The organism is Bacteroidales bacterium (assembly GCA_035353855.1).
In the GTDB taxonomy this organism is placed as follows: Bacteria; Bacteroidota; Bacteroidia; order Bacteroidales; family CG2-30-32-10; genus DAOQAK01.
On the sequence record DAOQAK010000034.1, the window covers coordinates 1 to 45,370 of the forward strand.

The 45,370-nt window shown below is 34.1% G+C and carries 33 protein-coding genes; 13 read left to right on the plus strand and 20 right to left on the minus strand.

The genetic code is table 11. The features are described 5' to 3' along the window. Positions 1-230: 230 nt before the first annotated feature. Entirely contained in the window at positions 231-1,154 is a 924-nt protein-coding gene (locus tag PKK00_09675) for a hypothetical protein (GenBank protein ID HNW98662.1), read from the plus strand. Here PKK00_09675 and PKK00_09680 read toward each other — a convergent pair. The 6 genes from PKK00_09680 to PKK00_09705 form a co-directional block, all read right to left on the minus strand. Then, the gene (locus PKK00_09680; GenBank protein HNW98663.1) at positions 1,151-2,311 is read right to left on the minus strand and encodes a glycosyltransferase; all 1,161 of its coding nucleotides are present in this window, start codon (positions 2,309-2,311) and stop codon (positions 1,151-1,153) included. The genes PKK00_09675 and PKK00_09680 overlap by 4 nt on opposite strands. Positions 2,312-2,342: 31 nt before the next feature. Then, positions 2,343-3,551, minus strand: a complete 1,209-nt coding sequence (locus PKK00_09685; GenBank protein HNW98664.1) for a glycosyltransferase family 4 protein — start codon at positions 3,549-3,551, stop codon at positions 2,343-2,345. Then, positions 3,552-4,979: an LptF/LptG family permease gene (locus PKK00_09690; protein ID HNW98665.1), complete on the minus strand. Its 1,428-nt coding sequence runs from the start codon at positions 4,977-4,979 to the stop codon at positions 3,552-3,554. Between the two features lie 76 nt (positions 4,980-5,055). Continuing rightward, positions 5,056-5,709 carry an ABC transporter ATP-binding protein gene (locus PKK00_09695; GenBank protein HNW98666.1) on the minus strand — a complete coding sequence of 218 codons (654 nt, stop codon included), beginning with the start codon at positions 5,707-5,709 and terminating at the stop codon, positions 5,056-5,058. A 123-nt stretch (positions 5,710-5,832) separates the two neighbouring features. Continuing rightward, positions 5,833-6,357: an endonuclease gene (locus PKK00_09700; protein HNW98667.1), complete on the minus strand. Its 525-nt coding sequence runs from the start codon at positions 6,355-6,357 to the stop codon at positions 5,833-5,835. 72 nt (positions 6,358-6,429) lie between these two features. After that, complete coding sequence (locus tag PKK00_09705; protein ID HNW98668.1) at positions 6,430-8,880, minus strand: DUF5916 domain-containing protein; 2,451 nt, start codon at positions 8,878-8,880, stop codon at positions 6,430-6,432. Positions 8,881-8,980: 100 nt separating this feature from the next. On the opposite strand from PKK00_09705, the gene sucC reads away from it, so the two are divergent. Beyond that, positions 8,981-10,177 carry an ADP-forming succinate--CoA ligase subunit beta gene (gene sucC / locus PKK00_09710; protein ID HNW98669.1) on the plus strand — a complete coding sequence of 399 codons (1,197 nt, stop codon included), beginning with the start codon at positions 8,981-8,983 and terminating at the stop codon, positions 10,175-10,177. A gap of 6 nt (positions 10,178-10,183) precedes the next feature. Here the strand turns inward: sucC and PKK00_09715 are convergent, their stop codons facing one another. Further along, the gene (locus tag PKK00_09715; GenBank protein ID HNW98670.1) at positions 10,184-12,055 is read right to left on the minus strand and encodes a nucleoside-diphosphate sugar epimerase/dehydratase; all 1,872 of its coding nucleotides are present in this window, start codon (positions 12,053-12,055) and stop codon (positions 10,184-10,186) included. 157 nt (positions 12,056-12,212) lie between these two features. Here PKK00_09715 and gcvT point away from each other — a divergent pair, with 157 nt between their 5' ends. From gcvT to PKK00_09745, 6 genes are all read left to right on the plus strand, one after another. Beyond that, entirely contained in the window at positions 12,213-13,301 is a 1,089-nt protein-coding gene (gene gcvT, locus PKK00_09720; GenBank protein HNW98671.1) for a glycine cleavage system aminomethyltransferase GcvT, read from the plus strand. A gap of 166 nt (positions 13,302-13,467) precedes the next feature. Next, positions 13,468-14,211: a hypothetical protein gene (locus PKK00_09725; protein ID HNW98672.1), complete on the plus strand. Its 744-nt coding sequence runs from the start codon at positions 13,468-13,470 to the stop codon at positions 14,209-14,211. Positions 14,212-14,432: 221 nt separating this feature from the next. Continuing rightward, on the plus strand, positions 14,433-15,167 hold the full coding sequence (locus PKK00_09730) for a 2-phosphosulfolactate phosphatase (protein ID HNW98673.1): 735 nt from the start codon (positions 14,433-14,435) through the stop codon (positions 15,165-15,167). 29 nt (positions 15,168-15,196) lie between these two features. Further along, positions 15,197-16,195, plus strand: coding sequence for a zinc dependent phospholipase C family protein (locus PKK00_09735; GenBank protein HNW98674.1), 999 nt, complete (start codon positions 15,197-15,199; stop codon positions 16,193-16,195). Between the two features lie 51 nt (positions 16,196-16,246). Further along, positions 16,247-16,735 carry an HAD family hydrolase gene (locus PKK00_09740; GenBank protein ID HNW98675.1) on the plus strand — a complete coding sequence of 163 codons (489 nt, stop codon included), beginning with the start codon at positions 16,247-16,249 and terminating at the stop codon, positions 16,733-16,735. A gap of 48 nt (positions 16,736-16,783) precedes the next feature. After that, positions 16,784-17,968: an MFS transporter gene (locus tag PKK00_09745; protein ID HNW98676.1), complete on the plus strand. Its 1,185-nt coding sequence runs from the start codon at positions 16,784-16,786 to the stop codon at positions 17,966-17,968. Between the two features lie 26 nt (positions 17,969-17,994). On the opposite strand, the gene PKK00_09750 is transcribed toward PKK00_09745, so the two are convergent. From PKK00_09750 to PKK00_09770, 5 genes are all read right to left on the minus strand, one after another. Continuing rightward, on the minus strand, positions 17,995-20,634 hold the full coding sequence (locus PKK00_09750) for an AAA family ATPase (GenBank protein HNW98677.1): 2,640 nt from the start codon (positions 20,632-20,634) through the stop codon (positions 17,995-17,997). 56 nt (positions 20,635-20,690) lie between these two features. Further along, complete coding sequence (locus tag PKK00_09755; protein ID HNW98678.1) at positions 20,691-21,164, minus strand: nucleoside deaminase; 474 nt, start codon at positions 21,162-21,164, stop codon at positions 20,691-20,693. A 22-nt stretch (positions 21,165-21,186) separates the two neighbouring features. Beyond that, positions 21,187-22,089, minus strand: a complete 903-nt coding sequence (locus PKK00_09760) for a toll/interleukin-1 receptor domain-containing protein (protein ID HNW98679.1) — start codon at positions 22,087-22,089, stop codon at positions 21,187-21,189. Positions 22,090-22,252: 163 nt separating this feature from the next. Continuing rightward, a complete protein-coding gene (locus PKK00_09765) occupies positions 22,253-25,234 on the minus strand; it encodes a TaqI-like C-terminal specificity domain-containing protein (GenBank protein HNW98680.1) in 2,982 nt (993 codons plus the stop codon). A 49-nt stretch (positions 25,235-25,283) separates the two neighbouring features. Beyond that, complete coding sequence (locus PKK00_09770; GenBank protein ID HNW98681.1) at positions 25,284-26,459, minus strand: aspartate aminotransferase family protein; 1,176 nt, start codon at positions 26,457-26,459, stop codon at positions 25,284-25,286. A 139-nt stretch (positions 26,460-26,598) separates the two neighbouring features. Here PKK00_09770 and PKK00_09775 point away from each other — a divergent pair, with 139 nt between their 5' ends. Beyond that, on the plus strand, positions 26,599-29,349 hold the full coding sequence (locus PKK00_09775) for an SPOR domain-containing protein (protein ID HNW98682.1): 2,751 nt from the start codon (positions 26,599-26,601) through the stop codon (positions 29,347-29,349). A gap of 38 nt (positions 29,350-29,387) precedes the next feature. On the opposite strand, the gene recR is transcribed toward PKK00_09775, so the two are convergent. Further along, positions 29,388-30,008: a recombination mediator RecR gene (gene recR, locus PKK00_09780; protein HNW98683.1), complete on the minus strand. Its 621-nt coding sequence runs from the start codon at positions 30,006-30,008 to the stop codon at positions 29,388-29,390. Positions 30,009-30,101: 93 nt separating this feature from the next. On the opposite strand from recR, the gene PKK00_09785 reads away from it, so the two are divergent. Next, positions 30,102-31,553: a sodium:solute symporter gene (locus PKK00_09785; GenBank protein HNW98684.1), complete on the plus strand. Its 1,452-nt coding sequence runs from the start codon at positions 30,102-30,104 to the stop codon at positions 31,551-31,553. 68 nt (positions 31,554-31,621) lie between these two features. Here the strand turns inward: PKK00_09785 and PKK00_09790 are convergent, their stop codons facing one another. From PKK00_09790 to PKK00_09805, 4 genes are all read right to left on the minus strand, one after another. After that, positions 31,622-32,869 carry an ammonium transporter gene (locus tag PKK00_09790; protein HNW98685.1) on the minus strand — a complete coding sequence of 416 codons (1,248 nt, stop codon included), beginning with the start codon at positions 32,867-32,869 and terminating at the stop codon, positions 31,622-31,624. 35 nt (positions 32,870-32,904) lie between these two features. Next, positions 32,905-33,642 carry a hypothetical protein gene (locus PKK00_09795; protein HNW98686.1) on the minus strand — a complete coding sequence of 246 codons (738 nt, stop codon included), beginning with the start codon at positions 33,640-33,642 and terminating at the stop codon, positions 32,905-32,907. A 119-nt stretch (positions 33,643-33,761) separates the two neighbouring features. Beyond that, positions 33,762-34,430, minus strand: coding sequence for a response regulator transcription factor (locus PKK00_09800; protein ID HNW98687.1), 669 nt, complete (start codon positions 34,428-34,430; stop codon positions 33,762-33,764). Then, entirely contained in the window at positions 34,411-36,594 is a 2,184-nt protein-coding gene (locus tag PKK00_09805; GenBank protein HNW98688.1) for a HAMP domain-containing protein, read from the minus strand. The genes PKK00_09800 and PKK00_09805 overlap by 20 nt, the downstream gene beginning before the upstream one ends. A 154-nt stretch (positions 36,595-36,748) precedes the next feature. Between PKK00_09805 and PKK00_09810 the strand changes: the two genes are divergently transcribed. The 3 genes from PKK00_09810 to PKK00_09820 all read left to right on the plus strand — a co-directional run bounded on the left by PKK00_09810 (position 36,749) and on the right by PKK00_09820 (position 40,671). Continuing rightward, positions 36,749-37,921: a hypothetical protein gene (locus tag PKK00_09810; GenBank protein ID HNW98689.1), complete on the plus strand. Its 1,173-nt coding sequence runs from the start codon at positions 36,749-36,751 to the stop codon at positions 37,919-37,921. An 83-nt stretch (positions 37,922-38,004) separates the two neighbouring features. Next, positions 38,005-39,213 carry a DUF4831 family protein gene (locus PKK00_09815; GenBank protein HNW98690.1) on the plus strand — a complete coding sequence of 403 codons (1,209 nt, stop codon included), beginning with the start codon at positions 38,005-38,007 and terminating at the stop codon, positions 39,211-39,213. 36 nt (positions 39,214-39,249) lie between these two features. Further along, positions 39,250-40,671 carry a phospholipid carrier-dependent glycosyltransferase gene (locus PKK00_09820; GenBank protein HNW98691.1) on the plus strand — a complete coding sequence of 474 codons (1,422 nt, stop codon included), beginning with the start codon at positions 39,250-39,252 and terminating at the stop codon, positions 40,669-40,671. A 4-nt stretch (positions 40,672-40,675) separates the two neighbouring features. Here PKK00_09820 and PKK00_09825 read toward each other — a convergent pair whose 3' ends face one another. The 3 genes from PKK00_09825 to PKK00_09835 all read right to left on the minus strand — a co-directional run bounded on the left by PKK00_09825 (position 40,676) and on the right by PKK00_09835 (position 44,817). Continuing rightward, positions 40,676-41,830: a metallophosphoesterase gene (locus PKK00_09825; GenBank protein ID HNW98692.1), complete on the minus strand. Its 1,155-nt coding sequence runs from the start codon at positions 41,828-41,830 to the stop codon at positions 40,676-40,678. Between the two features lie 3 nt (positions 41,831-41,833). Then, the gene (locus PKK00_09830) at positions 41,834-42,673 is read right to left on the minus strand and encodes an SDR family oxidoreductase (protein HNW98693.1); all 840 of its coding nucleotides are present in this window, start codon (positions 42,671-42,673) and stop codon (positions 41,834-41,836) included. Positions 42,674-42,756: 83 nt separating this feature from the next. Next, positions 42,757-44,817 (minus strand): hypothetical protein, encoded by a 2,061-nt coding sequence (locus tag PKK00_09835; GenBank protein ID HNW98694.1) that lies wholly within the window; start codon positions 44,815-44,817, stop codon positions 42,757-42,759. Between the last annotated feature and the right edge of the window lie 553 nt (positions 44,818-45,370).

Genomic DNA, 45,370 nt, shown 5'->3' on the forward strand with positions numbered 1-45,370 from the left:
CAGAATATTTTGGCTGCTTTCAAAACTATTGCTAATTTGCAACCTGAATAGTTACCCAGTAAAAAATCGAGAAGTTTATGCGTATATATAATCTAAATTAAAATTCAACTAAAACGATATAGCTCGAAGTAATGTATAAAACATAAAAAATGTGTCAGAAAAAAAACTTGACAAAAATGGAGCGATATCGTAAATTTGACTTCCTATCAATCAAAATATATTATAGATATATGAAACTCCAAAAAATATTAGTTCTTGCTTTTGTAATATTATTATTTGTGCAAAAGACCAATTATGCAGTAACCCCATTAAAGCAACCGATGCCTGAATTTAATAAGCTCGGTATGGCTATTTCTTTAATGAATATAACTTCTGTAGAAGTAAATAAACTAAGTTCTGAGATCAATTCAATGTCTCAGGAATTTCCTATCTATGTTTCTGAGATAAATTCGGGAATTATTTATTTTATTGATTATACAACTAATGGAATGGCAACATCCAGGGAGTTTTATTTTTCTGCATTCGATAGTACTACACATGCATGGTCAAAACCTATTAATCTTCAAAAGGATTATGCGTCATTCAGTGAATATAATAAGAATATGAATTATAATGAAATTTATATTTCTATTGAGAATGACTTGTATGTTGTGGACTTAAAAGGTGAAAATTTTAAACCTCAAAAGTTAAATATCAATACGAATAGCATTGAATCAAGCCCAAGCATTAGCCCTGACGGAAATACATTATATTTTGTAAGTGACAGAAAAGGTAGTATTGGAGGTAAAGATATATGGGCTTCCGAAAAATTAGAAAACGGGAAATGGAGCATGCCTTATAATCTTGGAGAAGGTGTAAATACAAAAGAAGATGAAGAGTCGCCTTTCATGATGATTGATGGGGCCACTTTATATTTTAGCTCAAAGGGTCATTATAGTTATGGCGGATATGATATTTTTACAGTAACCATGAACGAAGAGGGAGGATGGGGAAATCTTGAACAGTTGGGTGTTCTTATAAATTCAGCATCGGATGATACTTTTTATATTTCAGATGCATATGGTGAAAATGCATTTTATTCTTCCGATAAGATGGAAAAAGGGAATAAGGATATTTTTTATATTAATTATGAAGAACCCTTAATAAAATACTAACTGCAGATAATCTGGTTCAGTTTATAATTTACATTTTCCCAGTTAAAATTATTTATAACGAAATTATAACCCTGTTCAGCAAGCAGGGTTGTTTTTTTTATGTCGGAATGTAAATTTAAAATATGTTGTGCATATTCTTCCGGTGAATTACCTATAAGGATTTCTTTGTTTTCAGTAGCTTGAAGTGCATTGTTTGCCAGAGGGGAAGTAATACACGGCAGTTTCATGGCCATAGCTTCCAGTAATTTGTTTTGTAATCCAGTCCCGATTTGCATAGGAGCGATAAATATTTTTGCCCGGGCATAGCAATCACGCATATCGTTAACCCATCCGCTTACGATTACTTTATCAGATGCCATCGACAATACTTCTGATGAAGGATTTGCACCTGCCAGTAATAGTTTGACATCTGGTATTTTTTCCCAAACCAGGGGCATAATTTTTTTTACAAGGAATTGTGCGCTGTTTATATTAGGCGGATATCCCATATTCCCGGTGAATAGCAGTTCATAATCCTTATTCTGAGAAATAGGTTTAAAAAATTCACTGTCGACACCATTAGGAATTACATGTATCTTATTTCTTTCAGGGTGGGGAATAAGTTCACGGTCGGGAAAGGATATAATTATTTTTTCATCAAACCAGTCGAAAACTTTATTCTCGTAACGAAGTAATCGTTTGTATTCACTTTTAAAAAAAGGCTTGAAATAAAATGGAGTTGTATTTATTCTTCGTTCAACACCTTTTGAAAAAACATCCTGGTAGTCGAAAATTTTTTTTATGTTTTGATTTTTTACGTATTCAGCAACACGCAGAAGCTGGCAATAAATTCTATCAGGTTGGATCTCTTTAATGATATGATTTATTATTTTTAAATTTTCTTTATTAAAGAAATATCCTACCTGGAATGGTTTACCGTTAAAAAAACAGAAAAAAATATTTGATATCCTTTTGTAAAAAGGCAAAGGCAGAATATGAATAGACTTGCAAAATTGTTGTAAAGTTTTTATTGCATCGGGGTTAATGTGTGTATCGTTTAAAGCACAGAGATGAATTTCATTGGTTTTGGAAAGCGAACGAAGTTGATTGAAAGCGCGAAGTTTGTCGCCCTTTTCAAGCGGATAAGGAATTCGTGGAAGAAGAATAAAAATTTTCATTGGGGTGAAATACAAAACAAAAATATGAAATCTATCTTAATGATAGAATTATTCTGTTATAAAAAAGAATAAGTTTTTCAGTAATAGTATCGTTATCATATTCTTTTTTTACCAGTTCAATTGCATTTTCGCATATTTTATCTGTCAGAATGCGGCTTTCGGAAAGTTTTGTCATGCAGGTTATCCATTCTTCAGGAGAATCAGCGATCAGTATATTTTCTCCATTAGAGCAGTTTATTCCTTCTGCTCCTATACTGCTTGTAATTATTGCATTTCCACATGCCATACCTTCTATTATTTTTACTCTCATCCCACTTCCTGACAACAGAGGTACAATCATTACTGTTCTTGATTGCATGAATTCTTTTGCATTTTCAATTTCCCCTTCAACGCGAATGCCTTGATATGCCTGTTCATTCAACCATACAGGCATGTTTCTTCCTGCAAGATAAAATTTATATTGAGGGAAATTTTTATGAAAGGTTTTCCAAATATTTTCAAGAAACCATTTTATGCCTTCCTGGTTTGGTAACCAGTCCATAGAGCCAAGATGAAAAAAACCGGGGAATTCTCTTTTTGTATTATTTGCAGAAATTTTATTACTGTCGATACCAATGGGAATTGATATCACAGGGACTTTACAACCTGCCTTTAGAAATGAATTGGTATCAACAGGTGTGATTGCAGCAATAGCATCAACCTTATTCATTGTGTCTAACTCATAGTTCCTGAGTTTTTTTGCAAGAATGCCAAGGTAAATTCGTTTAACAGGGTTTTTACAACTCTCAGCTAATCGTTGCCAGATAAGGTGTTCGATGTTATGTGCACGTATAATTATTTTAGCATTGGAGTATTTGCGAATGGTATTGATATATGGAGTAACAAATAATCCTTCAAGTTGAATAATGTCGAAAGTATTTTTAGAAAGAATTTCGCTGATTTTATTTTCTGTATTTTTCGAGATAAAACGTTCTATGTTGTATGATTTTTTTGAAAATAAATTCAGGAATGCCTTAAGTACATTAATGTTTGTATTAATATATGTGAAATCAAAATTTGTTAGCTTCTTATATTCATCAGGTATATTATGACTTTGGACTTTATACTTTGGAGTGCTTATAGCAAATACAGTTACTTTATGTCCTGCTTTTATTAAACCCTGTGTAATATTATTCATAGCAATAGGTCCGCCTTCTTTAGGCGGCCAAGGGGATTTACTGCATATCTGAAAAATATTCATTTATGTTGTAGGGTTGCTATTATGTATACTTTTTTTATTAAAGAATTTTTTAAATATGCTGAGGTATGCGTCAACATCAAATAAAGAAGAGTCGCGTGTTGCTTTAATAGTAAGGAAAATTCCTAAAGGAAGAAAAATAATAGCAGGAAGCCACATACCAATATATGAAGGTAATACGCTTTCGCGGACCATTTTCTCAAATGTAAATGAAACCACATGATAAATCACAAAGAAAATAACCGATACCACAACAGGAAGCCCAAGCCCGCCTTTTCTTATAATAGCTCCAAGTGGTGCACCGATAAAGAAAAGTACAAGACATGCAAATGAAAGTGTGAATTTACGATGCCATTCAATATCATGCCGGTTGATGAATTTCTGTCTTCCCTGGAAATCTTCATTATTATAAAATACATGGTCTTTGATATTTTGGGCTTGATTCAATGCATATTTAATGATTTCAATTTGTTCTGATTTGGGAAAATTGGAAATGAAATCGCCACTCATACTTTTTAAAGTATCTTTTACTGTAGAATCTTTATTATAAAATTTTTTGTAATATTTCAGATTCGTAACCATGCTGGTAATATAATTTTTCTTTAAGGTATCTAATCGCTGTGATAGGGAATCATGAGTTACTGCAAGCTGAGAAATATTCATCATCTGGTAATTGTCCTTAAAAAATTCCTCGTTGGTACGGGTTAAGGAAAAAGCAGAAAGGTCAAACCGGCGGACTTCCTCTTTAAATAAGGTTCTTTGCAGTGGGTGATTTTTACGTGAACGGACATTGTCAGAGCGTTCATAATAATTGATACCATTCGTTAAACTAAAAATCAGGTAACGTTTATCGACTGTCATTTCCATTCTCCCTTTTTCGGCAACTGTAAGATTAGCATTTCCCAGATGTGATGTATGGTCGTATATCATGATATTATAAACAGTAACTCCATCAGGATCTTTCTTTCCAACTTTTATTACATAGTTATCAATACCATTATAAAAAATTCCTTCTTTGATATTTAATGCAGGCTTCTGTTCTCGTACATCATAAAGTAAAGAGCCCATTTTTAGATTTGCATAGGGTAGTAAATTATTAGAAAAATAAAAAGCCGAAATACTTATTATTATTGCAGTAACAATTAATGGAGACATAATTTTCTGAAGTGAAATCCCTGATGATTTTAAAGCTACCAGTTCATAATTTTCGCCCAGGTTACCAAATGTCATAATTGATGAAAGCAATATTGCCAGTGGTAATGCAAGAGGTATCATTGTTGTTGATGCCCAGAAAAGCAGTTGTGCGATGAGTGTCCATTCAAGCCCTTTTCCTACAAGGTCATCAATATATTTCCATAACCATTGCATCAGCAGAACAAAGATGGCTATAAATAAAGTGATGAAGAAAGGTCCAAGAAAAGACCTAAACATAAACCCATATAATTTCTTTCCCGGCATTATTGTTTTTTATGTTGCGAATATAATTATTTGTGATGTAATAATTTTTTTATTTCAAAATCAGGCCATCTTTCATTGTAAGTTTTTTATCGGCCATATTAGCAAGCTCTTCATTATGTGTAACGATAATGAATGTCTGCTGAAACTCATCGCGAAGCGAGAAGAAAAGATTATGTAGTTCTTTTGCCGACGATGAGTCAAGGTTACCTGATGGTTCATCGGCAAGAATTACTGCCGGATTATTTATCAATGCGCGTGCAACAGCAACACGTTGTTGTTCGCCACCTGATAACTGTGATGGTTTGTGATGGCTGCGTTCGGAAATATTTAAAAATTCCAGGAGTTTCTGTGCCTTTATTTCAGCAGCTTTTTTCTTTTCACCGGAAATAAATAATGGAATGCATATATTCTCAATAGCAGTGAATTCGGGTAAAAGGTGATGGAATTGAAAAACAAATCCAATATTTTTATTTCTGAATTCTGAAAGTTTTTTATCAGAAAGACTGTTAACGTCGATATCATTTATGAAAACATTTCCTGCATCAGCTTTGTCGAGTGTTCCAATTATTTGCAGTAATGTTGTTTTTCCTGCACCTGATGCGCCAACTATAGAAATGATTTCTCCTTTATTAATTTCAAGGTCGATACCTTTTAATACATTAAGGTCTCCATATGATTTTTTTATATTCTGAACTTTAATCATCTTTTAAAAAGAAAGAAAATATTTAATAAATTTTTATCTGTACAAATATACAGATAAAGCTAATTCATTTTAATTAATGAATACAGCTTTTGTAATAGTTGTGAAAAAAAAGATTTAAGCGCTTTATAAGGGTTGAATTACCAAGGGTTTTGAACCTTCAATTTCATTATTTTTATTTCGTAAAATAAGATAATAAATTCCTTGCTGATACATAGAGATATCAAAATTAAATTTATTTTCCCCGTTTTGAAGTTCTATATTTTGTGTAAAAATATTTTGACCGAGATAATTTATAATTTCAATGGTCGATTCAGTATTTTCTTCAGAATATACAGAGCAGGAAACATTGTCAATAGCTGGATTCGGATATATAATTATTTGTTTGGTTTGCGTGTTAACCATGTCAGGTGTTGATGTAGTTGAACAATATGATGAAGTCCAAATCATACAAATATATTCAGGATGATCAATAAAAGGATTCCTGTTGCCCTGGGGGGTATTGTAATAAATGTTATTATTCCTGTCAATTTCTTTCTGGCTTACCGGATCATTATTACTCCATGAAACCAGCATATCAATAAACCATTGCAATAATAACCAGTTGATTTTTCCGGTATTATTAAAGGCAAAGGAATTTATTCTTATCACATGTATAATAAAAACGAATTGAAAAAAATCAGATAAGTTAATTGTTTTGTAAGAAATACTTTTAAAAAAAAATTATTTCTTTTTCTGAAGATACATATAATCCAGGTAATACAGGAGTTTTATTGAAAAACTGTTCAGCTGGTCAGATGTAATAGTATTTGAAAAATTGTCAATGAAATTTATTTTAGTTTCGTCATCGCTGTTGATTATTGCATTTTTCCATACCATGCTAAGGCTGCTGCCGGGAGCGAACTGCCAGTTGAATACCATATCAACATTAAATGCATTAAAATTTTCATTATATTTTTCGTAATCATTAGTCGTAAGCACCTTTTCGGGAAGTATGCTACCATCGTCCTGTAAAGCAAATAATTGGTTGTATTTTACAGTTATCCAGTAGTGCCTTATTTTAAGAGAAAGAAGAATGTCTTTTGAGAAAGAATAATTTAAATTAAGTGTATTCTCAATTCTGCGATTATCGCGTTGTCCCATGTGAATAATGCTGTCTGCTTCTACAAAACCTATATCATGCCATTCGTTATCATGTGTGAATTCATGAATTATCAGGAAACGGTCGCTAACACGGAAACGTGGTGATAGCATCCACCAGAATGAATCTTTGAAACCACCTTTGGCATTCAGGTATCCAACTTGTCCGTCGCATGCCAGACGTTTACGGTAATCTGTAGAAAACATGGGGGCAATATACCAGTTTGAGGTTCGTTTAAGGTAACGTCCTTCAGCGCGTGGTTCATAATAATCGTACATTTCAAAAGGCTGATAATACGCGTTACACATTACAGTTGTATGATCTTTGAATGTTCCGACCATATCATAGTTTATGCTGAAATCAGTTTGAGTTCTCGGAGCATAACGATATTTCTGTATAATGGTAAGCATGTTGTGAATATTCAAAAGCTTCCAGAAAGGATTATAAATATGATAAGAAATATCAACATCATTAATCATATCATTGTTGTATTCAATATAACCAAGGTCGTTAGGATCATAGGTATCGCTAAGTTGTGAATTGGAAATACCAAATTTAAAATTACCACTAATTTTACCAAAGCCTATAGCATACTTATGACCCGGTTCAGCAGTGGTATTTGAACTATCGAATTTCATTGAGACAGCACCAAGCCCCATGAAAGCCCAACGATTTCTTTTGTCGGCAAGTTTAAATTCGGTTCCGCTTACGTTAGCCATATTGCCATAGCTGTCGTAGTATACATTGGTATTGATAAAGCTTGCATAAGAATTTTTCAGGAATGGTTTATCATATACCACGATATTGTAATTGGTCAATGGCTGTGTAAGGATTTTATTTTCGCTGTTATCGGCATTTGAAATCTTAGCATAGGTATTTGAAGTGATAGCATTGAAAAATCCAAGCCCGGTGCCGTTTTTCGTGCGTCCCGAAATTTTTGTTGCATTGATCATTTGCGTGGAATTGGGATTTTCAATTATCTTTTGTGTGCTGTCAAGATTGTTGAAAATGTTGTAATAATTAATTGGAGTGCTTCCAATTCGCCGGCTGTAAAATAGGTCGGCACGGGTAAAAAGCTCAGTGCCTTCATTAAAGAACTGGCGGTTTTCATCGTATTTTATTTCAAAAGGAGTAAGGTTAAGAACAACTTCGTCCGATTGAACCTGTCCGAAATCGGGAATTAGCGTCATGTCGAGAGTGAAGCTTTCGTTAAGTCCATATTTTAGATCCATGCCGGCATTGTAAGATGTTGTGGTATTCTTTACACCGGGAGTGTTGTGCGGAAAATTATTCAGGTAGAAAGAAACATACGGCATAAACGAAAGCCTGATGGGGACATCAATATTTTTTATCCCGGAAAGTTTTCCCATCTGGTTTGCCATTTCTTCATTGGAGTTATCCACAGGATTCCATGATGAGGTTTCGCGTGTGCTGCGTTGAGTGCGCCAGAAATTTATATCCCAGTCTTTATCGCTGTTGGCAGGAAAACGTAAAGCCGACCAGGGTATTTTAAATTCAACCGACCATCCGTTTTTATTAATGTTAACACCACTTTGCCATACGGCATCCCATTGCTCATTACTTACATCTGCTGTAACGCGAGCATCAACCTGGATTCCTGAAGCAGAAACAGCAAAGATCAAAGCATTTTGCCCGTCACAAAAAGGATTGATATTAAATGAAAAATAATCGGCATTAAGGTTGCCATCATCGCGTTCACCAAATTGAGCAAATATTCCTGCAGGCAATGTATCGTACAAGTATGCTCCTATATAAAGTGCATTATCATCATAGGTAACATGAACTTCTGTTTTGAAATTGGAAGGTTGTCCGTTTATCGGATCATATTGAATAAAATTACTTGCAACGGGTACATCTTTCCATATTACTTCATCAAGTATACCATTTATTTTTGGAGGAGTAGTGATCCTTATTGCTTTTAATTGTCTTGGCTGTGTTTGAGAGAAACAAAAAACATTAAAAAAAATGAATGCAATTATTGAGAAGATGTATTTTATATTTATCCTAATCATATGTTGCGAAAATAAAAAAAATATGTTTAATAAAAAGTTGGTATACTAAAAAATCTATTATTTTTGTTTTTATAACAAATAACCTGTAAAATATTTTATTATGAATTTACATGAATACCAGGGCAAATCGCTTCTTAAAAAATATGGTGTTGCTATTCCCGATGGAATAGTTGCCGATTCTCCTGATGCAGCTGTTGATGCAGCACAGATGGTGCAAAGTAAAACAGGTACAGAAGTATGGGCGGTAAAAGCCCAGATTCATGCAGGTGGCCGTGGAAAAGGCGGTGGTGTGAAAATTGCAAAAACGCTGAACGAAGTAAAATCTCATGCTTCCAATATTTTGGGAATGCTGCTGGTTACGCCACAGACAGGACCGCAGGGGAAAAAAGTTTATCGCGTATTGGTTGAACAGAATATATACTATAAAGGAGAAACCGAACCCCGTGAATTTTATATCGGAATATTGCTGAACAGGAAAATAGGAAGGAATATGATCGTGTATTCTCCGCAGGGAGGTATGAGCATTGAAGAGGTAGCTGAAAAAACTCCTGAACTTATTTTCCGTGAAGAAATCGATCCTCAATTAGGTCTTGCTCCATTCCAGTGCAGAAAGATAGCTTTTAATCTCGGATTGAAAGACCAGGCATATAAAGAGATGACCGCTTTTGTTGATTCTTTATATAAAGCATACATGGGTATCGATGCGTCATTGCTTGAGATCAATCCTGTTATTAAAACCAGCGATAATAAAATTTTTGCAGCCGATGCAAAAGTTGTTATTGATAATAATGCATTATTCCGTCATCCGGAAATTTCTGCCATGCGTGATTTTAATGAAGAAGACCCTATGGAAGTGGAAGCCGGTGGTTATGGACTGAATTATGTAAAACTTGATGGTAATGTAGGTTGTATGGTGAATGGCGCCGGACTTGCTATGGCTACCATGGATATAATAAAATTGTCAGGTGGTGAACCAGCCAATTTCCTTGATGTTGGTGGTTCTGCAAATGCAAAAAGAGTAGAAGAAGCTTTCCGCATTATTTTGAAAGACCCGAATGTTAAAGCAATTCTTGTAAATATATTTGGCGGAATCGTGCGCTGCGACCGCGTTGCTAATGGCGTAGTTGATGCATATAAAAATATTGGTGAGATAAAAGTGCCGATAATAGTGCGTTTGCAGGGAACCAATGCCGAAGAAGCTAAAAAAATTATTGATGCTTCGGGATTAAAAGTATTTTCTGCAATTCAGTTGCAGGATGCCGCTGAGCTTGTTACTAAAGCTTTACACAAAAATTAAAATTTTTTAATTATCCAATTCACTAAAAACAGAATTGTTGCTGATAAATTCAGGAACAATCTGTTTCATTTTTCTGACAATATCAATATTATTTTGTGTATTAAAAAGAAGAGAAAGCTCATCTATATTTTTTTTAATGTTTTCGATATTTGTTTCCTGAACTTTTGCAATCATTATTTGCGGGTGATGCGTGGGTAGTGTATTTTCTTTGTCGTTTAATAATTCTTCATAAAGTTTTTCGCCGGGTCGAAGTCCGGTGTATGTTATCTGAATATCTTTTCCAAGAGTTAATCCTGACAGTTGAATCATTTTTTTTGCAAGGTCAACAATCCTTACGGATTTTCCCATATCGAAAATAAATATTTCGCCGCCTTTTCCTAAAGCGCCTGCTTCCAGTACCAGTCGGCAGGCTTCAGGGATGGTCATAAAGTAACGGGTGATGTTTTCATCGGTAATGGTAACAGGTCCGCCTTTTTCAATTTGTTCTTTGAATAAAGGAATTACCGAACCGCTCGAACCCAGAACGTTTCCAAAGCGTGTAGTAATGAATTTGGTTTTGTTCAGCTTGTTCAGCGATTGTGTATAAATCTCGGCAATACGTTTCGATGCACCCATAACACTTGTTGGGCGTACAGCTTTATCGGTAGAAATCATCACAAACTTTTCAACCTGATATTCTAAAGAAAGATCAGCAATGATACGTGTGCCTTCAACATTAGTAAATACAGCTTCTGATGGATTGTTTTCCATCATAGGCACATGTTTGTATGCAGCGGCATGATACACATGTTGCGGACGAAAATATTCGAACAGGCGTTTCATCCTTTCTTTATTGCATATATCACCCATCACTATTTCAAAAGGAGCATTCCTGAATTTTTCCAGAAGCTCGAGTTCCAAATGAAATAAGGGTGTTTCGGCTTGGTCGAGCAGGATGATTTTTTTTGGTGAAAATTGCAGTATCTGTCTTACCATTTCGCTTCCAATTGAGCCTGCAGCGCCTGTAACAAGAATGACCTTTTCATGCAGTTGTTTTGAAATTTCCTTTTCATCCAGTTGAATAACTTCTCGTCCCAGCAAATCCTCTATGTTTATTTTTTTTATTTGCTTAAAGCTAAGTTCGCCGTTAATCCAGCGTTCAACAGGAGGAACTACCAGGACTTTTGTGCCATGCTGAAGGCAAAGTTCACTGATCTCTTTTTTTCGTGAAGAGTTAATATGCTGAATAGAAATAATGACCTGGGCAATAGTTTTTGATTCAAGTAACGATTCCAATTTGTCGAAACTATATATTGGCGAGCCTTCCAGCGTTTTTCCTGTTTTATTTATATCATCATCAATAAAGGCAGTAACTTTATATTTAGTTCCGGCATCCCTGTCGAGTGTACGTTTTGTAATAACTCCCGATTCACCGGCGCCGAAAATGATCACGTTGGTTTTTGCTTTCGTAGGATTTTGTAATTCCATGTAAGCGATTTTTGTAAGTATACGGAAGGCGATCATCATAAACATGGTGAACATGTATTCAATAATAATAACTGAAGAAGGAAGTATAAATGTTCCGGTTATAAAAAAAAGTGTGGTTAAGTTGATAAGCATAAAAATTGTACTGCCGGCACTTAATACAAGGAAAATCCTTACAGAATCGCGTGTGTTGGTATACCTGATAATGCCGGCATAAGTTCTGGAAATAAGAAAACTGACAAATCGTATGGACACCATTATAGCGAATACCTTAGGAATTTCGCCTGCTTCACGGGCAAGCATTTTAAAATTAAAACGTACCAGGTATGCTATGATTACTGCAAGAGCGCAGATTATCGTATCAATAAGCAGTATGAGCCAACGCGGTGTATTGTTTCTTAAAAAGAAGTTCATTATAAATTTTTAACCTTCAAAGATAAAGTGTTTTTTGGAAACGTAAAACCGAATTTATAAATGGTTGTAAAAAATATTTAAACTTAATCGATGGTTTTTGTTTATAATTTTTAATTTTGTTTCATCGCATTGAATAAATCAAATAAACTTTAAAATAATGAAAAATACAGCTTTTTTAAAAATGCATGAATCGATGGGGGCAAAGATAGTTCCCTTTGCAGGCTTCAATATGCCTGTTCAGTACGAAGGTGTAATAGCAGAACACGAAACCGTTCGCAAGAAACTGGGTGTTTTTGATGTTTCGCATATGGGCGAGTTTTGGGTAAAAGGTCCGAAAGCATTGGATTTTGTTCAGTGGGTTACATCGAATGATGCATCGAAGCTGTATGACGGAAAAGTTCAGTATTCATGTTTTCCTAACGGAAAAGGCGGAATTGTTGACGATCTGCTGGTTTACCAGTTTGGCAAAGAAAATTATTTGCTCGTGGTAAATGCTGCAAACATTGATAAAGACTGGGCTTGGGTTAATAGCCAGAATAAGTTTGGTGTTGAGTTAACCAATGCTTCTGATGAAACATCACAGCTTGCCATACAAGGACCGCTCGCATTAAAAGCCATGCAGAAACTTACAAAGACCACCGTTACCGACATGGAATACTATACATTTAAAGTGCTTGAATTTGCTGGTGTTCCCGATGTTCTTTTCTCAACAACAGGATATACCGGTTCGGGTGGTTGTGAAGTTTATTTTCCGAATAAATATGCCGATAAAATATGGAATGCTGTTTTTGAAGCAGGAAAAGAATTTGGAATAAAACCTATAGGCCTTGCTGCACGCGACACATTACGTCTTGAAATGGGATTCTGCTTGTATGGAAATGATATTGACGATACCACTTCACCAATTGAAGCAGGATTAGGATGGATAACAAAATTCACCGACCAGAAAAATTTTATTGATAAAGATGTTCTTCTGAAACAAAAGAAAGAAGGCGTATCCAGAAAACTGATAGGCTTTGAATTAATTGATAAAGGTATTGCCCGCCACGACTACGAAATAGTTGATAAAGACGGAAACAAAATAGGAAAAGTAACTTCAGGTTCAATGGCACCTTCGTTGCAAATAGCAATAGGCATGGGTTATGTAACCACTCAGTTTGCTGCTGAAGGAACTGAGATTTTTGTAAAAGTGCGCGATAAAGCATTAAAAGCAAAAGTGGTGAAGTTCCCTTTTTATAAAGGATAGTTTACGATTTAGAGTTTTTAGTTTAGAGTTTCCAGTTTCCGGTTATTGGAATAATTTATTTGATCCTTTGATGTAACGCATAAAAGTTCTTGCGCGTTTACAGACGCGTAAGATGAAGCACTATTAATAAATTTAATGTTAATTAAAAATTAACGATACCTGAAAAATGAAACATAAACAACTTATCGTATCGTTAGTATTAGCGTGCTTTTTATCATCATGTGTCGTTTATGTATTGCGTTCGCATAAACCAAAATACATTACTAAAAAAATCAAATTAAATAATAAAAACCAGGATGATTATTTTGTTACATACGAAAACAGAAGTGCAATAATATATTTATACAAACATGATGTTGTAAAATTACTGGAGCATAAATTAAAAAATAAAAAGCTTTGTGAGCAGCGCCAATTAAAGTATAATGAACTTCTGAAAAAAATTATAGCGCTTGATAAAAATGCTTTCGTGATAATTCCTTCCGATAAGCTTCCCGAGATGCATGATTTTAAAATAAAATTCGATACCACTAAAACAGCTTATGCCCCGCTTGATTATTATGCTAAAAGCATAGCTGCCGATATTAATTATAACTGGATTGCTCCTTATGGATACGTACCTCAATATACCGATACACTTAATGCGGTGAAGTTTGGCGACTTTTATTATTGGATAGCTGCACAATTAATCCTTGATGGGAAAGCAAAAGTTTTTAGAAAAGAAAAAAAAGAATTCCAGGATTATGTGCTGTTTGAAACTGTTGACTTCCGCGATGGGCATGGCGGAAAGAGTTTGCTGTATGACGATAAAAATATTTTCTTAAATGTGGCGGTATTCACTGATATGAGGGGACCTGATTTTGAATGCATGGATTCTACTCAAATAAAAAAATATTGGGGAACGTGGAAATAATTTCATTGAAATATATTTAAATAATTGTTCAATAATCGTTCAGTGATTTTAGGCTAAAACTCAAATTTATTGAGTTTTATTAGCCCCGACCTTTAGGTCGGGGCTTATTATAATCCGTATTTTCGGGCTTTACCCAAATGAATATTGATGAGAATAAATTTAAATTCTGATATTGAAACTATTTATTTAAATTTGAACTTTTAACTTTGAACATAATAAACATGTCTGAAAATAAGAATTGCAGAACAATCGAAACCTGTTTCACACCGGTTCTATTTCCACATATTTTAACAAAAGAAAATTTTATTGTTATAATTGTAGATATTCTGCGTGCTACAACGGCCATCTGTACTGCCTTTGGTAATGGTGCTGTTGAAGTGATTCCTGTTGCAAAAATTGAAGAAACAAAAAAATATCGTGGCTTGGGTTATAAGGTTGCCGGCGAACGTGACGGGATTGTGATTAATGGTGCCGATTTCGGAAATTCCCCATTTAACTTTACAAAAGAAAATGTGAATGGCGAAAAGATTGTAATCACAACAACCAATGGAACTCAAACAATAGAAATTGCTAAACATTGCGATGCTGTTGTACTTGGTGCATTTTCAAATATTAATGTACTTGCAAGATGGTTAAGCGAAAAGAATAAAAATATTGTAATTCTTTGTTCCGGTTGGAAAAATAAATTCAATATTGAAGATACAATATTTGCAGGAGCTTTGATTGAACGTTTGCAGTTGCTCTCGGAATATAATGTAAATTGTGATTCATCTATCGCTGCATTAGATTTATGGTTACTTGCAAAAAATCATGTTCTGCAATATGTGGAAAAAGCTTCGCACCGCCACCGCCTTAAAAAATTAGGACTGGATGATGTTCTTGAATATTGTTTCACTGAAGATACAACATCCGTGATTCCGATACTTGAAAATGGGAAACTTGTAAATGCCCTGTAGCGCAGCAATTATAGGTTAAATATGTGATTATGTACCGGCGATTTATTTTTAAAAAAATTATTCCTGCTTTTATAGTTTTTATAATTGTTACAATTATTTTTTCACCTTCATCATTAACATGGGGGTTTTATAGTCATCGTTTGATAAACAAAATGGCTGTATATCCTTTGCCTTCTGAAATGATAGGCTTTTACAAAACTCATATTGAATATATTTCCGAACATGCAGTCGACCCCGATAAGCGAACTTTTGCTGATGAGAATGAAGGAGTGAAACATTATATTGATATGGAGCATTATGGCGAAAATCCTGTTGATTCATTGCCTCATAAATGGAAAGATGCAGTTAAGAAATATTCTGAAGATACTTTGAATAAGTATGGGATTAATCCATGGTGGATAGAAAAAATGTACTATAAGCTGGTTGAAGCTTATAAAGAAAAAAATGCAGATGAAATTTTATGGACCTCCGCCAATCTTGGCCATTATATAGCCGATGGCTGTGTCCCTTTACATCATTCCGGTTATTACGACGGGAAATATTCATATCAGAAAGGAGTTCATGCATTATGGGAATCCCGTATTCCTGAACTGTTTGCTGATGATTATAATTTTTTTGTTGGGAAAGCGGAGTACATTGAAAATATTAATGATAAAATATGGGAGTTCACCAAAGCAAGCTATGGCGAAGTGGATACGGTATTTTCTGTAATTAAAAAATTAGATAAAGAATTTCCCGGTGATAAAAAATATTCTTATGAAAACAGGGGAGGCGCTACAGTTAAAGTTGTTTCAAAAGAATATTCAAAACAATTTAGTGATCTGATGAATAACATGGTTGAGCGAAGAATACGTACTTCGGTAATGCTGGTATGCAGCTTCTGGTACACGGCATGGGTAAATGCCGGTCAGCCCGACCTTAGCGTTATTGAAAATAAGGAGGTTTCCGATTCATTAAAAACTTTGAATAAAGAAATCGATAAAATGTGGAAAACAGGAAAGGTAAAAGGACGTGCGAACCCTGAGTAAACAGGATGCGGATGACACTGATTTTACAGATATACATAGATTTAAAATAATATGATAAAAGCAATTATTTTTGATTGGGGAAATACGGTAATGCGTGACTTTCCTGAAAAATCTGGACCAATGGCGTATTGGGATCATGTGGAATATATTCCTGATGTTGAAGCGTGCCTGAAAACATTATCGGAAAAATATGTCATGTGCATTGCATCGAATGCCGGATTCTCTGATGCAAAACTGATGACAGAGGCTTTGAAAAGAGTAGGAGCTGAAAAATATTTTCATCATTTTTTTACATCAAAAGACCTGGGTGCTGAAAAACCAGATAAACGTTTCTTCGATTCGATTACAAAAAAAATAAATATTTCTTCCGAACATTGCATAATGATTGGCGACAGCTATCAGAAAGATATTTGCGGAGCAAAGGCTGTTGGAATGAAAACAATTTTATTTAATGAAAAAAATATCAATGCCGATTTTCCTGATGCTGATAAAGTGATAGTGTCAATGAGAGAGTTGATAAATGCTATAGAAGGAATATAATAGTTTATATCTAATCGTAAATCATAAATCGTAATTCGTAAATCAAAAATGTCTTCCCGCATCATAACACGTATTGTTCTTTTGGTTTCGCTTGTAAGTTTATTCACTGATATTGCAAGTGAGATGCTTTACCCGATAATGCCGGTATACCTTAGTTCTATTGGGTTCTCTGCATTGCTGATCGGTATACTTGAAGGCATTGCTGAAGCAACAGCAGGCATAAGCAAAGGATATTTTGGAAACTTATCAGATAGTAAAGGTTTGCGAATGCCCTTTGTTCGCTGGGGATATTCGCTGAGTGCAATCTCAAAACCATTACTTGCAATATTTTCTTTTCCTATTTGGGTTTTCTTTGCACGCACGCTCGACAGGCTGGGCAAGGGAATACGCACAAGTGCACGCGATGCTTTATTGAGTGATGAAGCCACTAAAGAAACGAAGGGAAAAGTTTTTGGATTTCACAGAACACTTGATACTGTTGGTGCAGCCATTGGTCCAGTTGTGGCGTTGGTGTTTCTCTATTTTTATCCCGAACAATATAAATGGCTTTTTATATTTGCATTTTTGCCGGGATTACTTGCAATACTTATAACATTTTTAGTAAAAGAAAAAAGAAAAAATGATGTTGAAAAGAAAAATAATGTTGGATTTTTAACGTATCTGAAATACTGGAATCATTCGTCGTTATTGTATAAAAAGCTTGTCGCAGGATTATTGCTTTTTACATTTTTCAACAGTTCCGATGCATTTCTGTTATTGAATCTAAAAAGAAATGGAATGAGCGATTCGTTAATGATAGGCTTTTATATTTTCTACAACTTTTTGTATGCTTTGTTTTCCTATCCCTTGGGAACATTGGCTGATAAGATAGGTATGAAAAAAGTAATTGTTATAGGATTGACAGTTTTTGCAATCGTATATTTCTTTATGGCTTTTGCAGATACGTTTTTAGTCTTTGGAATTTTATTTTTATTGTATGCTGTATATGCTGCATCAACCGAAAGCATTGCCAAAGCATGGATTAGTAATATTTCAGATAAAAGTAAAACGGCTACTGCCATTGGTTTTTATAATAGCTTCTCGAGCATCTTCACTTTATTGGCAAGCAGCTTTGCCGGATTTATATGGATAAAATTCGGAGCAGCTACATCATTCATGATTTCAGGAATTGGCGTAGCTTTGGTAGTGATCTACTTTTTGATTTTTGTAAAAGAAAAATCAAACAAATTCTGAATTCAGAACTCAGAATTCTGAATTTATCAGCTATTTCCAATTTTAAAACCCATCGAAGTTTTTTCCTGTTTTTGTGCTACGATTTCATATTCTTTTACATCATCAATTATAATGGCGGAAATCATTTCAGGTGTTCTTTGTTCTGAGGGCATTGCAGCCATACGAAGGTTCTGGTGTTTTATCACTTCACCTGAAATATTTCTTATCGTTCGTGCATTTCCGAAATATTTATCTTTCGAGTCGTAAAGAATAGTGAAATATTTTCTCAGGTGTTCTTCAGCTTCTGTATTTAGTTTCAGATTTTCTTTTACAATCAAAGTTTTAAAAATATCAAGAAGTTCTTCTGGTGAATAATCATTAAACTGAAAAGTCCTGTCAAACCTTGATTTCAGCCCGGGATTCGATTCAAGGAATTTTTTCATATTGTCAGGATAGCCTGCAACAATAATAGCAAGTTGTCCGCGCAGGTCTTCCATATTTTTTAAGATCACTTCGATAGCTTCCTTCCCGAAATCGTTATCTGAGCCGTCTGATAAGGCATATGCTTCATCAATAAACAGAACGCCATCTTTTGCCTCATCAATCTTTGCTTTGGTTTTTAAAGCAGTCTGTCCGATATAACCTGCAACAAGCCCGTCGCGTCCACATTCCACAACGTGTCCACGTTCAAGTAAGCCAAGAGCCTTATATATTTTACCAATGATACGGGCCATAGTTGTTTTGCCGGTGCCCGGATTACCTGTAAATACAGTATGCAGCGAGAATTTGTTCAGAACATCTTTGCCTATTTCATGATAATAGAGAACAAGTTTTATCAACTCATAAATCTCTTCTTTTATATTCTTTATGCCTACAAGCTCATTCAATTCAAGAAGCGATTCCTTCAGCAGATTCTCATTTACCTTAAGTTTTACTTTTGCTTTTTGTTTGGCAAGGAATATTTTTTCAACATCCGTTTTTTCTATCGTGGAAAGAGTTTCGTTTGGAAGTTCCTTGATATTCGGGTGATTCATCAAACGCAAGCCTAAATTCATTTTTGCTTCATCAATAATAGAATAGGAGTAGCGGGCATTTCCAAAAGTCTTATCACGATTGCGATACGCCTCAATGAGCATTTCATTAATATAATTTCGCGCATCATCGGTGAGTGTTGTATTGCGCTTCTTGCAGGCAAAATCGGCAATCTGCAAAAGTTCTTCCGGTAAATAATCTTCAAAATGAAAATAGTAACTGAAGCGAGAATGAAGCCCGGGATTTGATTCAAGGAATTTTTCCATTTCTTCAGGATAGCCTGCAACCATTATTGCTATATCACCCGGCCCATCCGACATTTCTTTAATGAGAACTTCAATGACTTCTTTTCCGTAATCTTTGGAATCATTATCGGAACGGTATAACATGTATGCTTCGTCAATAAAAAGAATTCCACCACGAGCTTCATTAATTTTTGCTTTTACTTTTGGCGCTGTTTGTCCGATGAATTCTCCAACAAGGTCGGCACGGTCAACTTCAAGAACATGACCTTTTGAAAGCAAGCCCATTTTGCAATAAATCTTTCCGAGAAGGTTTACAACCGTTGTTTTTCCTGTTCCCGGATTGCCGGTAAATACGCTATGCAGCGATATTTTTTCATTGTCGGATAAACCTTTCTCTTTGCGAAGCTTAATAAAATCAAGGTATTTGACGTGGTCGTGAATTTTATTTTTTATTTCAGATAGCCCGATAAGTTCATCAAGTTGCTTCATTACAGCTTCGAGTGTAAGCTCATCCTGAACAGGTTTATTAACTTGTTGCCTTGAAGTTGAAGATGCTGTATTGTCACTTGTTGTGTTAACATCTTTGATTCCTTCAACCTCTTCATCGCCCACTTCAAAAGTGATTGAAGCTACAAGTGTATCCATGAAAACGATTTCAAGGCGGTAAGCATTATCTTTCCATGAGCCTGCTTTGTCGCTTCCCCAACCTACGGTAGTTGTAAACACATTGCCCTGGTTGTTTTTTTCAAAATATTTAAGTGAATCACACCTGCCTTTTAGCTGGCCTGCATCATCAAGAAAGTTAAAGAAAAATTCACAAAACCAATCCTTGCTGGTTTTTATCTTGTATGACATTTCGAGCCATACATAAGGCGTTTCGCTTCTTTTGAATTTAGTGAGGTATTTACGTTTACCCTGATCGATGTTATCACTGTAAGCAGGATATAACTTTAATGATTCAATTGTGAAATACGGATTATTTTCTGATGTTACCAAACCTACATCTTCAACATAGAATTTTTGAGTACCTACAGGTTCATCGTCAATATATGCTTCCCATTCGTAATTGCCTTTTCCCCAGTATGCGCCTATGCTTTCCATTCCCCAGCCCTGACGGTAATATACAATGTTATCTTCGGGTTTTATGGTGCGAACTTCTTCAAGTTTACATAATTCATTTCTTTCTTTTCCATTTAATGAGAAAGCTTTTAAACAAAGTTTGGCTTCCCATGATTCTTCATCAAAAAATTTATTGTAAAAAGAAAGTTCAGCGCTTATGTATGTAGCTTCCTGTTTGTCGTACACACGACGATATTTCTTAGTGCTATCGATCATCCATTCATCAGCGCCATATATTTTTATTTCTTTGAATTTAAATTTTTGGTTGCTGGTTGGTTTTTTGTCTGCCATAAATTCTTTTTTGTGAAGAATTGATATGAAAGTGAAAATTACGAAAATCTTTTAACTTAATATTTGATTTTATCTACTTTATTTTTCCATTCAATAAACGGTGCAAGCGTTTCAGGATGCTCAATGTGTTCTGTGATGATTTTTCTTTTTTGATATGGAATATTTATTTCTTCATAAATAAATGAATCGTCAAAACCAATATTGGCGGCATCTTTCTTTGTTCCTGCAAAATATAGTGTTACCGGACGTGCCCAGTAAATTGCGCCAAGGCACATGGGGCAAGGCTCGCAGCTTGCATAAATTTCGCAATCATCAAGCTGGAATGAATTTAATTTTTTACAGGCTTCGCGAATGGCAATTACTTCAGCATGAGCCGTAGGGTCGTTTGATGACGTAACACTGTTGACTCCTGTACTGATAACTTCTCCGTTTTTCACGACCACTGCACCGAAAGGTCCGCCATTACCTGATTTCACGTTATCGACTGCAAGACGGATGGCCTGTGCCATGAATTTTGATTCGTATGACATATTAATTTTTTATAGAACGATTTTAAATTTTATCACTCCGTATTATTTTTATTAGTTTTGATATTTGAAGTCTTTTTCTTGCATCATAATCAAAGTAATCTCCCATAAACTTTGGAATACTTTCTTCTCTTTCACCTAACCTAAGAATTGGTATATACTTATCATTTGAAACTCTTTTAAATAAATCCTCTTTCAAAACAGAAAATTCATACCCAACACCACCTTTATTATTTTCGGCTTTTTGTTTGTATGTAGATGTAAAAACAACTAATACTTTATCTGCTTTTATAATAGAGCTTTTCATAGTTTCAAACATAGGCATACCAGCATGAAAATCATTTTGGTCTAAAATTACTTTGAATTTACCTTTTTGAACAAGTTTGTCAGCAATAGATTTTACCCACCTTTTATGTTGTTTATTATCATCATCCCAAGAATAAGAAATAAAAACAGTAAGCGGTTCATCTTTTATTTGCTTTCCTGTTAAAATATAATAAACTAATTTTGTATCTCTCGTTAATTTGCCAGCCAATTGTTTTTTTAATTCTTCAAAACTTAAACTTTGAAAAAAGGGAATATTAAGGCTTGTTTTATCAATTTGAATATTATCTAACAACTTACTCTCAAAACCAAAACCACTGTTGCCAATTTTTTTAAGTTCTCTTTTAATACACTCCTTTCCTTTTTCTGTCAAAAATATTTTTAGATTGACTAAACTTAACGGAAGCAAATACCCGCTTTGTTCACCTGGTGTAAGATAAAAATTATCACACTTAATGATTCCCTTTTGCTCCAAATCTTTTATAACTATTATAAATATTTGAATAGAGCGATTTATCCGGTCTAAAATTATTTCAATATCCTCTTTATTCTTTATGTCTCCATACTTATCTAAGTAATTTAATATTTCATCTCTTGGTATCATTTCCCCTCCACAATTTTAATTAACTATAGTCCCGTTAGGGACTTAATATTTATAAAAAACCTACAACACACTATTACAAGTCCCGTAGGGACGGTATATTATTTATTTTCTACAATTTTTATTTATTCACAAATTATATTTTATTAAGGTGTTCATGAATCGCTTATTTTTTATTTTCAATAATGGCAATTTCATCCTCTGTTAAATCATAAAGTTCATAAACCAGATTATCAATTTGCGTATCGAGCGATTTACATTTTTGTTCGTAAAAGTTTTTGTCTTTATCGGTTTTTGCTTCTGCAAATTTTTTCTTGCTTTCAAGCATTTGTTCAACTAAAGTAACGGTATGGTCGTGTCTTTCTTTTTCGGATTTTATAGAGAAATCAATAGTTTTTATTGGAATAGAATGTAATTCATATAATCCAATTGTAGGCATCTTATACTTATTGCAATACCAATAGTTTAATAATTTTGAATTTAAAAGCCCGCAAATATATTTTAAAGAATGTTTTTTATCCCAAGTTTCATATCTTGTAACATTTGTTGTGTCGAGAAAATAATTTTTTTCATTATCATAAGCAACTAGAAGTTGCATTGAACTATTAACTCTTTGTGTTATTAATTTTTCAGGTACTTCAAAAAATGTTTTTGAATGAGGAAGACAGCCAACTTTTTCTTTCATTAAATCTGGTCGGTACCAAATATATTCATTATCCCAATTCAATTGGTATGATTTAATATTCCTGCCTCTGAATATTTTATAACAATCATTGTTTTGCTTTTCTTTTAAAATAAATTTTTTATCATCACTGGTTTTTATTCCTCTTGAAAATTGTATTATCTTATCTAATGATTCTGTATTATATTTTAATCTTTCATAGATGCCGCTCTTTTCATTATTCCATTCTAAGTCAATTTGAAAATTATCATTAATCCATTCATCGGATTTTATCTCAAATCTTTTAGAAAAATCCTTATTTAATACTTTGATGGTTTTATTATTTTTTGAGCAAATCAATATGATTGTGCTTACAATAACTTTTTCAAAAACTTTAAATCCCATTTCTGCAATTTGTTCAATCGCTTTTTCATTTAGTAATTTTTGACGAAGCAATGAAAAACTTTCGGTAGCAAGCCATGTATGAGGTACTATGAAACCAAATTTATAAGAATTATCATTTACAATATTTAAAGCTTTCTCAATAAAAAATGAATATAAATCACTTTTATTTTTACATGTCCTAAAATTCTTTTGAAAATAATTTCTTTGTATTTCAGGAATAGATACTAAATTAACGTATGGTGGATTTCCGATAATCGCATCAAAACCACCTTTAATTTTTCTTTTAAACGGAATCATTGGGTCGTTCACCTCGTTTGTATCATTATCCCGTTCTTCATCAATGCCAACATCAGGGATGAAGATATATCCTTTCTCCGTTTTATTTTTAAATACTTCGGGAAAAGCGGTTTCATAATCCATAGGATTAATTTTTCGTTCTTCATCGGTTGTAATAGAAGGGTTTTGTTTTAAAATATCCCTGCCAATTAATGAGTTTCCGCAAATAATATTTTTTGAAAGGTCTGGCAGTACTTTACTAAACATAACATCCTGCCTGTTTTGCGTACTACCTATGGTTTCGTCTTCGAGTAATTTTAAAAACAAACTTAACTGAGTAACTTCTACGGCTTGGTAGTCTATATCTACGCCGTAAATGTTGCTTAGTAATATATTTTGTTTTTTCTTTAGTGTTAAATTCCATTGACCATCGCGGTATTCGCACAAGCCATAGCCTTCGCTTCTGCCATCAATTGCTGTTTTGCCTTTTAGTTTTTCATTATAAAACTTAGTATGATATTGTAATAAACATTCGTAAGCGCCAATTAAAAAACTTCCACTACCACAGGCAATATCAGCGAATCGCATTTCCGAAATTTGCTCGGGAGTTTTTCCTTCAATTAATTTACCAATGGTATTATTTATAATATAGTCGACAATATATTTTGGTGTGTAATAAACTCCACCCGCTTTGCGTACTTCAGGCTTTTCTTCAATCTGTACTCTTTTATCGGTTGCATGAACTTCTTTTCCTAAAAACCTTTCATAAATTGAACCTATAATATGTATAGGAATTTCATTAAAAAGAAAGCGGGAATTCAAATGACTTATTCCTTTGCATATTTTTAAAAACTCGTTTTCTTCAGCACCGATAAATTTTTGTTCATCAATAAAATGTTTTTTAAACACAACGCCATTATATTTAGCATCAAGCCTGCGACAAAGCTTAATAAAATCTTCCCATGTGTTTCCTTTGTCGCCAAGGTAGCTGATGTAATGTGTCGGCTCAATTAATTTGTCTTCAAGAAAACGGATAAATACAAGTCGGTCGATGGTTTTTTGTGTTGCTTCGGTAAGTTCTTCGCTGGTTAATCCATCATCATTTTTTTTAAAGGCTTTTGCCAGCTTTTCACGTATAATATCAATTTCAAGTAAAAATGCATCATCAATAGTTTGACTTGTTTCGTATGAAAGCATTGTTTTTCCTGCTGCTTTGCCTTTATGTTTAGGCAAGATCTCTGCAATTTTTTCTATGGAATTATTTGCAACAGCTTCGCGCGAAAACAACCAGTATATTTCTGCAAACTTTTCTTCGTTGATATAATCGCTGTAATGATATTCTTTATAGCATTTCTTTAATGCGTTATTAATATCAGCGCCATATCGGCAATCAAGAATATGAAATTCTTCGAAGTCGGTTAATATTCCAAGTGGAGTTTGTTTGTGCCAGCCATAACGTATGGTTTGGAAATAATCATCAGCGTTTTTCAAATCTCTCGCTGGTTTCTTTGCTTCAACAAGAAATTTGGGCTCTCTGTAGTTTGGTGCAAGCGAAAACGAATAATCTGCACGCTTTTGCGCTCCTTTTACTAAAACTCCTTTTTCAACTTTTACTTCCTGTTCATAAGGATTCTTTTGTGTGTCATGTTGCACATCCCATCCTAGTGCAATAAAAAATTTATCAATATAATCCTTGCGAACTTCTGCTTCCTGGTAATCCTTCGACAAATAATATTTCTCGTTTGCCTTGAAATCTTCAACAAGTTTCTTTATTTGTTCAAAAGCAGTTTCAAATGTTTGTTTCATTATTTAATTGACTTTTTACTAATTTTCAAATGTAAATCTTTTTGGTTTTTTATATCAACGTTTTCAAAATTATTTCACAAGCAAATTTAATTTCTTCATCAGAAATAATAAGTGGTGGCGCAATGCGCATGCAGTGCGGAGCAAAAAGGAACCAGTCGGCGATCACTCCGTTTTTGATACATTTTGAAATGGCTTTTTGATTGGTTTTTGCATCAGCAAGTTCAACAGCAATTAATAATCCTTTTGCCCGGACTTCCTTTATTTTTGGATGTTTCAATAGCTTTAAAAATAATTCACTTTTTTGTTTTGCTTTTATATAAAGCTTTTCATCAAGTATTAAATTCAGGTTAGCTAATGCAGCAGCACAACTTACAGGATGTCCGCCAAATGTGGTGATATGCCCGAGTATGGGATTGTTCGTTAAACTTTTCATTATTTCCTGCGAAGAAATAAATGCACCCAGGGGCATTCCTCCACCCAGGCTTTTGGCAAGTGTAAGTATGTCGGGAATTATTCCATAGTGTTCAAATGCAAACATTTTTCCTGTGCGACCCATTCCTGCCTGTACTTCATCGAGTATAAGCAGCGTGCCGGTTTCGGTGCACTTCCGGCGAAGTTCTTTCATGAATTTGTTATCGGGGATAATTACTCCAGCTTCGCCTTGTATCGTTTCGGCAAGTACACAAGCGGTTTTTTGAGAGATACATTCCAAATCTTTGATATTATTGAATTCGATAAAACGAACATCGGGAAGCAACGGACGATACGCTTGTTTAAAATCTTCACAACCCATCACACTCAGCGAGCCGTGCGAACTTCCATGATAAGCATTTTTGAAAGCAATGATTTCACCTTTTCCGGTAAAGCGTTTTGCGAGTTTCAGGGCACCTTCAATAGCCTCGCTTCCTGAATTAACAAAATAAACGGATGATAAAGATTCGGGTAAAATTTCACTTAGTTTTTTCGCAAGTTGCACTTGAGGCGCTTGAATGTATTCTCCATAAACCATAAGGTGTAAATATTTTTCAAGTTGCTCGTTTATGGCTTTAATGACTGCCGGATGCCTGTGCCCTGTGCCGCTTACAGAAATCCCGGAAATCAGGTCGATATATTTTTTGCCATCTTTATCATATAAATAAATTCCTTCGGCTTTTTCTATTTCAATAGCAAGTGGACTTTCGCTGGTTTGTGCAAGATGACGAAAGAATAATTCGCGTTGTGTCATGTTTTTCTTTTTTATCAAGCAATAAAAATATGAATTATATAATTATAATGACAGTGAATTCGTTGAAATATTATTTGTGGGTTTCATGGTATAACTTTTTTAGTTTATATTTGTATATTTGTATCTAATCTTAAGAAGGATGAAAAAGTTTTTCTTAATCATATTTATCCCGTTTATTTTTGGAATAAATCTTTCAAAATTAAGCGCTCAGAAAATTGGTCCATCCGATTATAATACCATTTCTGCCGGTATTAAATTCGGATTCATTCCGTTCTATGGCGATGTAAGGCAGTTAAAATATTCTACCGATAATCAATACAAAAAAGCAAATTCAGGTTTTGCATTTGAAGTATCAAAAAATTTTAATCATATTATTGGTGTAAGAGGGAATGTTCTTTTAGGAGGTTTATCGGGTTCCACGCCTAATTTGAATCTTCACTTTAACTCAAAATTCAGTGAATATTCTGTTTCTGCTTTAGTGAATATAAATAATCTTATTTCACTTTATCCTAAAAAAGAAAAACTGATCAACACATATTTATTCCTGGGTACAGGATGGGTTAGATACAGGTCAAGAGTGTATTCTTTCGATGAAGATAATTATGTAATAGGATACGGATGGGATTCGCTTGGAACAACTAAAGAAAAGAAAATGACCAATATGGTTTTTCCTGTTGGTGTTGGAGTAAAATTTAAAGCCGATCCTAAAATTGATATCGGTATGGAATTCACACTTCATTTGACAACAACCGATAAGCTGGATGCATGGAAAGTTGAGGATTCCTATAACGACAGGTATAGTTATATAGCAATAAGTTTTTTATATAAAATTGGTGAAAAGAAAGAATATGTAGATTGGGTAAATCCTGTAATGGATACCACTGCTTTAATTGCTGAAAAATCAAATAAAGAAAAGGGAAAAATTAAAGTAACTGAAGAAAAGAAAAATATTGCAGAAAACAAAAAAGAAAATGTTATTGAAAGTAAAGAAATAAAAGTTGTTGAAGAAAAGAAAATAGAAAAGAAAAATATTGAAAATGAAAAAGTAATTGCAGAAAAAAAACAGAAAAAAGAAGCTGAAAAGAAAAATGAAAATGTGCAGGATGAAAAAACCCCGGAAATTAAAACTTCTGAAAAGCCTGTAACTGCTAATGTTGATACAATTAAAAAAGAAGAACTCAAAAAAGAAAAAAATAAAGTTGCTGATATAAAGAAACAGGAAAATGTCGTAGCTGAAAAATCCAAGGAAGAAATTAAAAATGAAAATATAAAGACTGAGCCTGAAAAAAAGAATGAAAATAAAACAGGAGTTAAAACTCAAGAAAATCCCAAGAAAGAAAAAGTTGCAGAAAATAAAAAGGTTGAAACAACTGTTTTAAAAGAAACAAAGGCTAAAGAAAATAAGAAGTCAAAAACCAATGTTGTTGAAGAGAAGGATTATTACATTGTTGTAAGTTCACATAAAACAAAGAAACTGGCTCAGGAAACAATAGATAAACTTGTTGAAAAAGGATATACTGATGCGCAGATCCTGGGAAAGAACAGTTCAGGAATGTGGCGCGTGAGCATAAAAGGATATGATGATTTTGAAAGTGCTGTAGCTGATTACAAGATAATTAAAAAATCGTATACATCTTCAAAATTATTACAAAAGAAAGGTGATTTTTTTACTGATTTTACAAGTAAAGCTAAAGCTAAAACTCAACCTTCACAGCCTAAAACAACTGATACTACGAGAACAAAACCTGTTGCGGAAACTACAAAACCAACAACTGTTATTCAACCCAAAACAGAACAACCAAAAGTAAATAACGAAAAGCCTGTAACGAATGTTGTTAAAACAGACACTGTAACAAAACAAGCAGCAGCTGCAAAACCAGTAAACACAACTCAGCCCACAACTGTTCCGCCGAAAACGGTTCAACCCATTACTAAACCTGTAACGAATGTTGTTAAAACTGATACCGTAGCAAAACAAGCAGCAACTGCAAAACCTGTAACTACAACTCAGCCCACAACCGTTCCGCCTAAAACGGTTCAACCCATTACTAAACCTGTAACGAATGTTGTTAAAACAGACACTGTAACAAAACAAGCAGCAGCTGCAAAACCAGTAAACACAACTCAGCCCACAACTGTTCCGCCGAAAACGGTTCAACCCATTACTAAACCTGTAACGAATGTTGTTAAAACAGACACTGTAACAAAACAAGCAGCAGCTGCAAAACCAGTAAACACAACTCAGCCCACAACTGTTCCGCCGAAAACGGTTCAACCCATTACTAAACCTGTAACGAATGTTGTTAAAACAGACACTGTAACAAAACAAGCAGCAGCTGCAAAACCAGTAAACACAACTCAGCCCACAACTGTTCCGCCGAAAACGGTTCAACCCATTACTAAACCTGTAACGAATGTTGTTAAGACCGATACCGTAGCAAAACAAGCGGCAACTGCAAAGCCAGTAACTACAACTCAGCCTACAACTGTTCCGCCTAAAATAGAACAACCCAAAATTGAACAGCCTAAAGTAAGTACCGAAAAACCTGTTGTATCAGAACAACCTAAAGTTGAACAACTACAAACCGAGCAACCAGCAACTGCTGTTATAAAGAAAGATACAGCTGTTATGCAAAAGGATACTGTAAAAATAATTGAAAAAAATATTTTTGTAATTGCTGCTTCATATCCAACAGAGCAGGAAGCGAAAGATGCAGCAATAGCTTTAACTCAAAAAGGATTTAAAGATGCAGGTGTTGCAGGTAAAAATGAAAAAGGTGAATTTTTAGTTTACTATAAAGTTTTCGATTCTATGGATGCTGCTTTAACCCAGCTTAAAGTTATTCAACGTATGCTTAATCCTTCTGCCTGGATTTATGAAAAAAAATGATTAGCATAAAATTCTCCATTCATTAAACATTTAAAATGTTACCTAACCAGCGAATTTTCGTAAGGAGTTCTGTTAATCAGCGAGCGACCTAAAGTAACTTCATCGGTATATTCCAGGTCATCGCCAATAGCAATGCCTCGGGCAATGGTAGTAATGGTGATGTTGAATTCTTTTAGCTTTTTATAAATATAGAAATTGGTGGTGTCGCCTTCCATTGTAGCGCTAAGCGCCATGATTACTTCCTTCACTTCTCCTTTTGAAACTTTATCAATCAGCGATTGAATAGTAAGATCGCCGGGACCGATGCCGTCCATAGGCGAGATGATGCCGCCAAGAATATGATATATGCCCCGGTATTGATTTGTGTTTTCAATAGCCATTACATCGCGAACATCTTCTACCACGCAAATGACTCCATGATCGCGCTGCGGATTACCACAAATTAAACAAGTTTCAGAGTCGGAAATATTATGACATGATGTACAATAAGTAATTTCTTTTCGCAACCGAATCAGAGATTCACCTATAGCAGTGCTGTAATTATTTTCTTCCTTGAGCATGTGCAACACCAGTCGTAACGCTGTTTTCTTGCCTATGCCGGGAAGTTTCGACAGCTCGTTTACCGCATTCTCAACTAATTTTGAAGGGAAATTGTACACGTTAAATTTATTTACAATGCAAAGTTAATATGTTTTTTGTTTGCACTGACAAAGCCTGAAAAGAATAATTATTTTTGCTTCACATTCACAACTATGAAACCTGTTTATATTTTACTTTGTTTTATAGCGTATACCATTTTACTTTTTTTTGTAACATGGCTCACGTCGCGCAAAGCGAACAACGATTCGTATTATGTTGGAAATAAATCTTCGCCATGGTATGTTGTTGCATACGGAATGATTGGCGCTTCGCTGAGTGGCGTTACATTTATGTCGGTGCCCGGATTGGTAGGCTCACAACAATTTACATACCTGGGTCTGGTGTTTGGTTTTCTGATTGGATATACTGTAATTGCAACCATTCTTTTGCCTCTTTATTATAAATTAAACCTTACATCTATTTATGCATACTTGAATAAGCGTTTTGGTTTCTGGTCGTATAAAACTGGAGCATTTTATTTTCTTTTATCAAGAGTTGTTGGCGCATCGTTCCGGATGTTTTTAGTGGTAAATGTTTTACAGGTTTTTGTTTTCGACCACTGGGGAGTTCCATTTGGTTTAGTGGTGGCGATATTTATAGCATTGATAATTTTATACACTTTTGAAGGTGGCGTAAAAACGATTATCTGGACAGATACATTGCAAACGACATTCATGTTGCTTGGTGTATTCATGTCGATTTATTTTATTTCAAATGAACTGGGATTAGGTTTGGGTGATATTTTTTCTAAGATTAGTGATGCAGGCTACACAAGGATTGCAGAAACCGACTGGCACAGTAAAAACTTTTTTCTGAAACAATTTTTAAGCGGAGCGTTCATTGCTATTGTTATGACAGGACTTGACCAGGAGATGATGCAGAAGAATATCAGTTGTAAGAATTTACGCGAAGCACAAAAAAATATGTTCACTTTCAGCGGGATTTTAGTTTTTGTGAACCTGATGTTCCTTACACTTGGCGCAGTGCTATACATGTATGCTAATTCCAAAGGCATTGCTATTCCGAAGAAAACTGATGACCTGTTTCCTGTTATTGCTTTTAATTATTTAAGCCCTTTGGCAGGATTGATTTTTATGGTTGGATTAGTATCAGCAGCGTATCCCAGCGCTGACGGGGCTTTAACAGCACTCACTACTTCTTTTTGTATCGATTTTCTTGGATTCAAAGACAAAAGCAAATTAGATGAGAAACAGAAAAAGAAAGTTCGCTATATGGTTCATATGAGTTTTGCCACAATATTATTGATTGTTATTTTAATATTCAGGGCGCTGAATAATGAAGCTGTTGTTAATGCCATTTATACTGCTGCCGGATATACTTATGGACCGTTGCTTGGGTTGTTCTCGTTTGGACTATTCACGAAATTTTCAGTGAAAGACAAGTATGTTTGGATTGTTGCAATCCTGTCGCCATTATTATGTTATTTTCTAAGTCTTTATTCCGAAGTTCTTTTTAGTGGTTATAAAATGGGATTTGAATTATTGATTATAAATGGAGCGCTAACATTCTTTGGATTACTTATACTAGTGAAGAAAAATAAGTAAATGAATAAAAAGCAAGCGCGCCGGGTTCCCCGGCGCGCTTAATGACCAAAACTAAAACTGTTTATTTTTTATAATGCTCCTTCATCATAAGCTTTTTCCCCATGTAGTGCAATATCCAAACCTATCTTTTCTGTTTCTTCAGAAATTTTTACAGGAGTAATTGCATTTATAATAATTAACATAAGATAGGTAAAAATAAAAGCATATATTGAAGCTCCAACTACTGCAATAATTTGTTTCCAGAAAAACGAAATATTGCCAAACCATAAACCATCGGTACCTGATGCATTTACAGTTTGTGATGCAAATACTCCAAGAAGAATTGTTCCTAATACTCCACCAATACCATGTACACCCCATACATCAAGAGCATCATCCCATTTCATTTTATTTTTAAATTGTACAGCAAGATAGCATGTGGCGCCTGCAACAATCCCGATAATGGGCGAAGACCACAAAGGAACAAACCCTGCACAGGGTGTAATCGTAGCAAGCCCGGCAATTGAACCGGTAAGTAATCCTATGAATTTTGGTTTTTTTTCACGCGACCATTCAATGAATAACCATGACATGGTTGCAAAGGATGCTGCTATATCGGTATTAAGAAATGCTAATGATGTAACTGTATCAACGGCAACTTCACTACCTGCATTGAAACCGTACCATCCGAACCATAAAAGTCCACTGCCAATAGCAACAAGAGGAATGCTGTTAGGTGTGGAATTTTTATCAACGCGGGCTCCTACATAAAATACAGCTGCAAGTGCTGCAAACCCTGCTGTAGCATGAACTACGATACCGCCTGCAAAATCAAGAACACCCCATTCTGCTAATAAACCACCACCCCATATCATGTGAACAAAAGGGTAATAAACAAGAACCTGCCATACTGTTAAAAATAAAAAGTATGCTTTAAAATTTACACGATTTACAAATGCCCCGGTAATAAGAGCAGGAGTGATGATTGCAAACATCATCTGGTATGCGATAAAAACAAATTCGGGAATTTTCCCATTTGTATACATCGAACTTGGAGTAACACCGTTTAAAAAAGCTTTATCAAAATTGCCAATAATTCCGCCTTGTCCGCCACTGAAACAAAGAGAATATCCAAAAATTACCCACAATACGGTTGTCCATCCCAATGATGTAAAACTTTGTATCATGATACCAAGAATATTTCTTTTGGTAGCTAAACCACCATAAAAAAAAGCAAGCCCTGGAGTCATAAGCATTACAAGGCTTGTGGCCAAAAGCATAAACCCGGTTGAACCCGGTTCGAGGATGCTTGCATCTAATAAAATATTTGCTAACATAAGTTTAAATTTAAATTGTTACTGATTTTATTTTTTTATAAAGTGAATCCAATTACAAAATATAAATTGCTTGCCTGTGGGTTGGCAATTACAGAAGCTTTTACGGGCAATGTGAATTTATCTGTAAATTCAATGGTTCTGTATCCTGTTACACCAAGATTCACTACACCGAATGTGTTGCCATATGCTCCGGCTGCCGGTGTCATGCCCATAAACAAATCAAAAGTATTTTCTTTACATTTTAATGTATAACCTAATTCAAAATAGGATGAATAATAATTTTCAAGTGTAGAATCTTTTTCTGCATCATATCCCCATGCTCTGTCGTTGCCGTAAACATAGGCAGCTGCTAATACCGATATCGGAAATTTTTCAGTGCCTTTATATTGTAATGAACCTTCTATTGCATGGTTAGTGGTTTTTGAATCATATTTAAAATAATGTGTATTGTTCGGGAAAGTTTCATTGTGAATAAAATAATCCGTACATGCAATGGTGAAATTTTTTAAGGTATATTTTGCGTATAAATCTGCTTCATGGTATGTGCCTTTAGTATTGAATGCTCCCCATATTCCCAATTCAAAACCACTTTTTAAATATGCAAATGTTGGTTGTATACTTGGAGCTGTTCCATAATCAAGCCCACGCCAAATATAACGACTGACAATATCTGTAGAAATATTGATTTTCGATTTTGCCTTTTCGTTTTCCTGTGCATTTAAATAAAAATTCGCTATAGTTAAGTAAAAAAATAATAGAATAAATTTTTTCATATTATGGAATAATTTTGACTACGAAATTATTAAGCAGTAATTATTCCTGCAATCGAGCGGATACTGAAAATAAATAAGAGAAATTCGGAAAGGATAATCAGTATTATACTGATAGTAGCTTATGCTTCGGCAATATTATTCCTGATAGCATATTTTACAAGTTCAACTGTGCTTTTTACGCCAAGCTTCTGCATCATATGATTTTTATGCGATTCAACAGTGCGTATGCTGATAAATAATTTGTCGGCAATTTCCTGGTTGCTTAATCCTTCAACATAAAGTTTTAAGATTTGTTTCTCTCTTCCCGATAAATTTTCTTTTTCATCTTCGGCATTTGTTTCATTAGATTTTCTTACTGTGGAAATATAATTTTCAAGAATTATTTTTGACACCGATTCATTGTAATATTCTTTCCCGGCGTGAACTGCCATAATTGCATTAAAAAGTTCCTGTTGTGTGGTATTTTTAGGAAGGTAACCTTTGGCACCTGCCGCTATAGCATTTGTGATAAATTCTTCCTGTGTGTACATTGAAAGAATAACAATCTTAATTTCGGGGTATTGCTTTGTGATTTGTCGGGTAAGTTCAATTCCTGAAATATCGGGAAGAGAAATATCCATAAGAATTACATCAGGTTTTATGAGTTCGATTTTTTCCATGAGTTCTTTGCCATAACTGGCTTCGCCTGTGATTTCAATTTCTGTAGAATCGAGCAACAGCGATTTTATTCCGTCCCTGACGATTTGATGATCGTCGACAAGGAAAATATTAATTTTCTTTTTGTTCATATAAAGGAATTTTAATATCTATTATGGTGCCTTCTCCTTTTTTACTTTTCATTTCAATAGTTCCGCCAATAACATTAACGCGTTCGTGTATGTTGTAAATTCCGTTTCCCTGACTTTTGTAATGTGAATTGTAATTAAAACCTTTGCCATTGTCTTTAATAATAAGCTGAATATAATTTCCAAGTTCGAACAGTTCAATACTCGCATCGGTTGCCTGGGAATGTTTTACAATATTATTCAACGCTTCCTGCGAAATCCTGTAAAGATAAGTACTGATGCGTTCTTCCAGCTTTTTCTTTAATGGTAATGATTCGAAAATAATATTTATGTTTGATGCCTGTCCCATAAGTTTACATAAATTCCTGAGCGCAGTTTCGAGTCCGAATTCCTTGAGAATAGAGGGCATCAGGTTATCCGATATTTTTCTTACTTCATCAATAGTGGTATTAAACATTTCCTGGACTTCAAGCAATGAATCTTTTGATGCATGTTGAGCATTGATAATGTTTTCAAGTTTTAGTTTTATTGCAATAAGAAATTGCCCAAGCCCGTCGTGTAATTCGCGCGACATGCGCTGGCGTTCGATTTCCTGTCCGTCGATAAGTGCAGATAATCTTTTTTCGCGTTCATCTTTTAATGCTGATTCCACTTCTTTACGTTTTGAAATATCTCTTAAAACTGTTGCATTAATTTTTCTTCCTTTGTATTCAACCAGTCCTTGTTGCACTTCTACCGGAAAATTTTTTCCGGTGTTGGAAATACACAAAGCTTCGAAAGCATGAATATTGAGGTAACCGGTGATTTTATTTTTTTTGCTTAATGGTAAAATAATTTCACTGATTTCTTTTTTCATCAGCTCATCTTCAGTAAAACCGGTAAGGATAGACAACGCATTGTTTAATAAAATAGGTTTGTTATTTTCATGTAAAATTATTCCATCAGTTGTAGCTTCATAAAAATGTCTTAATCTTTCTTCTCTTTCGTGCAATTGTTCTGTTGTGGTTTTTAGTTTAGCAGTCATTGAATTGAACGATTCTGTTAAAGCTCCTATTTCATCTTTTCCCGCAACTTCTACTCTTGTATTAAAATCACCTTCACCTATTTTGATTGCTGCATTTTTAAGCCTTATTATTGGTTGAGAGATGGTCCTTGCAATGATATAAGTTATAGCAAGTATAAATAAAATGAGTAATGTGCTAAGAAAAAAAATATCATTCCTGATTTTCATAACTGGGATCATTGCTTCTTTCAAGTCAATTTCTGCAATAATTGCCCAATTGACATTGTGTATATTTAGTTTGCTGTAAGAACTTAGAACAGGTATATTTCTGTAATCATTAATGATTTCCGTTCCCTGTTTTCCTGATAAAGCATTTTGTGAAGCAGTGGTTTTAACACGTTGTTTCATTAATGATTTCTGAATAAAACGGGAATCACTTCGTAAAAAATAATCCTGTCCAACTAAGTATGATTCGCCTGTTTCGCCCAATCCATTTTCGCTACTGTTTTCAAGCATGATGTTATTAATAGCATTGATTGAAATAAGCAATGAAATATATCCGCATTTTTTTTTCTTGTTGTTTAAAATTGGGGATGATATATAATAAGAAGGAAGATGTTGATTGAAAGGGTCGTTTAGAAAATCAAGGAAAATGGAGTTATTGATTTTTGATGAAGAGTCATTAAGAATTTTAATACATGAATATTGGGGCTTTGATAAATTATCAATGTGAAGCGAATCGTTGGATGTAGATGATGTATAAATAATATGGTTCAACGTATCCGTAATAATAAATTTATCATAGTAATCATAAGCCTTTATATAAAGATTGAAGAATTGGTCATATTCATTAGAAGAAATAGAATATATGTTGTTTGAAATTTCTGTTTTTTTAGTATAAGGCAAGGTTGTCATTTCTTTAACTTCGCTTGTTTGAGCAAATAAATAGATATCCCTGAACCGGTCTGAAAAAAAATCTTCTATCCTGTTTTTTTTTACAACCCTTATGGATGTGAGTTGATCAAATGTTCGGTCGGTTAATGATTTACTTGCCGAAAAATATGAATAAACACCAACGATTACAGTTGAGCCTATTCCCATGATCAGGAATAGAATTATCAGCTTAGTTGCTATTGATAAGTTTCTGAAAAAAATGAGTTTCATTCGAAAATGAATTAATTAACAAATATCAGGAAAGTATCCAAATAGATAATAAAATTTCAGTAAAATACTTATATGTTTCAGTAAAATACTTAAATTGGAACAAATGATTTATATTTGCCACGAAAATAAATAGTTCCACTTAATTATAAACTAAATGAAATCTGGTAAATTTTTCAGGAGTATTACAGCAATGTTGCTGCTGGTACTTTCGTCTACTTGTTCATTTGCGCAGGAAGTAACTACAGGTGGTTTAGCCCCTGCACTTATCAATGACCAGCGTTACAATCGTGCCATTCATATTATGGCAATGTTGCTGATTGGTTTTGGCTTTTTAATGGTATTCGTCAGGAAATACGGACGTTCTGCATTAACTGCTACTTTTTTACTGGTAAGCGCTTCTATACCGATATATTTTTATACAAAAGGAATAGGCATATTTGGCAGTGCCAGCGAAGAAATTGAAAAACTGATATTAGCCGAATTCGGCGCTGCCAGTTTATTGATTGCTGCCGGAGCTGTTCTGGGAAGATTAAAAATGCCTCAATATATTTTACTCGGATTGCTTTTTGTTCCATTCTATATGTTTAACGAATGGGTTGTACTTGGTGGAGGGTTGGGATTAATTCCAGCCGGAACTGTTGTTGATACCGGTGGTTCAATAGTTATACACGCATTCGGAGCTATTTTCGGACTTGGTGTAGCGCTTACAATGACTACCAAGCAGGAATTTGAAAAAACAATCGAATCTGATGCTACAAGTGATCGGTACTCTATGCTGGGGAGTATGATATTATGGGTTTTTTGGCCAAGCTTTTGTGCAGCTTTAGTAACTCCGGAGCAAATGCCTCATACTGTTGTAAACGTAATTGTAGCACTTTGTGGTTCAACATTAGCTACCTATTTATTCTCCGTTTCATTACGTAAAAAAATCAGTATTGCCGATATTGCTAATGCTGCTCTTGCTGGTGGTGTTGCAATTGGTTCAACATGTGCCAATGCAAGTCATACTGTTGCAATGATTATTGGTATTCTTGCAGGGGGACTTTCTACGTTTGGATTTGCTGTAATTCAATCGAAACAACAGAAATGGATGAAGCTGATTGATACCTGTGGCGTTACCAATTTGCACGGGCTTCCCGGGTTAATGGGTGGTTTGGCTGCTTTACCTATAATACACGGACTTAATATACAAAGCCAACTTTCGGGTGTTGGGCTTACAATTCTGATCGCTATTGTTGCAGGAATTATAACAGGAAAGATTCTGCCTATTATGGGAAGAAGAACAGAAGCATACGAAGATGCTGAAGAATTTCTTGATGCAGAATAGTTAACTAATTAAGTTTCAGAAATCTCGTTTTTTTTATTTAAAAAGAAACGAGATTTCTTATTTTTGTATCAAACAATAAAGTTATGAGAATAAGATTTCAGGTTTTTTATTGCGCTATGATGTTGATGCTTGTATGTTCATGTACTTCTTCAATTAACGTGATACATATTGATACGAAAAATGAAAATACCGATAACAGGGAAAGTAAAAAGGATTTGTTAAGTAAAGGCATTTATTATTCATTGCCTAAAACGGTTGTTACTGCAAACGTTACTGTTGAAAAAACGGATAAAATAAAAGGGCCTTATGCTTCATACGCATTAAAATACCTGGGGCTTGCAAATGTGATTGAAGAAAATTCAACTTCTTATACAATAAAATCGTTGACTCTTAGCGGTAAAAGTATTCCTGATGATGAACAATATTATTTTATAGATTGCAGTAAAATCAGAAGAAAATCATTATCGCTGAACTTTGGCGAAGAAGGTATGATAACAGGTATCTGTAAAAAAAATATGGAATTGAAAAATATTTTTCCTGATACATCTGTTGCAGGTGATGACAAATATTTTAATGAACACGAATTCCTTAATTCCAATATTGCCTTAGCTTTCGATACTACCATTGAAAAGATAAACCTGGATTCCACAGTAATCACTAAAAAGAATATTAAAAAAGTTTATGTTACCAAAACTGCTGAACAAAAAGCACAGGAAGCTGCTGCTTTAATTTTGAAACTGGAAGAAGCTAAAATTGATTTGTATGCAGGTTATTCGGAAGTGAACTATTCCAAAGAAACTATTCAATATATGGTTGAAAAAATTGAAAAAATGGAAAAGGAATATATTAACTTGTTTACAGGTGCGGTAGTTAAACACACGCAAAAATATTCCTTTACATATATTCCTGTTAAAGGAAAAACGAACATTCCGCTTTTCCGTATGTCTGATAAATTTGGTATTTGCGATACTTCTGATTATAAAGGTGAGGCTGTTTATCTTGCAATTAAACCTATAGGAAATACCGATGTTCTTAAATCATTTGATGAATCGCGTGCCGATGCGAAAGAAAAAAATCATGGCATTTATTATCGTATTCCTGCCAATGCTTGTGTTTCATTAATTCAAAATGAAAAACAAATTGCATCTTCCGATATATTGATTTCGCAATTAGGAATGATTAGTGAAATGAATAACAATAATGTTAAATCGGTATTCCTTTATCCTGAGACCGGTTCAGTGAAAAAAATTATTTTGGGAAAAGGAAAACCAAAACATTTTCATCATCATTGATCTTTGTAAATTAAACTTCAGGAATAACAACATATAATGTCATCGCAGGATAATAATGTATTCAAACTTGTTATTTGTTTTTTTAAAAATGATAATCATATCCTGTACGTAATTCTTATTTGCAGTTTTATACTTTCAGCAATTTGTATTCACAAAGGCCATAACTGGGGTGGCGATTTTTCGCAATATATCGCACAGGCAATATCAATAAATAATAATTCCATAAAAGAGTTGTATGAGCAGAATAAATTCTCAATGGATCATTCTGATATATTATTAGGTCCATACATGTATCCTGTAGGGTTTCCATTGATACTTAGTGTAGTTTACTTTTTCTTTGGAATGAATTTTATTGTGATGAAATGGGTTTCTACTTTATTTTTTATTGCATCGCTTCCATTGATATATCTTATTTCTAAAAAACTTTTATGCAATGAAAAATATGCTTTATTACTTATTGCCTGTGTTGCTTTAAATAAGTTTTTCCTTGTTTTTACCGATAATGTGTTATCCGATTTTCCTTATTTGTTTTTTAGTTTGCTTGCCATATATCTGATGGAAAAGAGTAATACAGCAATGAAACAACTATTGCTTGGAGTTATTATTTTTTATGCATACATCGTAAGAGATATCGGTATTATACTTCTCCCAACGCTTTTAATTTTTCAATTGCAAAAAATAATAATTGAAAAACAATACCAGAAAAAACAATTTTGGCTTTATTCGTTACCTTATTTTGTATTTGCTGTGTTGTTTGCATTGAACCTGCTAATATTGCCATTTGGCAACGCGAAGCATTATGAAATGTTTTTAAATATAAAGTTTACAGCATCATATTTTAATTATTATACAAATCTTTTTTCCGATTATTTTTTTAATCAAACAATTTCCGTTTACTTATGGATTCCATTGTTTTTATTAATACTTACAGGAATGTTGTATAAAATTAAAAATCGGTTTCATATTTTGTTTTATGTTTTGGGAATATATTTTGTTTGCATTATGTGGCCATCGGAACAAGGTATGCGCCTGCTTTTCCCGATAATCCCTTTTGTTCTTTTTTATATGATACAAGGATTTTTATTGTTAAGCAAAACAATTAAATTTAAATATTTAAATGTTACTTTATTTGTGTTTGCATTCTTTATAGTATTGCAGGGACAACGCGATTCTGTTCGGCTTTCAAGAATAAATACAGACGATGTGAAAACTAAAGAAATGGAAAACATGTATGCTTTTATTAAACAAAACACAAATAAAGATGCAATTATAGAATTTGATAATCCAAGAATGTTAAGGCTTTTTACAGAACGAAATTCGTTTTGCTCTTCTTATAGCGATACCGTAAAAACCTATGCAGATTATGTGTTGTGTGGTAAAAATGAAAAAAATGATTCTCTTATTTTAAAAGAAATTTATTCCAATAACAGATATGTTTTTTATAAAATTATTAAATAAAGGGTTATATAAAATTCAATGTAATATCTAATATTTCCGGTCGGTTTCCTATTCTCAGCTGAGGTCCCCATGCACCATATCCATTGGAAACATAATAATACGTATTTCCTTTTTTTATATATCCATGGCTTAATTCAAAAATTGCATTAGTAATATAATTGATCGGCCAGAGTTGCCCGTGATGTGTATGTCCCGAAAGCTGAAAATCTACACCATTTTTTTCTGCATCCTCCAAATGTAAAGGTTGATGATCCATCAGGATTATTGGTAAATCTTTGTTCACATGAGCAAGAATATCTTCCAGTTTTTTTCTGTCTTTTCCGGTTTGCCAGCGTGAGTCTTTGTCATCACGTCCAACAATATAAAAAGAATTTTCAATACCAATACATTCATCGCGTAAAAGTCTTATACCAATACTTGCAATATATGCCGAACTTTTCATGATACCTCCAATGAATTCATGATTTCCTGTAACAGCATATTTGCCCAGTGGAATATCCAGTTTGCGAAAAGCTGCTCCCATGTCCAGTTCTATAACAGGTCGGGGCACTTCGTCAATAATATCTCCGACAAATAAAACCATATCAGGGTTTAGCTTTTTAATTTTATCTGCAAGAGTTTCTGTTCTTTTTCTTCCAAATAAAATTCCTAAATGTATGTCGGAAACAGCTACTACCCGAAGGCTTTTGTATTTCCCCGCTTTTTTATTGATGTCAAGATTTAATTTTCGGATAACGGGGATTCTTGCATTTATAAAACCTGCAATCTGTAAAACAACAACAATAAATACAGATGTGAAAAAAAGTATTCCTTTTGTATTGCTGCATGAAAAATATAATTTTGAAGGAAGGAAACCTATAAAGTAATCAGCAAGCCTGATAATATCGATACACAGGATGATTAGCAGGAAATATAAAATCGCACCAATCCAGAATGAACTCAGCCAGCTTACCGGGCGCGAAACCCTGAACATATGTGTACGTTCAAGAAATTTTCCGAAAGGGAACGAAAGGGATAGAACAGAAAAAATAATATTGAAAATAAATTTGCTTTTATCATCAGAAAGGCAACTATAGCCTCGTTCATAAATATAAAAATTAAGCAGTGCATATACACTGAAAAATATAGTGAAAAAGATTGCAATCGCTTTTTTTCTCATGATTTACAAATTGCAAAACTTCTCGCTAATTTCCCATAATCTTTTTTGTATATCAGGATTATAAGATGATCTGATGGATTTAATTTCTTTTTTCTCTTTAAAGTATTTTCCGCTTATTCCTTCTGCATCGGGCGAAGATGCAAGCCAAATAGCAGTTTCGGCTCCTTTTTCGGCTGTAATAAGAATGGGATTTATCAATTTCCAGAAAAACCCGAAATAATTATTTTTCATGTCGGTCGCAAACCTTGTTTTTACCATGCCCGGATGAAGGCAGTTTGCAGTAATATTTGTTCCCTGCAACCTTCGGGCAAGTTCGTATGTGAAAATAATATTGGCAAGTTTTGATTGTGCATACACTTTGAATGAATCGTATCTTTTTTCAAAATTCAAATCATTGAAATTAATCTTGCCATAATTCGATGCTATCGATGCTACACTTATAATTCGGGCTTTGGGTGCAGCTTTAAGGTTTTCGAGCAAAAGATTTGTAAGAAGAAAATAAGCTAAATGATTTACGGCAAAGGTCAATTCAAAACCATCAATAGTTGTTATTCGTTTATGATTAATTCCTCCTGCATTGTTAACAAGTACGTTGATAACCGGGAATTTTGTTTTTATTTCTATTGCCAGTTTTCTTATTTCTGCTTGTGATGAAAGATCGGCAATGAATAATTCAATTTTATTATTTTTTGTTTTTTCAATAATTGATTTTAAAACGGTTTCTCCTTTTTCCCTGTTGCGGCATACCAGTCCAAGGGTAGCTCCCATGCCTGCCAGAGCAACAGCTGTTGCCAGTCCCATCCCTGAAGTTGCGCCTGTAATAATGCAGATTTTGTCTTTCATAGTTTTTATGATAAGTAGACAAGGCATAAGTAGTAAGTTACTTCTTATTACTTATGCCTTAGTCTTATAAATAAATATTATTATTATTTTGTTACATTCTTCAATGCTTCGTCGGTAGCATCAATTAATGCTTTGCCACTTATTTCGCTGCCTACAGCATTCTTCATCCATTGCTGTGGAACGATGCTTCCTGATGAAAGCATGCGTTGAATTTCAGTTGAAAGACTTTTACCTTCTACATATTTTTCAATCTGGAAATCGATAAGATGACCTACCGGGTATGCTGATAAATAAAGCGGTGCATCAATCATGTGGGAATATATTGCAAGTATGGGTTCATCTTTTACTCCAAAAACGTCGGCATAATATTTATTCCAAACATCTTTTGCAATTAGGATTACCTGCGCTTTCAATTCATCGGCAGTTGCTGTGGGGTGTTCGTACATCCATTTCCAAACCTGCATGTCAACAAGCGAAACACCCATTATTTCATATGACGACCAGAAATTATCAAGAGCGAACAATGATTTTTTATTTACGTCATTATTTTTATAACCCATGAGTTCCAAATCTTTTTGCTGGAATAAAAATGCAATGGCTTCGGTAAATGAAGTGTTAGGAACACTGCGTAAAATGTAATAATCCATATCGTAAAGGGTGAGTGTTTGTTCAACATTGTGACCAAATTCGTGAACTGCAATATTGTATCCCTTGTAGTCCATTCCATTTTTCCCAACCCTGGTGCGGAGATGAGCCTTTTCGGTTTTCATATCCGATTGCCAAGCATGACCAGCGCCGCGCGATGCATCGACCTGAATCTTGGAAGTAATGTATTCTGCTTTTTCTTTGGTGAATCCAAGTTTTACTAAAATATTGGGAAGGTCTTTTGCAAAAGCTTCTTTGGTCGGATATTTAATTCTTAGAACGCTGTCGAGTTCTGATTGAGAAATAGTACTGCGGCTTTTAAATCCATCATACCAAATATCGAAAGGTTGTAATTTTCTTTTTAAACGTTTGCTGATTAAAGTAGCAACTTTTTTTACTGTAGGCGAACTCATAAAGTCAACAAATATTTTTTCTACTGAAGCTTGTGAAAGCTGCATGTCGCGGTCGAACGCACGTTGAATGTATGTTGGATATTGCGGACTATATTTGTCAATTGCTTTTACTGCTTTGAAATTATTCAGTAACATCTGGTAACGTTCATTTTTTTCGGGAGTTCCTGCAACTTCTTTTGTCCCTTTGTAAAGCTTGTTGGTTATGGGATTCCATAAGTAATCTTTTTTATTTATCACTTCAACAGGAATTTCCTGTGAAATAATTTTCTTCATTACTTCATAAATCATTTTTTGTTTTTCCAAACCATCTTTTTCAGCATACTGTGATTTCAGTTCGTCGCGCAATCCCCAATGTGTTATAAGTTTTAAATCGGCTGGGAAAAGGGTTTTCATTTTGTCGTTAACCAGTTTATCCATGCAGATGTTATATCCTGCAATGTAAGAATCGGCTGCTGTAAGTGCGTTGGAAGCGGCTTGTAGTAAATCAGAAGGAACGCGTGCTGTAAATACATCACCAATTTTTGCATAAGCCCATTCAAGCCTGCTCCATGATTTGCCAAGCTCTTCTTTTTCTTTCAGCGTATAAAAAGGAAAATTCAGAATAACCGTAAATGCAATTTTGTTATTGAAAAAATCATCGTTGAAATGTGCGGAGGGATCGTATGCTCCAAAAGTTTCGTCAATAGGCAGCATATCGCCTTCGTCAAGGTGTAATGGTATTTTGAGGTCTAAACCAATTTTATTGAAATGTCCGAAGAGAACTTCAAAATTGGTTGATATACGGTTGAATAACTTTGTTAAATCATCGCCTGTCGCATAATTTTCAAGGCAATATGCCTTAAATGCAGCAGCATCGCCGTCAGCATCTGTCCATAACGAGGCAGCTTGTTTCACACCTTTTTCAATTCGTGCAGTTTCTTTATCACCGAATTTTGCAATCAGTGCTTTAATGGTTTCGTCGGTATTCATTGAAATTTCAGATTTTGATGGATTTGTTTCTTTTGCAAAGAAATGCGAAGCTTCGGTTTTCTGCAAACATATCAGCAGTATGAACGAAAGTAACAGTAATGTGATGTTCTTTTTCATAATTTAATTTTATTTGATTTCGAGTGTTTAGGTTTTTAAATGTATTATACTGTAATTATATATTAAATAATAATATGCTAAAAGTAATTATTATCTGATAATTATTAACTATTAATTCAACCAACAGCTTTCAACGTTAAACGAATGACTTTTTACCGATAGCAAATTTATAAATATTTACTTCTTAGAAGTAATTAGCCGAAGAATATATTTAGAAATAATTCTTGGTGTATTGATTTTTGTTAATTTTAGCATGAATTATACTCATTCTTATCAGGTTTGCAAAAGCAAAACTGTTTAGAACGAGTTATACCGTACAGAAAACAAAAAATATTTTTGCAAACCTCTTTTCTGTCGGTATAATAATAGAAGAAAAAAAGTTTAATTAGTAGGTTTAAGTCAACTATAATAAATAGAATAAATGAAAAAATATATTTTAATAATTGGAATTATTTGTTTGAATTTCAATATTGGAAATTCACAAAATAATATACAATCAGAGGCTGTTTAAATTTCAATTAAAAAAATATTTAAGAGGATTAACCGCCTCCTG

What these genes read in the sequence shown, in the direction of transcription:
- PKK00_09675 (HNW98662.1), top strand. Translation starts at nt 231, where the DNA reads ATGAAACTCCAAAAAATATTAGTTCTTGCTTTTGTAATATTATTATTT.
- PKK00_09680 (HNW98663.1), bottom strand. Translation starts at nt 2,311, where the DNA reads ATGAAAATTTTTATTCTTCTTCCACGAATTCCTTATCCGCTTGAAAAG.
- PKK00_09685 (HNW98664.1), bottom strand. Translation starts at nt 3,551, where the DNA reads ATGAATATTTTTCAGATATGCAGTAAATCCCCTTGGCCGCCTAAAGAA.
- PKK00_09690 (HNW98665.1), bottom strand. Translation starts at nt 4,979, where the DNA reads ATGTTTAGGTCTTTTCTTGGACCTTTCTTCATCACTTTATTTATAGCC.
- PKK00_09695 (HNW98666.1), bottom strand. Translation starts at nt 5,709, where the DNA reads ATGATTAAAGTTCAGAATATAAAAAAATCATATGGAGACCTTAATGTA.
- PKK00_09705 (HNW98668.1), bottom strand. Translation starts at nt 8,880, where the DNA reads ATGATTAGGATAAATATAAAATACATCTTCTCAATAATTGCATTCATT.
- sucC (HNW98669.1), top strand. Translation starts at nt 8,981, where the DNA reads ATGAATTTACATGAATACCAGGGCAAATCGCTTCTTAAAAAATATGGT.
- PKK00_09715 (HNW98670.1), bottom strand. Translation starts at nt 12,055, where the DNA reads ATGAACTTCTTTTTAAGAAACAATACACCGCGTTGGCTCATACTGCTT.
- gcvT (HNW98671.1), top strand. Translation starts at nt 12,213, where the DNA reads ATGAAAAATACAGCTTTTTTAAAAATGCATGAATCGATGGGGGCAAAG.
- PKK00_09725 (HNW98672.1), top strand. Translation starts at nt 13,468, where the DNA reads ATGAAACATAAACAACTTATCGTATCGTTAGTATTAGCGTGCTTTTTA.
- PKK00_09730 (HNW98673.1), top strand. Translation starts at nt 14,433, where the DNA reads ATGTCTGAAAATAAGAATTGCAGAACAATCGAAACCTGTTTCACACCG.
- PKK00_09735 (HNW98674.1), top strand. Translation starts at nt 15,197, where the DNA reads ATGTACCGGCGATTTATTTTTAAAAAAATTATTCCTGCTTTTATAGTT.
- PKK00_09740 (HNW98675.1), top strand. Translation starts at nt 16,247, where the DNA reads ATGATAAAAGCAATTATTTTTGATTGGGGAAATACGGTAATGCGTGAC.
- PKK00_09745 (HNW98676.1), top strand. Translation starts at nt 16,784, where the DNA reads ATGTCTTCCCGCATCATAACACGTATTGTTCTTTTGGTTTCGCTTGTA.
- PKK00_09750 (HNW98677.1), bottom strand. Translation starts at nt 20,634, where the DNA reads ATGGCAGACAAAAAACCAACCAGCAACCAAAAATTTAAATTCAAAGAA.
- PKK00_09755 (HNW98678.1), bottom strand. Translation starts at nt 21,164, where the DNA reads ATGTCATACGAATCAAAATTCATGGCACAGGCCATCCGTCTTGCAGTC.
- PKK00_09760 (HNW98679.1), bottom strand. Translation starts at nt 22,089, where the DNA reads ATGATACCAAGAGATGAAATATTAAATTACTTAGATAAGTATGGAGAC.
- PKK00_09765 (HNW98680.1), bottom strand. Translation starts at nt 25,234, where the DNA reads ATGAAACAAACATTTGAAACTGCTTTTGAACAAATAAAGAAACTTGTT.
- PKK00_09770 (HNW98681.1), bottom strand. Translation starts at nt 26,459, where the DNA reads ATGACACAACGCGAATTATTCTTTCGTCATCTTGCACAAACCAGCGAA.
- PKK00_09775 (HNW98682.1), top strand. Translation starts at nt 26,599, where the DNA reads ATGAAAAAGTTTTTCTTAATCATATTTATCCCGTTTATTTTTGGAATA.
- PKK00_09785 (HNW98684.1), top strand. Translation starts at nt 30,102, where the DNA reads ATGAAACCTGTTTATATTTTACTTTGTTTTATAGCGTATACCATTTTA.
- PKK00_09790 (HNW98685.1), bottom strand. Translation starts at nt 32,869, where the DNA reads ATGTTAGCAAATATTTTATTAGATGCAAGCATCCTCGAACCGGGTTCA.
- PKK00_09795 (HNW98686.1), bottom strand. Translation starts at nt 33,642, where the DNA reads ATGAAAAAATTTATTCTATTATTTTTTTACTTAACTATAGCGAATTTT.
- PKK00_09800 (HNW98687.1), bottom strand. Translation starts at nt 34,430, where the DNA reads ATGAACAAAAAGAAAATTAATATTTTCCTTGTCGACGATCATCAAATC.
- PKK00_09805 (HNW98688.1), bottom strand. Translation starts at nt 36,594, where the DNA reads ATGAAACTCATTTTTTTCAGAAACTTATCAATAGCAACTAAGCTGATA.
- PKK00_09810 (HNW98689.1), top strand. Translation starts at nt 36,749, where the DNA reads ATGAAATCTGGTAAATTTTTCAGGAGTATTACAGCAATGTTGCTGCTG.
- PKK00_09815 (HNW98690.1), top strand. Translation starts at nt 38,005, where the DNA reads ATGAGAATAAGATTTCAGGTTTTTTATTGCGCTATGATGTTGATGCTT.
- PKK00_09820 (HNW98691.1), top strand. Translation starts at nt 39,250, where the DNA reads ATGTCATCGCAGGATAATAATGTATTCAAACTTGTTATTTGTTTTTTT.
- PKK00_09825 (HNW98692.1), bottom strand. Translation starts at nt 41,830, where the DNA reads ATGAGAAAAAAAGCGATTGCAATCTTTTTCACTATATTTTTCAGTGTA.
- PKK00_09830 (HNW98693.1), bottom strand. Translation starts at nt 42,673, where the DNA reads ATGAAAGACAAAATCTGCATTATTACAGGCGCAACTTCAGGGATGGGA.
- PKK00_09835 (HNW98694.1), bottom strand. Translation starts at nt 44,817, where the DNA reads ATGAAAAAGAACATCACATTACTGTTACTTTCGTTCATACTGCTGATA.